A 57,671-nucleotide genomic window follows, 5' to 3' on the forward strand; every position below is an offset into this window, starting at 1 on the left:
AAATATCAGAGAATGGGATTGTCTTAACTGTAAAACTCACCACGATTGTGACAGTAACGCCGCACTCAACATAAGAAATGAAGGCATCAGAATAATACATTTTGGCGGAGGGAACCCCGTCTCTGCTGAGGGAGCCTGTTTAAGACCAGATAACCGCGACGGTGAAAGGGCATCGGGCTGAGAAATCAGAAGCTTACACTGTACCGCGGCGGTCAGTGTGAGTAGTTCACGAACTGCTTTTCCATTAATTAATTCATAGTTTAAGTCGGTTTCGGTCAGGGCGAGAAATTCTTCTAAGGTGAGTTGGGTGTTGGTTGTGATCATGTTGTACAACTATCGGTTACAATAATATTTAACGAATCAATGCTAACGATTATAGGATGTGGAAATCTCAATCGCTGTGATGATGCAGTCGGAGTAATTGTCGCTCAACGTTTACAACAATATCTCAGCCAAAACCCCCATCCAAACGTGCGAATTTTCGACTGTGGAACGGCGGGAATGGAAGTCATGTTTCAAGCCAGAGGAAGCCAACAATTAATCATTATTGATGCAAGTTCAACCGGTTCAGAAGCGGGTGCAGTTTTTGAAGTTCCTGGTACTGAACTTGAACAATTACCCGAACCGAGTTACAATTTACATGATTTTCGATGGGATCATGCTTTAGCTGCGGGTCGTCGCATCTTTCAAGACAACTTCCCGCAGGACGTTAGCGTTTATTTAATCGAAGCTGAATGTTTAGAATTTGGTTGGGAACTGAGTCCATCCGTTGAACAAGCAGCCGAAAAAGTCTTTCAAATACTGTTAAAGACGATTAATTCTACAGAGGTTCATCAAAGTCCGGTACAACCTCCAACTCCAACTCCAAATCCGTAAACTGTTCCGGTGGGTTCAGACAAACGTTTAATAAGTCATCAACGGGAATATCTCGATGAACTTCTGCTAATCCCAGAACACAAAAAGAATGACGTTCAGGGAGTAAACTTAAAGCACAACTATTTAACACATTTAAAGGTTCAACACCGCGACCTTCTGTAACAATATCATTGACACAAATTCCCAACTCTTTCGGACGCCGCACACTCACACAACCCACCAGCGCTTCTTCACCACTAATTTGTCCAGTATTGCGAATGCTGACGACACATTCAGACAAATCTCGAGGACGAATCACCCCAGCACAGGCTTGAGAAGAAAGTAAAGGAGTAATTCCCGCATCCCGTAAACCCTCAGCGCACCTTCTGTAATCCTTCTCATTCACTAAATTAAAAGAGGGAAATGCAGTCACCGGAGCAGCCAGCAAACTCACCGTACCCATTGATAACACAATTCTCGACAGCCAGCGCCAACCCTGCTGTCTATTGTCGGAAAATCTCAAAAAAGTCCAACGGGATAACAAAGAATAAATCATAGCAAATTATAAATAAAAAGTGATCGAGAAGATTTTGCCACAGTTATAGAAGACTTGGCTGTTCAAGCCGTCTAACCCCGCAAGTCGCAAGGGAACACGCCCCAACAGAGAACAGACTTTACGATAACCGTTCGTTAAAGTTCCCGATTATCATATCATTACTTTTTCGCTTCTGGCTCGACTTCAAATTAGGAGTTGATTGTTGGTGTGTTAGAAGAGTGATTCTACAGGAATAGCTAATTTTTTGTGTCTTTTGTATCAGTATTCAACTGTTTTTTGAGAGCGTCGATGGTATGATATCCATGACACCACTTGTAGATAGGATAACTTTGCATGGCACCAGTGTCTGTATCTCCCGTTGTACTCATCATTCTAGACGGCTGGGGCTATCGTGAACAGACGGACGGAAATGCCATAGCGGTAGGTAATACGCCTGTCATGGATAGTCTATGGACTGCTTATCCGAGAACATTAATTCGGGCTTCGGGAAAAGCAGTGGGCTTACCAGAAGGTCAGATGGGAAATTCTGAAGTTGGTCATCTTAATATCGGAGCGGGGCGCATTGTTCCCCAGGAATTAGTCAGAATTACGGATGCGGTAGAAGACGGAACTCTACTTGACAATCCAGCCTTAGTTAAGGTCTGTCAAGAAGTTCGAGAGCGAGATGGAAAATTACATTTAGTCGGCTTGTGTTCTGATGGTGGGGTTCACTCCCATCTTCAGCATCTACTAGGATTATTAGATCTCGCTCAAAACAAAGGCGTTTCTCAAGTTTGTATTCATGCGATTACCGATGGTCGCGACACCAATCCTAAAAATGGAGTCCAAGCACTTCAGCAGATTCAAGACCATATCGATCAAATCGGTTTAGGACAGATTGTGACTCTCAGTGGTCGCTATTATGCGATGGATCGCGATAATCGTTGGGATCGCATTCAAAAAGCCTATCTTAATATGACCGTCGATGGGGAAGGAACTGATCTCTCAGCCGTTGAGGTTTTACAGCGTTCCTACGAGGAAGGAGTAACCGATGAGTTTGTGATTCCGACTCGCCTGAAACCGGGAGCAGTCGAAGCTGGAGATGGGGTGATTTTCTTTAATTTCCGCCCAGATCGAGCGCGACAGTTGACTCAAGTCTTTGTTGATCCGAATTTTAACAGCTTTGAACGAGAAATCATCCAACCCCTAGCCTTTGGGACTTTCACCCAGTACGACGCTAACTTTCCCGTTCTAGTGGCTTTTCAACCCCAAAACCTCAATAATATTTTAGGAGAGGTGATTGCCGCTCACGGTTTAAAACAGTTCCGCACCGCTGAAACCGAAAAGTATGCCCATGTCACCTATTTCTTTAATGGGGGTTTAGAACAACCCTTTGAAGGAGAAGATCGAGAGTTAATTCCCTCTCCGGCTGTTGCCACCTACGACCAAGATCCAAAAATGTCCGCAGATGAAGTGACGGATGTGGCAATTGAGGCGGTGGAAAAAGGCATTTATTCACTGGTGGTGATTAACTACGCTAACCCGGATATGGTGGGTCATACAGGGATGATCGAGGCTGCGACTCAAGCCGTCGAGACTGTAGATCAATGTTTGGGACGTTTAATCGAAAGTATTAACAAAGCGGGTGGAACAGCAATTATTATCGCCGATCATGGCAACGCGGAATATATGCGTGATGAACAAGGTAATCCTTGGACTGCTCACACGATTAACCCCGTGCCTTTTATCTTGGTAGAAGGCGAAAAGCTGAAAATTCCGGCACATGGTACGGATGTTGACCTACGAACAGATGGCTGTTTAGCGGATATGGCTCCTACTATTCTTGAAATTCTCAAACTTCCTCAGCCGGAAGAAATGACCGGACGTTCGATGATTTTACCTGCGGGTTTTGAAGTCAAAGAAAGTCGGACACCGATTAAAGTTCGGGTCTAGAGAGTGTTAAACTGTCTAAATGATAATGAATCACTAAAGACCAACTTTAAACCATGACCACTGCTGATATTTTACGAGGCGTTTGGGCATTGTCTGCTCTCGGTTTAACCATTCTAGTTTTGTTACACAGTCCGAAAGGAGATGCCGGATTGGGTATCGGCGGACAGGCTCAACTGTTTACCAGTAGCAAAAGTGCGGAAACGACACTTAATCGTGTCACCTGGATGTTAGCCATTACCTTTATTGGCTTAACGATTATCTTAAGCGCAGGTTGGGTCGGTTAAAGGAAATCGCGGTAGTGTTTGAACGAATGCGAGTATCCTACCGACGACTCCTTTTTGTCGGCTTGACTGTGGCTGTTGTCAGTTTCAGCCTCATTCTTTCTCAACCTACACCTGCGCTCGAAGATGTCATTCCGGTTAAAGCTCATCCGTTGCCCATGCCTTTAGCCGAGTGGCAAGATCAAACCCAGAGTGGTGATTACTTTGATCAAATTGAAGCTCCGAAAGTGGGTCATCTCATTTGGTCTGAGTTTCCGATTCAAGTTTATATTGAGAAACCCGCCCCAAATCAAGCTTTAAGCTGGTATCGTGATGTTTTGTCTGCGGTAGAAGAATGGAATAATTATTTACCGCTACACCTTGTTGAAGATTCTAACTTAGCAAACATTCAAATCTTTCGTCGTCGTCCGCCCCTCGAACCTGGAAATTTACGCGCAAGTTCCGCCGAAACTCGTTATCAAGTGTTTGTACATCAGCTTGAAGACGGAACTCAGATGTTGTCACATCGCTTTATTATTTGGTTGAGTCCGACTCAAACAGGAAAATATATTACATCCGCCGCTCGTCACGAATTTGGTCATGCACTCGGAATTTGGGGTCATAGTCCGACTCAAACTGATGTTATGTATTTTGCTCAAGTTCGAGAACCCCCGCCAATTTCTCCGAGAGATATTAACACGTTAAAACGGATTTATTCACAACCGACTCGTTTAGGTTGGCGAGTTGCTTCTAAAAACATATAAGACTTGCTGAAAAAAATAGAGCTGTTTCTCAATTCTGAATTCAATGTGAATTGAGGTAATTCCATCTCCAAAATAACCACTATGATAAAATGTTAAGTATCCGGTTTAGAATTAGAAGGGTATATAATGCGCGTTAAAGGGATAAAAAAAGGGAGAAATATCGAAATATTTGAGGATATCAATATTCCTGACGGTCAAGAAATTATAATTGCAATTGAGACGGAGGGGGGGTTTTGGAAAAGTCTGGATCGCTTTCGGCAAGAACTTGATTCTGAAGGAGTATGGATCGAACCCGAAGTTTTTGAGAACCTGCGAGATTCTTCATCGGGTCGAGAAGTGATTTTATGAGTTTACGTTTTTTATTGGATACTAACATTCTTTCCGAACCAACCCGCCAACATCCTCACCCAATTGTGATGGCAAAGCTACAACAATATGAAGGAGAAATTGCCACCTCAACGACTGCGTGGCACGAACTCCTTTTTGGTTGCGAACGCCTAGTTAATTCTCAGAAAAGAAGATTTTTAGAGAGATATTTGAATGAGATAGTTCGCCCTAATATTCCGATTTTACCTTATGATGTTGATGCCGCAGCATGGCACGCAGTTGAAAGAGCTAGATTGATGAGTATTGGCAAAACGCCTTCTTTTGCTGACGGTCAAATTGCTGCTGTTGCTAAAGTTAACGGCTTGATGATAGTGACGAATAATGTATCAGATTATGATAATTTTTCGGCCCTGCAAATAGAAAACTGGTTTGAATAAAAGAGCGATCGCTTACCGTGTCGGACGCGATCGCATTTCGATAAAAAAAGTGCGATCGCTTACCATGTTAGAGGCGATCGCATTTGCAAGAATGCTTTGATCTATTGCAGTTATAGGCTTGTCAGACTGTCTAGAAAGGCTTTCTAAATTGAAGAGAATATCCTCCAGAAAAAACTACAAATAGTAACCCAAAAATTAAGCTGGGTTCTGGCACACTTTGGTAATTTCCCTCTTCTTTGTTAAATCTCAACACAGCTGATTCACCTTTTGCTAGATAGCCCGAGAAAAAATCTCCACTGTTACCATTACCAAAAGCAACATTAACATTGTCATCTAAGCCAAACACTTCAAGGATGTACTCGCCATTCAATAAATCGGGTAAAGCAAGCTGTTCAGCCCAATCATCCCCGGTGTAAAAAACATCTGGAATTTCCTCAATCAAACCTAGTTCTTGAGTATAACCAAACTGCCGCCCCATAGGATCTGTGAGCAAGAAATCCGCCGGATCTAGTAACATATGAAGTCCGGCATTATTAGCCCTTAAAGGATTAACAATTGACCAATATAGAAGACTAGGAGTCAAGGTAGATATACGCATACCCCCATAGTTAATATATTCATTAACTCCCGATATATATCCCTGGTTAAATAAACCAAATCCTGAAGCTTCCGCAGCCCACTCAATTAATCCAACACAGGTATATTCACCAAACAACCCTTTTTGAATGATTGGTGAGAGAGTGAAAATATTCACATCGGAGTATCCTGAACCGATTTTTGAGGATATTTTGCCTTTGAGTTTTTCGGCATTAGCTCTACTGATGTCAATTGTTCTTGCGACAGTGATGTATTGGTTGTCTTGTACTTGCTGAAGAGTTCTATCGTTAGATACTCCTGGTGTATTTACTCGATTTGTTGATTCATAAAGACGTCCATCAAACTCCAGAGCTACATGATCAAAACCCGGAATTTTCCAATCATTGGGGTTAGCATTGATAAATGTCAGAGAGCTTGATTGTGGTGGTGGTGGCGGTGATGGTAGTGATGGTGGTGGCGGTGATGGTAGTGATGGTGGCGGTGATGACGACGGTGGCGATGGGTTATTAATGGTCTGTAAAAACTCACCCGCAACCCAGCCTTGGTCTACACGAAACCAAGAATAAGTACCACCGAATACATCTAAAATAGGGCCTGTTTCTCTAACAGTGACTTGAGTTCCTGGTTGAAGATTACCAAGATTAGATCCTCCCCCAGGCTCGCTCCAGACAAACAGAGAATTACTTGGTGTGCTTCTGACAATAGCTGATGTGCCAGTGTCAAGATAATCTGTATCGTTGACTAGAAAATTACCGGCTACCCATCCAGAAATACCGTTATTAAAACTGGTTTGATACCAATCGTATGTTCCGCCATAACAACTCGCAGTTGTATATCCAGATTGAGAAATTTGTCCAGATGATCCTTGTGACAAAGTTCCTTGCAAACCATTACCACAAGGTTGATCCCAAACATATAGACTTTCTCCAGGAGAGCTTTGTCGGTATTCAACAAAATCTCCAGCGGAGAAACGGATACTAGCCGCTTTTGCCTGCGATTGACCTAATAAAGCGATCGATGAGATTGATACAGCAGAAGCAAGAACCAGAGACTTAGTTAAATATCTATTATCCATTATTTGATACATCTCTTTTGCAGTAAAATAAATTTTCAAGCCAAGCTGGTAGCTTTGGCTGAATAGAAGAACTTACTAGCTTGTGTTATTTACTCCTCTTATAGTATTGACACACAGCTTGCCTTGAGAATAAAGGTTTTGACACTATTTTTCAGTCAAAAAAAGCATAAAAAAGTAGAGACTTTGAGTAAACTTTTATGTGCTTTGGTAGCAAAAAGTATAACTGAGTTGCCAAGGGTTGCAAAAAGGTGAAAAAGGTAGTAAAATTCTGAGAAACTAATATTCTTATTGCCAATGGACGTGCAAAAACTCCTGACATGGGCTGACAAATTAGTTTTAGAAAAAACAGGAAAACACTTAAATACTCTAGAACGGACAGTATTAGAAGCGGTATGGAATAATCAAAAATATAACGAAATTGCAGATGAGTACCACTGTAGTGAAGCCAATGTCAAAAGAGTAGCAGGCAACCTCTGGAAACTCATATCAGAAAAAATAGATGAAAAAGTTGATAAAAAAAACTTCCGCGCTACGATGGAACGGTTTTATATCTCTAACTCCAAAAATTTCGTGCAAAGTAACTTTAATCAAGGTAATATAAACATTTGTGGAGAAAGTAGAGACTCTGACGAAACGGCAAAAAAGCGATCGCGAAACCCCACAAACTCAGACAATATTCAACCCGAACAACAACACGATCTCATCGACGCACCGGAATATTATCGCCTCCACAACCGCACCAACGAACTCGCCACCCTCAAACAATGGATACTCAAAGAAAATAGCCGCATCGTCACCATAACCGGGTTATCAGGTATCGGAAAAACCACCCTCGCCAGAGAACTGGTTGAACAAATTCAAGACAATTTTGATCGTATTTTGTGGCGAAGTCATCGAAAATTCCCGACTCTTAACGCCCTAAAAACTAATTTAATTGAATTTCTCGCCCCACCTCCGCCGACTCAAAACCCATCAATTATTAACTATTTGCGATCGCGAAGTTCTATCTTAGACGATTTGCGATCGCATCGTTGTTTAATCATCCTCGATGACTTCCAAGAAACCTTAACCCCTGGAGAATTGGTGGGAAATTACATCCCAGAATTCGCAAATTATTGTAAACTAATCAAAGAAATAGCCCGTTCTTCTCACAACAGTTGCTTGCTGCTTTTGAGTTGGGAAATCCCCAGAGAAATTGCTACCTTGGAAACAGAAAACCGTCATTGTTACACCTTACAACTTGAAGGTTTGGGAGAGGCTGCAACCGAACTGTTAACGGCGAAAAAATTAACCGATGAAGCTCGATGGTTAGAACTAATTAACCTTTATAGTGGCAATCCCGCATGGTTAAATATAATTGCATCGAGTATTCAAGATTTATTTAATGGGAGCGTCGCCCAGTTTTTATCTTATCCCCCTCTATTTTTAGGAGACTTAGAACCAATCTTACAGGAACATTATCGACGGTTATCTGAGGGTGAGAAATTAATCATGCAATGGTTAGCGAACCAAGAGACAGCAGTTAATATTTCCAGCAAACCCGCAGACTTTTTATCTGACTTCGATTTTTTGAGAGGAATACAGTCTTTGAGAAAACGCAATTTAATCAAAAAAACGATAGCTGAGGGAGTATCATAGTTCATGCTTAAACCTGTGATGAAAGAATATATAAAAAAATTTGTGTCTTAGTAATTTACTCTCAGTGATCGAACATCGAACCCCAGAACCCAGATTTCTACAAAAAGCTAAAGCCCCACAACAAACTTGCGATCGCCAAGAATAGCCAGAAAACAGCTATTTCACCTCTCCCCTCACTCAATAACTTTTTCCCATTATCATAAAGATTGGCTCAGAAGCTCATAGAATTTAGAATATACAAATTCAAACTCGATCAGATCAGCTATGCCAATCAAAAAAGGAAGCATGGTACACGCCATTCGCGAAAAACTAGAAAATAGTGTTGAGGCGACAGCCAGCGACACCCGCTTTCCCGCTTATATCTTTGAAACCAAAGGAGAAGTGATGGAAACGCGAGGAGACTGTGCATTAGTCAAGTTTGGTCAGGTTCCCACTCCGAACATTTGGTTACGGATCGATCAGCTTGAAGATGCTAAGTAAAGAATTGGGGAATTAGGATCGACAGTTTGGGGTATTCGTAAAGTTCCCCTTTCCTAATTTTCCATTCTTTCTGCCCAAACGTTAAGTGAGTAAAATGGATTCGAGTTTGTTTTTTCCGCCGTCTTGTCATGCTACGCGAGTTTCTATTATTGGGGCGGGTAAGGGGGGAAGTACCCTCGCCCAGAGAATAGCAGAGGCCAATTTAGCGAATGTTGTGCTTCTGGATGTGGTTGAGGGTTTACCTCAAGGAATTGCGCTAGATTTGATGCAAGCCGGATCGGTGGAAGGTCACGATCGCGAAATTATCGGCACCAACGATTATGCGGATACCGCCGGATCAGATGTGGTGGTGATTACCGCCGGACGCCCCCGCACGCCGGGAATGGATCGCAGCGATTTAATTGCCACCAACGCCAAAATTGTCGCGACTGCTGCCAAAGAAGCGATCGCCCGTTCTCCCAATGCTACATTTATCATTGTCACCAATCCCCTGGATGTGATGACTTACATCGCTTGGCAGGTGACGCAATTGCCTTCTTACCGAATTATGGGAATGGCCGGAGTGTTGGACTCGGCGAGGTTTCAAACGTTTATTGCGATGGAGTTAAACGTCTCGGTGGCGGACGTTCACGCGATGGTGTTGGGGAGTCACGGCGATTTGATGGTGCCTTTGCCCCGCTATTCTACCGTCAATGGCGTTCCGATTACCGAATTGATGCCGGCAGAAACAATCGATCGCTTGGTTAAACGCACCCGTCACGGCGGGGCGGAAATTGTGGGATTGTTGAAAACCGGAGGATCTTACTACGCCCCGGCTTCTTCGATTCGGATGATGGTTGAATCGATTTTACTCAATCGCTGTCGCCTGCTGCCAACTTCTGCATATCTACAGGGAGAATACGGGCTAGAAGATGTTTTTCTCGGGGTTCCCTGCTGGTTGGGGTGTCGCGGCGTTGAACGCATCTTAGAGTTGAATTTAACCCCCGATGAACGGGATGCTTTGGGGCGGTGTGCGGAGTCTGTTCGTCGCGGAATCCGAGAAGCCGATGAAATTTTGAAAAGCCTGTCTTTGTTGTAGGCCCTTGACAGTCAACCCATTATTATATAACATAGTAAGTAAGCAAGGGGCATTACTGGTTTCGACAGGACGACGAAAACTACCTTGTGATTCAGGTCGAGAGTAAGTCACCTCTCGTAAATACATGACTTAAAAAAATAAGTGCAAACAACATTGTATCTTTCGCTCGTCCTCGCGTAGCAGTAGCTGCGTAGGAACAAAAAACCTCACTTAGGTTTTGAGCATCTATAGTTTGACTCCGTTAAGGACTATAGATACAACCCCAACGGATGTTCTAGTGAGGCGTTTCTGGTAGCCGATCTAGAGAAAACTCTACCAGTATCCCTCACTATCTAGGGTAACAGATAGTTCCCGCTCTGAGGGTTAGAAGAGCTAAACCTGTGAATGAGCAAGAAGTCAATACTCGTTTTGGACATGGGTTCGATTCCCATATGCTCCATTTATAAAATTTAGAATACAAAGAAAAGGTAGCGGTGAGTAACTGTTATCTTTTTTTTTGGGGTTAAAACTTGAGTCAAAAGCGCGATCGCCAGTACAATCCTATAGGGGTAAAGATGGTAAACGGATGACTTGACGGTTGGGCTATCAAGGTTAACGCTCTAAGAAACGGATGGGTTGACGCTTGGGTTATCAACCTTTTGCTGTCAAACTGATGACTGCACGGTACTGGTCAGGGGTGCAGGGGGAGTTCGCCCAGTTTACCTGTTACCTGATCGAGCTTGACCGTTTCTTCTTGAGAATCAAACGGCTCTGTCTTCTTGACGGGGCTATCGGATTAAGGAGAGTATAGCAAGTGGAGGGATTAAAAATCAAGAATAGTTGCAAACATTAAGCGATTTCATATAATTATTCGTTAAACTCTGGGAAGATAGCCGTGTTAGACATTAAACAAATTCGAGAAAATCCACAAGCCATTCAAGACCGTTTAAAATTGCGGGGAGACTATGATCTCCAACCGATTTTAGATCTAGATGAACAGCGACGTCAACTTGAACAACAACGCATTCAACTCGAAACCCGAAGTAATGAAATTGGGAAACAAGTTGGAGAGAAAATTAAAGGCGGAAGTGATCCCAAAGGGGCGGAAATTAAAGCGTTAAAAGAAGAAGGTCAACAAATTCGAGAAAACTTGAGTGAACTCGAACCGAAAGAAAAGGAAATTTTAGCAGAAATTGAGGCGTTATTACTTCCTATCCCCAATTTACCGAGTGAGTCTACACCGATTGGTAAAAGTGAGGAAGAAAATGTCGAAGTTCGGCGCTGGGGCGATGAATATTTGCCTGATAATCCTAACCTTTTACCGCACTGGGAAATCGGGGAAAACCTGGGAATTTTAAACTTTGAACGGGGGGTAAAAATTGCTCAAAGTCGGTTTGTGAGTTTGGTTGGTGCGGGTGCGGCTTTAGAACGGGCTTTGGTTCAGTTTATGCTGGATACACACACCTCAAAGGGTTATGTGGAAGTAATGCCGCCTTTGTTAGTTAATAGTACATCTTTGCAGGGAACAGGTCAACTGCCGAAATTTGCCGAAGAAAGTTTTAAGTGTAGCGAAGATGATTTGTGGCTGATTCCAACATCAGAAGTTCCGGTGGTTAATTTCTACAGAGATGAGATTGTAGATGGGGAAAAGTTGCCGATTTATCATTGTTCTTTTACCCCTTGTTTTCGTCGGGAGGCGGGAAGTTATGGAAAAGATACACGGGGTTTAATTCGACTGCATCAGTTTAATAAAGTTGAACTGATTAAATTGGTTCATCCCGAGACTTCTGAAGTCGAACATGAAAAATTAGTTCAAGATGCGGAGGGCATTTTACAGGCGTTGAAATTGCCTTATCGAGTGATCGAACTTTGTACGGGAGATTTAGGATTTTCAGCCGCAAAATGTTATGATATAGAGGTATGGTTGCCATCTTCGCAAACGTATCGGGAGATTTCTAGCTGTTCAAACGTGAGAGATTTTCAGGCGCGACGGGCGAATATTCGGTTTAAAGAGAGTAAGTCTGGAAAGAAAAAGAAGAAAACCGAATTTGTTCATGCGTTGAACGGTTCAGGGCTGGCGATTGGTCGGACAATGGCAGCTATTCTGGAAAATTATCAGCAACCCGACGGTAGTGTTAGAATTCCTGAGGTGTTACAGTCCTATTTGGGACGGGAGACGTTGTGAAATGTTGTCAAAGATTAAGATAGCCTAGAAAGAGGCATTCATTCAAATCTAAACTCCAGATGAACATTCGTCGCACCCGCAGCCAAGAAGTTATTTTAGGTCAACTCAAAACTCAAAAGCAAGCAATTTCCGCCCAAGAACTGTACGCCGAGTTACGCAAAACTCCACACAAAATGGGGTTGGCTACCGTTTATCGGGCGCTGGATGCTTTAAAACGAGAAGGTTTAGTTCAGGTGAGAACCTTACCCACAGGTGAGTCCGTCTATAGTTGTGTTCAGCAAGACGAACATCACCTGACTTGTGTTGAATGTGGAAAATCAATTCCTCTCAATGAATGTCCGGTTCACCATCTTGAAAGTTTATTGCAACAGTCTCATCACTTCAAAATTTATTATCATACTTTAGAGTTTTTTGGGTTGTGTGAACACTGTTGTCATCTACAAGAAATGGGAAACTCTTAAGATTATCGGGGTCGTCCTAAAGTGGTAATATAAATCACCGCTTCATCGGTGGGAATCCCCAAGACTTCATTGACTTGATCATCGAAAAAGCCTCCAATTCCACTGACTCCCAACCGCAGATAAATAGCGGCTAAGTTAAACCGTTGACCTAAATGACCTGCATCCATATGAAGATAGCGGTAAGCGCGATCGCCATATTTTGCGACAGCTTTTTTCAAATCTGCGGTATGAAATAAGACAACTCCCGCATCTCGTCCGAGTTCTTGTCCTAGACAGAGATAATGGAGTTCAGGGCGAAAATTTTTAAAGCGGATCTGCCGCAATTCTTGGGCAAGCGGTGCATAATAATAACATCCTTCTTCTAAACCATTGACTCCAGAAACAGCGATAAATGTCTCAATCAAGCCTAAATCGAAATAATCTGGAGAACCATCAAATCCTTGATTGATATAGTGATTGCTTTGGTAGGTAAAATCTAACAAGGCCAAGAGTTCTTCTAACTTCAAATCACCCCCACTGTAACTGCGAGTGGAACGACGTTTGAGAATCGTTTGAGCTAATCCCTGACCATTTTTCCCCCAATCAATCGCTGGAGTTATGGTCGAGACTTTTGTACAGAAGGGAAAATTGTATTTGTCTTCAATATCTTCATCAATGGAGGCTTGAGTCCATCCTTGACTTCCTGAAGTATCAGAGTCTAACTTCGTTGCATGATGGAGATAACCCAATAGTTCACTATCATCAAGTTCAGGATAATCGGTTTGGGTTGCCGAAGGTAAAGCTGTCTTTGTTGGCGGTAAATTTTGGTCGATTTCTAATAAGTCGGCTATTGCAATGACGGTGATTGCTCCTTCTCGCTTAGAATCTAGATACATCATTTGATTGAGTGCTTCATCTGCAAATCCGCCAATCAAATGGGGTCGATAATCATTGAGCGTACTGGCTAACTCAATATTACCGAGTAAATGACCTGTATCAAGAAAAATACGGCGATAGGCACGATCTTGATACCGCCAAGCTGAACGATAAAATACTGCTGTTATGGCGATCGCTAAATGGGTATTTTCTAAAGCGGGATGCCAAAAACAAGCCGTTTGTAATTCTTGCCAAACTTGACTATCCCAAAATTGTAGCAACGAATGGGTGACAGGTTGATAGTTATAAAGTCCTGGGGGTAAAAAAGGAGTTCCCCGAGAAATGATGTAAACCTCAGCCGGATAGAGTCCCCCTGCCGACGGCGCACTTCTGAGATAGTGAAATCCCTGCATTGTCTCCATCTTGGCTGTTAAACCGTAGCTGTGGAGTAGCAGGTGAGACAAACGTTGAGCTTCCTTAATTTTGGAATCATCCGATAACGGTTCGGAAACTTCGCGAAGATAAGGTCTGAGATCGAAGGTTTTGCCAATTTTATATTCTTTATAGGGTGTGGGTTGTGTTTCCCAGTCGAGTTGCTGGCTTTTAGACGCTATCGTTTCTGGGTGGTATTTGGTTCGCTCGTGAAAGTGTTGAGCAATGGAAAGAGGGGATTCTGGCATAGGAGTCAACTAAATGCAATATCAAGGACGAGAAGCGGTATAGAACGCGCATCAAGAGAAATCGAAACTCGAATAATCCTGATTTTAAAAGGGTTTCCTCTATAGTTTAAACTTCTGGGCTGATTTGCAATGCTGCCTGCATAACAGAGTGGTTAAGTGTTGATCGAGAAATGGAGAGATCGAGAAAAACGGGTTACTATTAGCGTAACGGCCACCAAGAGACTTGATCTCGGGTTGCGCCGTAGACTTCTTTTAAGCCTTCCGCATTGAGAACGTGTATGAGATCTCCAGACTCATCATTAGATTTTGCCACTTCAATCAGTTTCACCTTGTGCATTCCCTTTAATACTTGCTCAACAGTGCGGTGATTGAGTTGACAAGCATGAGAAATGACATCAATGGGTAAGTCAAAGTTATAAACACCTTTAGAGTCGGGTTGATTTCCTAACGCCCGTTCTTGATAAATGAGCGCTCGTAGAAGCGTAGCCACGGCTTGGGGTGGGTAAGAACTGCAATTCAGTAAATGATAGAGAAATTTTTCGCGTAGTTCAAAGAGTTGTTCGTAGCGATCGCGAACCTGTTCACTGTCATTGTATGCTGACCAACATCAGGTTGTGGCTCATCTATCTCGGGAACAATTTACTCAACTGAACTTTAAAAAAGATCAGCAAGTGTTTATTAAATCTAAGCGAGGTTATCGAGGCGATACCTGTGAACTGTTGTTAAACAATCGACTTTCACGACAAACGTAGAGACCTGTATCTGTAGTGTGGGCATTGCCCACCCTACTCCTAAAAATTAAAACCGATAAACTTGACCATCAATTAATAGTCGAGTAATTCCCTTCGCTTGTAAACATGGCGCAGCTTTTTGTAGCAGGCGAGTATCGGGAACTTTAAAGACTCGTTGATTTCGCGCAGAAAAGCGGCTGGCAACTCGATGATTATCAAACACAGGTAACGTTTTTTGGTGAACTTCATCTGCGGGAATCTGCCCTAACTCACTAAACGCTTTTAAGGGTTTAGCAACCAATTCTGCCGCCCGATCAATCACAAGATAGCAGGTTTTTGGGAGTTCTGCTTCTGTGAAGGGTAAGATTTTAACTTGACTTGATCCGCCCATCGAAAAAGAAGAAGTAAAGAACTTTTCTCGTTCTTCCTCATCATCGGAATCTTCTTCAATATAATCATCATCATCGTTATCATCATCATCCTCCTGTTCAAATTCACTGAATTCTTCCCGCAAAAAGTCTTCAGCAATGAGGTCAATGTTAGTCGCTGTATTGGGTTTAGGAGAAGAGTTGGATTGTTCATCTCCTGATTTAATAATCGGTTTGGGAATGGGCGGGGAACTTGCTTCGGAGTCTAACGATTGAACCTCGTTTTCAAGTGCAGAAGACCGTTTACGTCGTCGTTTAATCGTTGGAGAAGAATCAGATCCCGGCGAGACTTCTTCAAATTGTTCTTCAAATTGTTCTTCAAATTGTTCTTGAGACTCCTGTTCAATCGTTGAGGTTAAGGGGCTTTCTTCCAGTTCCTCAGCATTGCGGGTTGAACGTTTACCGGTTCGATGTAGGCGTTGTTTTTGTTGAGTCAGTGTCTCATAAGTATCTTTGGGGATAGCACTTTGAAGAACACGTCTGACGGTTGAACTGCTTACGCCATAACGGTCAGCCAGAGTAATAGTTGTCTCCTCTGGCATCTGTTGATACAACTTAACAATTTCCTGTTTTTCAGCGTCAGATAATTTGGAGGATGACATTCTATTTTGGGGTTTGAGATCTGAGATAGAGAATCAAAAAGTGATTGTTGAGGGGGCGAGCGTTCCTGGAAAACTGAGCTTTTGAGTTCCGAATGACTCGCTCACCCGTTCTCTCCATTTTAGCTTTTACCACTACCACGTCTTCCCCGTCTACTCTGACGAGAACGAGTGGAGATGTCGTATTCTAATACCGCACCAATGGCAAACAAAATTCCAGTAAATACAAAGAAAACTTCTAATAATCCACCACTTTCATATTCTCCTTGACCGCGAGAGTCTGTCCACTTAAAGTACATATCCGCAACGTAAAGTGAGAAGGTTGCAAAGGCAATCATTCGCCAAGATTGAGAAAAGCGTCCACCCCAAAACGCCAAAATCAGAGCAGTTGCCAAAATTAACAGAAAAACATCACCAATAATGTAAAACAGATTCACTCCAGTCGCCAGTGGCTCTAATTTGCGATCAAGACCCACTACCCAACCGGGGGCTGTCGTTTCTTCTTCTGCTTCTTCTTCTGCCGCAGACATGACAGCAGGTGCTGCGGTCGAAGTTGTTGATGGGGCAGTCGTTTCTGGGGCAACTTGTTCGATCACAACCGTTTCTTCAGAGCCAACTAGCCCAAAGAAGGAAGGATCAGCCACCCAAACCGCGAGTGCTGTTCCACTGACTGCGACTCCCAAGATGGCTGCCCATTGCCAAATTTCTAAATTCAACCGTTTTGAGGTGACGGCTAAAACCATACCCCAACCCAAGAATACATAACTGAGGATATAAAATAAATCAGCGAGTGAAACATCTGGATCTAAATGCCAGACCAATTCCCAAAAGCCAAACAGTACACCACCAGCGAAATAAAAGAAACATCCTAAACCAAAACCTAGCCAAACGTTTCGTCCACTGACCATTTGGGGACTCTGCCAGTTGCGGTAACAAACTAATGCTGCCACCAGAAAAGCACCCAATTCAAAGACGTAAGTGCCAAGGGAGTACCATAACGGCAGTTCCTCCCCTTCCGGGGTGACACTAAATAGCAGAAAAAACAGTAGTGCAAGTACCGCCCAGACAATCCCAAAAATAACGAGATTCTGAGCGGAAAGGATAGACGATATCGACAGCGATTTTTTTTGTGAAGTGCTACTCATAGCGATAAAATAACAGGCAATTTAACATGAAAAACTATGATTTTATCCCCCGACAAGCTGCCAAGTTCAACTTTTTAGCAGGGTCTATAGTTCAGCGTCCCATATCTGAGACTCAGAGCTGAGAATTTCTCAACATTCCTTAACCTATTGCCCACAGCTTACCCACCGAAGATTGATTGAGCCAACCAATAAAGTGAGTGCGATCTTCGGTACTCATTTCTTCTAACACTTCATTCATTCCCTCTGCAAAGCTAGTATTGCCAAAATATTGTTTAGCAAGTTGATAGAGTTCTTCTAATAAAGTGTTGAGATGATGTTCTTGCCACGGGGGAACTTGCAGCTCGTCAAGAGGATCTTTTGTTAGCAAGGTTTTCACGGCATCTTGAGTTTCCATCTGTGGAAGTTTCGCTTTGTGAAAAATTTGAGCTAAATCTTTTTCAAAAGAGCCAGCTTGTCGAGCACCTAATAAGTCTTCCACATCAAAATAAACCGCTTGCAAAACCAGCAAACACGCTTGTACGAGTGCAGAATGTTTACTATTGCTCGTACTGACACCATCGCTAACCAATTGATCCGGGCGAACTTTCCCCCAAACACTATATCGATCAGGTTCTTCAAGCAATACGCAAGCTTTGCCTCGGTTATCCGTCAGCTCTCGCCAAAAGGCTCTCGCCTCATCAGCTTGCTGGGAGGTAAACACTTTCATAAGGCGAAAACTCTGTCCCTGATAATTCAAAATGGGAATCTGCTGATCCCGATTTGGGTGTTGAATGGTTTGAATTTCAACATCCTGCCGTTTCAGAATAAACATGACACTCTGACCTACTCCTGTTAGAGCTGGAGGCTGTGTCTGTCATTTTAGTCTCTAACACTGACCTCCGACGAGAAGCATAATTAGGGGGATTCCAGCTCCCTCCCAGAATAACACGAGTCAAGCACCCATCTTCGTCTGTTTGAGGGAAGCAAGTTCACGATTCGTTACAGCTCATCGGTCATTGAGTCACCTAAAATTGAACAGAAAATTTTAGACTTGACTTGGGTAAGCTATAATAAATCTCAAAGATTGTCATCTTGGGTGTGTAACTCAGGTGGATAGAGTAGCTGCCTTCTAAGCAGCGAGCCGCAGGTTCGAGTCCTGCCACACCCGTTCTGCCTACGCCAGTAACAGATAGGGGTTCTAGACCTGCACTGACCTACAGTCAGTCCTCTCATCCCTCGTTTTTCGCTCAACAAACTGAACGGCGATTTGCAACGCTCAACTGTAGTTTTTTAGATGGCTTTTGGATTCTTCTCCAATTCAAGTCGAGACAGCCGTTAACGATGGAATTTTCTCGGAAAAAAGCGATCGCCGATGAACCGTTGTATAACAATGTTAGCTGATTGGTAAAAAAATAATCCAGATCGACGCCGGAAGGTGGGGATTCGGGGGTAATATTATCTACAGTTTCAGCCGGGATAAACTTTCAAGCAGGATTATCAGGGATGCCAGACAACACGGGAAACAGTCCGGTAAAGTGGTAGCCCCTTGAATTTATTCAGGGGCGGAAACTTGCCACGAGCGACTAAAGTTCGCCTAAATACTACCAGTGATGCCTGTCTTCAATATATTCTTTGATTTTAGCGGTACTAATCTTTCCACTGGTTTCATAAAAATAGCTTCTAGGCCAGAGAGAAGGTAATTTTAATAATTCGGGAAATTCCTCTCTAAGTAATCTTGAAGATCTTCCTTTCATCGCTTTAGCAATATCAGCAATAGAGTGTTTAGAGTCATACTCAATCAGTAAATGTACATGGTCAGGTGCTATTTCTGTTGAACGGATAAACCAACCTTTCTCCTTCGCTACAGATTGAAATATTTCATTAAGTCGTTGTCTTATAGCACCTTTGAGAACGGGTTTACGCCTTTTAGGTATAAAACAAAGGTGAACTGTCGCCAAGCCTACAGAATGCGGGTCGTGGCGATATCCTTGAGAAGCTTCTCTCATGTTGACCGTTTTGTGGTTATCGACAAACCTATGCTAACATCTCTGTATGGTTAAACAATTTTTCGCACAAGTCAATCGACTGCCAGAAGACAATGAACTCAAAGCAGTTCTGGAATATCTTTGCACGGAGTCCAACAAACTTTATAACTGTGCGACATACTTAGCTCGTCAGTTGTATTTCAAAACTGGAAAAATTTCTAACGGACGCTGGTTATCAACGGTTATGAAAAATAATCCTCACGCCAAATCGATTTATGCGAGTGCGGCACAACAAACTTGTATTTCTGTAGGAGAAGCTTTTAAGGGGTTTAAAGTATTAAGTAAACTTTGGATCCAAGGTAGTTTACCTGAAAAACCTAAGCCACCTAAATACAGAAAGTCTGGGTTATTTCAGATTTCATATCCTAAGAAATGGCTAAAGTTTACCGATAATGGAATTAGAGTCCCACTTGGAACTAGCTGCAAAGTTTGGTTTAATCTTCAGTACATCTATTTACCATTCCCCAGCAATCTAATCTGGTCAAGGGTTAAAGAACTTCAAATCGTTCCTAGAGCGGGTTATTTTGATGCTGTCTGGATTACTTCTGAGGATATAGAACCTATTGTGTTTGATCTAAATCCAAATAATTTCTTGGCTTTAGACCCTGGTTTAGATAACTGGTTAACAGCAGTTAGCAATGTAGGCACTAGCTTTATTGTTGATGGCAAACATCTGAAATCATTAAATCAGTGGTATAACAAACGTGTTGCAACGATTAAAGAAAAAAAATCTCAGGGGTTTTGGTGTAAATTGCTTGACCAAACGACCGAAAAACGTAACAGACAGATGCGAGACGCTGTTAATAAAGCTGCGCGATTAGTCATTGATCACTGTTTAAATAACAAGATTGGCACTGTTATCTTTGGCTGGAACCGAGGTCAAAAACAGCAATCAAGCTTGGGTAGAAAGAACAATCAAAAATTTGTTTCTGTACCCACTGCTAAGTTAAAGTCTCGCATTCAACAACTTTGCGAGCAAAGTTGTTTAAGGTTTGTAGAAACAGAAGAAAGCTATACTTCCAAGTCTGATTCTTTAGCTCTTGATGCGATCCCAAAATACGGTGAAAAACCCGAAAAATGGAAACCATCAGGTAAAAGAATAACCAGAGGACAGTATAAATCTAAAACCGGATTAATCTTTAATGCTGATATTAACGGAGCATTAAACATTGCTCGAAAAGTAACCAGTTCGCTAGGAATTGATTTCAATCCTAACGATTTGGCTAGGGGCGTTTTGACATCGCCTAAGCGATTGAGGATTTGGGATGTTAATTTTAATATCTTAAGCTCTTAATAGTGCTGAAAGATTCCCCACGAATTTATTCGGGGGAGTGTCAAAACACCCGTAAACTCGGAAAATTGGGTATAGCGCTACGCTCCGGCAATCTTGCAAAAAGCAATAAGCGCAAAAGTTCGATTATCAAGGGTTTTCAGCCTTTACAAATGTCCTAACCTTAGTGAGTAGCGCTATAACAGAGCGGTTGGCTGAGATTGAGGAAATCAACAAGCCATCGGAACAAGTTGAGCAACTGCTTGAACTAGCCGGCTCGTTTGTTGCCCTCTTCTTTAGAGGTGTTCCAACAGGCATTGGATGCCGCCGAAAAGATTGAGTCTGAGAGATACCGCTCACGCGCCGGGAGCGGCAATCGCTAATTTTGATTAGTGATAATAATTTTAATTCCCTACAGTTCACCCAAATTATCACCTTAGCTGTAGAGATCGAGGAGCTGAGGGAATATTCTAAAAAGAGGACAGAGAATTCGAGAAGTTACCGAAAAGCTGGGAGTTAATCGGTGTGTCAATGCCTCAATTTCTGCGAAAGTCAGAGTCACTTTGCTTTTGTCGCAATCATACAAATAATCCAGGAGTGGCTGGTATTTGCTGCCCTCTCTCCTGTCGTTTGATCTAACTCAAATATCTAGGAAGCCATAAATTGAGAGAGGATGAGCAACTTACCTTTTGCGAGGAGACATTCTCAACCGATCTGGGGATTGCTACTGACAACCCCCCTTTTGCCTGACTTTAGTTGTAGGGTATGGGATTTATTTAGTTAAATTAAACGAACGAAATTAATTTGTTAAACCAGCTAAATATCAGCTATTTCACCAAATTAATTTGTTATGAACGAAATCTCATCTGGTACTTGACACCTCGTGTCATCCGAAACAATGTTGAAAAAATTCAGCTTGTTCAGTATACTAAAAAATAGTATTCTTCTACCCTTAAACTTTACTTTCTTGTGCGTATATGCCTCAGTTTCCATAAATCTCTTATACACACTCTCTATCTGAACTTTCAGTTAATCGCAAAAATCCTTGTGAAGTTATTCGCGAATTAATCTCTAACTCCTACGATGCTCAAGCATCAAGTATAGAGATCTATCCTTTGTTACAATATGAAGGCTTAATCTTCTTTGATGATGGTACAGGGATGAGTGAAATAAAGGAGTTTAATGAAATCAGTCCTTACAAAGCTTTTTTCTCAATAGGTAGAACGACCAAAACTAGGGGCAAATCTATAGGTTACAAGTGCCAAGGTTCAAAGCTGTGCTTTGCTTCTAGTAAGATCACTTTAATCACCCGTTGTAGTGATGAGAAGAACTGGCGTTCAATATCTATTGACAACCCTAAAACAAACTTGAACATTGATTATGATATTTCATCTAAAAGTGATGATACACCTTGGTTGACCTTGGAAAAATTATTCAATATCCCCGATAACCGAACATCACCTATCCTTCAGTATCTTAATCAATCTTGGTTTAATAAAAAGTTTGTTAATGGAACAATGATTATTCTTCAATGGATTGAGGTGGAAGATTACTCATCATTTTATGATCCATCCCCTAATTTTGATAAGTCTTATATTAGAAATTATATAAGATTTAATACAAGGCACGGAGATATGAGAATTTTACGACCAAGAACAACTGGATTTCCATCAAGTAAAGCTGAACTTTTTAAACATACTCCTGGATACAATGATTCTTGTCAATTATCTATTTGGACAAAAGACAAACTCACCAAAATTTCTTCGGGTTATCCCTATTTAGAACAGCCCAATAATCTAGAACATTTGACGATCAAAAAACCTAAAGAGGTATCGAGATTAAGCGATGGCAGATTTCATGACACAAACGCTACAACCTTTGAATTTCAGGAGAGAACTTACTGCATTACCTTGGCAATAGATGGCCACCGCCGAGCGCTTGAATTGTATAAAGAACTTGATAGGCAGGGAAGACAGGGAAGAAGATCGGGAATTCGCTTAACTGATCAAAGAGGTACATTTATCTGTTCAGAGGGAGTAAAAATTTGTCAATATAATGAGTTATTTGACCATAGTGATTTAGCAGACTATACCATACTTAGTAGTAGTAAAGCACAATCCCATTACATTTTAATGATTAACGGAAGCTTTCAAGTCGTGACCGACAGAAATTCATTGAGTGAAGGGGGATTAAAACTTATGAAAAACGATAATTTTATCAAAAAAATTAAATCTTTCTTGGATCAATTCCAAAGGGAAAGCGAAGTTTTTCAACAGCTTATAACAAGGCTTAAGCAAGAAAATCAGTCTTTTAAAATCGATCAATATATCAGCCAAATTAATTCATTAAAGGAAAATATTATATATAGACCAAGATTTCAAGTAAGGGATATTGATCATCTTCAGGGCAGATGGCTAATAGAACCCTCTATAGGAGAAGAGCATTGGGTTGGTGCTTTATACACTATGTTTTCTCATCTTGTTCCTGTTGACTCACAATATGCTCATTTTTGGTTAAGACCACTTACTTTTTCGGGTACGGGAATTGATAGCATGGCTGTAGAGATTCAAGAAAAAAGTTTAGGGCAAAATGTTCAGAAAGGCTTAGAATACAAGTATACCTTTGACGAAAGAGACGAGTTTAATCATCCACTGATAGTAACCGATCAAATCGTATGTTGGGATATGAAGATTCCAAAAGATGGTGAGCAAATAAAAGACTCTTACGATTACTTTGGATCTGTAGCTTTATCTGAAGAATTGGATGGCATAGGATACGAAATTACAAATATCCAAAGCTACACAGGTGAAGTCAGTAATGGTAAAATAAAGGTTATTAGCCTCAAAAAGCTTCTTGATAAATCTTTTAATTGTGAATGGGTAACTCCCCCCGATAAAAACTCTAAAAGAAAAAAGGGAAAGAGGTAAGTTTTTTATATTGCTCTCTGCTCAATCACAAAAATATGTTACCAATGACAAATCAACCTCTATGGAAGTCTTTCTTTTACCCTCACTTGCTGTCTCGTTTGTAAACAGTCAATCAGATTACAGAGATCAGAAGACTGAAAGCGTTACACTATGAGAAATTGAATAAAAAGCGGGTGGGGGGAATCGAACCCCCATCATTAGCTTGGAAGGCTAAGGTTTTACCACTAAACTACACCCGCAAGATTGCAGTTCTATTATAATAGCACAAGTTTTGAAAAGTTGAGCAATTTTTGAGCAAAAATTTTGAGGTCACTCAGTAATCGGCTCAGAACTAATCATAAAGGTGGATACAGGTTCATCAATCCCCTTCAATGACTGCATTTCCTCCGAGAGGATTTCCCGTTGGTCGAGGTATTGTGCGACTTCTGCTGAGACTAAAATACTGTTGGGACAAGCCACTTCCTGTAAACGAGCCGCAATATTAACCGAAGGGCCAATTGCCGTGTAATCTGATCGCTCCTTGGACCCAAACATTCCAACAACTGCCATCCCCTGATGAATCCCGCAGCGAAAACGAATCGGTTCAACACCATTCTGACCGACTAAGCTTCGTTCTTGCCAACTGAGGTTTAGCTGCTCTAAAGCCCGCAACATCGCCCGTGCAGAAGCCAATGCCCGCCTCACCTGTTCGTCTGGGGGTAACTCTTGCGGCGCCCCGTACAACGCCATCACCGCATCTCCGATAAACTTATCAACCGTTCCGCCATTTTCAAATACCGCTTGAGTCATTGCGGCTAAATATTCATTTAAAACCTGAGCAATCCGGCGAGACTGAAGTTGATTTGACATTCGTGTAAACCCAACAATATCCGTAAATAAAATCGTGACTAAACGGGGTTCTGGGTTTAAATCTAACACCAAATCACCTGCTGCCGCTCGTTCAACCATCGGAGGGGGTAAAAACCGCTTTAAAACGGATTCTGTCAAATATCGATTTAATTCCGCAACCCGACGTTCATTTTCTTTTAGCGCTCGTAAATTACGAACTTCAGCGAGTAATTCTCGATCATTAAACGGCTTAGAAACATAAGCATCAGCACCTCGTTCAACGCCTTCAATGCGGGTATCCTCATCCGCTTTTGCGGTTAATAAAATAATCGGAGTCCCTTTTAACTGAACATCTTCGCGAATCATGCGAATTAAATCCAACCCCGATATAACAGGCATCATTAAATCAGTAATAATCACTTCGGGACGATAGGTTTTAGCTTGTTCAAATCCTTCTGCACCATTACGAGCCATAACAACATTAAACTTAGCTGTTTTTAAAATATTAGATAAATAGCGACGCAAATCGGGGTTATCATCAACAACTAAAATTGTATTTTCTAAAGGTTCAGAAGTTGTAATCAGGTGATTATCTGCCAAAATCTCCTCTGTTGTATTAGAGACTTCATCCTCACTCAATTCAACTTCCACATCTGACAATTCTACCGCCGCTCGTCTAGGATTCAACTCAGCGGGAACTTCTAAAACCTGATCTGCCGGTAAATGAGCAATTCCGGTTTGTAGCCAAATTGTAAATGTTGTACCTTCGCCATAAACTGAGTCTACAGAAACTTGACCTCGATGTAAATCTACCAACTCTTTGACTAAAGCCAATCCTAAACCACTCCCTTCATAGGAGCGATTGGTGGAACCTTCGGCTTGACGAAAGCGTTCAAATAGATGGGGTATTTGTTCGCGATGAATCCCGATTCCCGTATCTTTAACTTGTAAACGACAATAACTTCCAGAGGGTTCTAAACTCACATAAATAACACCATTTTCTGGAGTAAACTTCATGGCATTAGAAAGGAGATTATAAAGAACTTTATCAAACCGTTCTAAATCCAAATAAATGGGTTCACAAAGTTGTAGAGTAATTTCAAGTCTAATCCCTTTTTTCTCACAATAGGGTTGAAAAGATTCAACTGTTTGGCGACAAAACTCCACAAGATCACAAGGACGAAAACTCGGTTGCATTCGTCCGGCATCAAATCGTTGTAAATCCAGTAATTGATTCACTAGGCGCAAAAGTCGCCGGGAATTTCGCAGGGCTATTTTAGCTTGTTCATAGGGTAAATCTTGGGTCTGATTAATAGCCGCTTCTAAAGGGCCGATCATCAGCGTTAACGGAGTGCGAAATTCGTGAGAAATATTCTGAAAAAATTCTGTTTTCAAGCGATCAACTTCGAGTAATCTTTCGGCTTGTTGGCGAGTTTTTTGATAAAGACGGGCTTGTTGTACGGCTAAGGCAGCTTGAGCCGCAACCACTTGAACTAAATTGACTTCCGCTTCAGTCCACTTGCGAATGGAGTCATTTTGACGCAGAGAAATACTCCCAATAATTTGATCATCTAGAAGTAAAGGAACCACCATTAACGCCTTCGATGGCGATCGCAAAGGAAGCTCAATTAAGTTCCAGTCTGGTTTTTTTGTCAAATCATTAATAACAACAGGATTTTGAGTATCTAATAAGCGTTGAAGAACCGGATTTCCGCGAATGGGAACGGCTGACTGGGGTAAATTTTCTGGGCTTTTAGCATCAGCAGAAGTTTCATCTATTTGATCAACTTCATCTATTTCATCTTCTGACCAGTCTCGGACAACAGAAGTTTCATAGTGAGCATCATACAACCCCACACATTGCACAAATTCATCCTCTTTCGTCCACAAAGATAGGGCGCAACCATCAACGCTGAGGGCTTGTCCGAGTTGTTGAGTAATAGCCGCAAAAATCTTCTGAGGATCGAGACTCGAACGAATCGCAGCAGTGATAGTATTAACAAGAACTTCACGTTTAGCCAGTTCTTGAACTTGTTCGTAGGCACGAGCTTGAGACAGAGCAAGGGCAGCTTGATCGGCAACCGTAATAATCAACTGGACTTCGTGATCGAGCCATTCTCGCACCTCATCAACTTGGTGCATAGCCAGAACAGCCATCAGTTCTTGTTGATAAAACAACGGTACAATCAAACTAGAGCAGATATTCGCAGCAGTGTAGGCTTGTTTTCGGGCAAGAAGTTCTTCACTTTCAGCTTGAATTCGCTCATCAGTCTGGGCATCTGGGATAATATCAACCTCGGTGGTTTCCCAAACCAGCGTTTTAAACTCAGAATTTTCAATTCCAAAGTCAGACTCTTTCAAACGAGACGCTTGATAGACAAACCATTCCTCAACCATTTCTCCGTCTTGAAACGGTTGTAAGATACAGTAACTCACCTCAAACATTTGTCCAACGGTTTCGACAATGCGTTGCAGCATTTCCCGATAGTTCAGCGCAGAACGAATCGTGCTAGTAACGGCGTTGAGGAGAGATTCTTGTTGTAATGCTCTTTTGAGTTCTTCGGTACGAGTTTTGAGGACGTTGTGGGTTTCTAAGGCTTGGTTAACGATCACCTTAAGTTCTTGAGCTTCCCAGGGTTTGGTTACATACTTAAACACCTGGCCTGAGTTGATCGCTTCAACTAAATCCTCAACGTCAGTATAACCCGTCAACAAAATCCGAATCGCATCCGGGTATTGAGTTGCGGCCACACTCAAGAGTTCAGTCCCACTCATTTGAGGCATTCGCTGATCAGAGATAATCACAGCAACGTCCTCTTCTTGGGCTAAAATTTCTAAAGCTTGGGGCGCACTGTCAGCTCTCAAGACTTTGTATGCTCGATAGAACGTTCGATAGAGCAGGTCTAGGTTGTCCGGTTCGTCGTCAACAACTAGAATTTTGGGTTTAGATTTCTTAAGGAAATTCATGCACCGCTCTCCTGCTGCAAAAGCGAATGATGTCAATGGTAAAGTAGAATACGGGGGGCAAGTGATCAGTAATCACAGTTGCCGGAGAATCGCAATTGAGTCAGCATAACGGCTTACATAGGTTTAGATATAACATTCTTGAGATTTTGGGAGTTTGTCTAAAATGCACCCAGATCAATCATATTCTGATCTCTTGTTTATTGGTATGAGACGGCAACAGATGACTTCTGAATCCCTTCAGCAGGACTGCATTTATTGGTTTTAAGATCCCTGAATTTCCCAGTGTACTCCAAACTGTTGACGGTCTGGCTCTATACTAAAAAAGTATCTGATTGAGTGAGCGTGTATCTTTGTCTTCATTTTACAGTGACTAACCAGATGATGGCTTGATTAGATTATCCTTTGTGATCGGTGCAATTCCATTGAGTAAATCTAAGATCAGTTAAAGTGTCATAGCATGAACTGAGAATTGTGAATCCATTCTTCTTAACCTCAAAGTCTCAAAATCCGCCTGTTTCTGGATATTCTCCCAATCCTTCTCATTTGAGTGTCCGGGTTGCTACATCGGCTGATTTACTAGGATTAACAGATGTTTTAGCCGAAAGCTTCCACTCGCGCATTGGCGTTCTCGGATGGATCTATCCGATTTTACGTTTAGGAATTTATGAAGATTTACGCAACCGTCTCGCCAATTCCCCAGATTATTATGTCTGTCTGGTTGCTGTGAGTTCAAGTTCTCCGGGGGGTTCAGTCAATCAGTCCCCGACCACCACGGATGTCTTAGTCGGAACGGTTGAAATGGGACTGCGATCGCCCAATGTTTGGATTGCTTCGCGATCACGTCAGTTCCCGTATTTGTCGAACCTGGCGGTTCATCCAGAGTATCGACGCTTGGGAGTCGCCCAACAATTACTCTCTCGCTGTGAGTTGATTGCCAAACAATGGGGATACTCTCAACTTTACCTCCACGTCCTAGAAGATAATCATCCGGCTAAACGATTGTACTTCAAAGCTGGTTATCGGCTAGCTGAAATTGATCGGGCTTGGAATTCCATGCTCTTTGGCCAGCCAAAACGACTCTTTATGCGGAAAACCCTCAAAACTTAAGGGGAGGTTTGTTGTTTTTGGGCAACTCGTAAGATCTGGCCGGCTAAAATCGCCGCACCAAATCCATTATCAATGTTCACGACTCCGACTCCCGCCGCACAGGAGTTTAACATCGTTAACAAGGGGGCTAAACCGTTTAAACTGGCTCCATAACCAACACTGGTGGGGACAGCAACAACCGGACAGTCGGCTAAACCTGCGACTACACTGGGTAATGCTCCCTCCATTCCCGCCACAACAATCAATACATCCGCCTCAGCGATTAAATGCCAATTACTCAACAAGCGGTGTACTCCGGCGACTCCGACATCCCAGAGCCGCTTGACGGGAAAGCCGCACAAATTTGCAGTCACGGCAGCTTCTTCGGCGACGGGTAAATCGGCGGTTCCGGCGGTTAAAATCGTAATCGTTCCCGATAATCGCGGGGGCGAAGTTGGCGAGGTGATCGCACAAATTCGAGCGGTGGGATAATAAACTAAATCTGGAATTGTAGCGGTTAATTTTTCATAGACATCAGCTTCAATGCGAGTTGCCATCACAGTCGGGTGATGTTGTCGCATCGCTTGGATAATTTCGATAATTTGTTCTGGGGTTTTACCTGGCCCCCAAATCACTTCGGGGAAGCCTGTTCTCAGCTTGCGATGGTGATCAATTCGAGCAAAATCTCCAACGGGTTCAAAGTCGAAATGTTTGATTTTTTGCAAGGCTTCTGTCGGACTCATGTAACCGTTGGCGACAGATTCGAGTAAATCTTGTAAAGCTTCTGGATTCATCTCAAAGTTTTGGGGATTATTTCAAAGTGTTTAATTATTCTTCAATTTTGAGTTCGTACAAATTCCAAAATGCACCGCCCAAGGGTGTATATTCTAAATTTTCAATCCGATCGCGAATCGCCTCAAATGAGAGTGGATTCACCATATATAAAAAGGGCAGTTCTTCGGCGATAATTTGTTGTGCTTGACCATAAAGTTCTTGGCGTTTTTCTTCATCTAACTCTTGAGATGCTTGTACATAAAGATCATCGATTTGTTGTTCCCAATCGGCAACTTTCCAACCGACAATATCTTCCTGTCCAGGTTGTGGGCCTTGATTGAAACTATGTAATCGTCCGTCAACTGACCAAATCACATAACCCCCATGAGGCTCAAACCCACCGGTAAAGCCACCCAAATAAGTCTCCCAGTTTCGATTTCTTAAGCGGTTTACATAGGCATTAAACTCTAAAGGCTGAGTATACACTTTAATTCCCAGTTTAGCCAAATCCTGAGTAATTTGGGTTGCCATTTGCGCTCTAATTTTGTTTCCGGAGGCAATCATTATTGTCCATTGAACGGGATTATCTTCTTGATCGACTAAGCGACCATTTTTGAGTTTAAATCCTTCCTGCGCGAGAATTTCTTTTGCCTTTTCTAAGTTAAATTCATAGGTTTTTAGTCCTTCTTCGGGAGATAAGTAGTAAGGACTTTGTACAGGAATCGGAGAATGTTTTAACGCCCCCAACCCCAAATAAATATTATTTTTCATCACCTCACGATTAATGGCATAATAAATCGCTTGTCGAAATTGTTTATTATTAAACCAACGAGATTTAACAGGTTGAACAAAAGGCTGATCCGTTGTAGCATTTCGGCCTTGATTGAGATTAAAAGCTAGGGAAACTGTTCCCGTATCTGGGCCAGAAGTATAAATTGTATATTTCCCTCGTTTTTCTTCGGGTTTCAAGAGTGGATACGCTTCGGGTTGAACATCTAAACTATCTAACGCCCCAGAGCGAAAATTGAGCAGTTGAGTATCGGTACTTTCCATGATTTGCCAAACAATTTGCTCAATATAGGGTTGTTCATTTCCCTGTTCATCTTGACGCCAATAGTAAGGATTTTTTTGTAAAATAACTCGCTGGTTCTGTGCATAACTTTCGAGACGATAGGCGCCATTTCCCACAATTTTATCGGGATCGGTATCGGTTCCCCAAGTGCTGAGAAATACGGGATTTCCGTCTTCATCAAGGGTGTTAACCGATTCAGCTAAGGCATGAGCAGGTAAAATCGGTAAACCGCCTGCATAGCGCAAAAAAGGTGCAAAAGGTTCTGGAACCGAAAATTCTACCCGGCGATCATCGAGCTTTTTAACGGTGGGAAATTGACCAGTTTCTCCCACTCGCAAAATATCAGCGGCTCCACTGGGAATTTTTTCGTTGAGATAGATTTGATTGTAGGTAAAAATAATATCATCAACGGTCATATCTTCTCCGTCAGACCACTTTAAATTGTCTCGCAATGTAATCACAATTTTTTGGCCATCAGCAGAAACTTCCCAAGATTCAGCAAGGCTAGGTTCGAGTTCACTTGTGTAGGGATTTTCTCGTAATAATGAGTCGTAAATATAGCCAAAAACACTATAAGCTGAACTATTAAGGGGGTAATTAAAGGTTGCAGGCCCGCTCGGGGTGGGAACGACTAAACGAGAAGGAAGGGTTGATTTTGCAGGGCCACAGGCGGAAAGCGTGATCGCTAAAACGACTGTGATCGTGATGCTGAGTCCACGACGCCAAATCTGGATGAGAGGATCTTTCATAACTTGCACTAACTTCAATTCAATTAAGCTTCTAACAAGGCGACAGCATAAGCGGCTATTCCTTCTTCTCGTCCCACTGGGCCTAATTTTTCGTTGGTTGTGGCTTTGATCCCGACTTGTTCAGGTTCGATCTGAAGAACTTGGGAAATGCGATCACGCATTGCTGAAATGTGAGGTTTTAGCTTAGGCTGTTCGGCCACGACGACAGAATCAATATTTCCCACTTTCCAACCCCGTTGCTGAATCATTTGATGGACTTGAGCGAGTAGAACTAAACTATCTGCACCTGTCCATTTTTCATCGGTTGGCGGAAAGTAGAGTCCGATATCACCGAGACTGAGTGCGCCTAACATTGCGTCCATGATAGCGTGTGTCAACACATCTGCATCGCTGTTTCCGAGGAGTCCGCGTTCGTGTTTGATATGAACTCCACCCAAAATTAATGGCCGTCCCTCTACTAGACGGTGGATATCATAGCCGTTACCGATCCGAATATTCATGGCTGGTATCAATCTATCGCTTCTTTACAATAGTTCATTATCGGATGAGCAGGTTCAGACTGGTTACTGTTGACCCAAAAATTAGGAGTCTAGTTTGTTGTGGGGCTGTAGCGTAGTCCCGATGCCCCCACTTTTAGCGGTTGTAAAAAAATGTTGCAGGTTTTAGGTCTATATGTTAAGTTATGTATAGGTGACAGAAACAAAAAAAAAGGAGTCTTTAGACATGGAAAACCAAGAAGCTAAATTTGGATTTACAGAGTTTGCAGAGACTTGGAATGGCCGTCTGGCTATGTTAGGTTTTGTAATCGGACTTGCAACCGAATACCTAACTGGACAAGGCATTCTTTCTCAAATCGGCATAATGTAAGCGATTCACTGAAGTCAGTTGAATTGTTTAGTGCTGCCATACATAATAGTTGAGCTATAGTTGATCAGGTTTCCGAGAGCAATGCTTCGGGAGCCTTTAGTTTTGATATTAATAAAATAAACACAAAAAAATCCTCAGAACTAGAGAGTAGGAGGATGTTTAAAATGTAATTTAAAATCGATGATCAAAACCGAAGTCTATTTTTTAAATCTTTTTTTCATTTATCGCAAACTAGAGCTTTCAGGAAGATAAAATTTGTACCAGCCTAACAACCCACACAAAATCAAGATTTGAACACTCCAATGGGTAAATGCAAATCCCCACACAAAACAAATAAGTCCAGTTAATCCCGCTAAAATAAACAGTATATCTTCGGACGTTTGTAAATAGATCCAGACGGAACACAGTGTAAAAGCGAGTAAAAGTATATAAACCCCAGGCATAGTTGACACCTCCTTGGGAATCTGTAGATAGTCACCTGGTTTGGATAGACTATCTTTACTATATATTTAAAGGTAAAGGTAAAACATCTCGAACTGACTAAATCAATCAATATTGTTACAAAACTTGATACTGAAGCTTACAAAACTTGATATTTTAGAGGAAAATTGACATCAAAAACAATAAAAATTTAGTGGCTCTATATTCGGTGTCAAAATAATAATTTTGGATAGAGTTGAATGGTGATGTCAAACTCTGCCCCCATCTAAAATTTGAGTCACTAAATTCCCTAAACTCAGAGGATCAAAGGGTTTAGTGATCACTCCACTCACTCCTAACTCCGCAAATTTTCGGTGTTGATGAGTTTGTACTTGCGCTGTTAGTAAAATCACAGGAATATGTTGAGTTTTGGGGTCAGCCAGAAGCTTTTGAAATGTCATCAGTCCATCCCATTCTGGCATCATTACATCAAGCAAAATAGCGTCTGGTTGTTCTTCACGGGCAAGGAATAGTCCTTCCTGACCTGATGAAGCTGTAATCACTCGCCACGCTAAAAGATATTCTAAAGTGATTTGGGCAACTTCGCGAATATCGTCTTCATCATCAATGAGTAAAATGTATTTAGTCATTTTGTTCACAAGTTCTAGAATTCTATACACCGAAAGGAATAAGGTATTGATTATATCTATTGCAATCATTGGGCTGAAAATTTTGGCATAGACCTCGTAAGATTTTACACATTTGTTTAGACCATTAACGAGAATTGATTAAGGGTTGCAGTGACCTGTCTAGATTGAAGTAATCATCAACAACAATGGACTAAAAGTTGCAGGTGGACAATCCCAAAGTTTACTCAAATTTGACTCTGGTGAGTCGCCCTATCCTAAAACTGCATCGATTTGATTCAAATATTCGATTTTTTTCTTGAATTTTATCAACATTTCCGAGAAAATGTAATTAATCTATAGATTCAGTGAAACTGAACAAAACTACTCAGGGGTAGGAGATCAAGTTTCGGCTAGAACCCTAAAAAACGAGAAAAAGTTCAAAGGGGATTTCTATTCTTCAGAGGGTTATGCTCGGGGACACTATTTGAGAACGAGTCATTTCACATTCAAGGTAGGGTATGAACAACGGAACTAAAAATCAGTCTCAAGAACTTCTCCTCAATATCAGCTATGAGGAATTTAACTTTGAACGATGGGCGCAAGCCGTAAAACCTCAGCTAATAGCAGCTTTGCGAGGCAATTTTACGACAACACTTCAACCCTGGAAGCAGGTTCAGCAGAAAAAAGACTGATGGGTTTCAAACCTTCTGCATTATAAAATTTATTTGATTAAAAAAACGTATTAAACCATTTGGATCTTCTAGAGTGATAACGATCAATTAATATCAAACAAAGCTGATGAATTTTTTCGCAGCACAGCTTATATTAAATAACTCGTTAACAATCCACTCTGGAAGATCCCTTTTTTTGAAACCAATACTGAAATTTGACCAAGTATGTTCACACCTTTTTAGTGTTTTTTCACCTGGAAAACTGGGTAAAATCGAGAGGGTCAGATGATTGATCGGGAGATTTTTATTTGGAGTAAGCTAAATTTTCAGGGTCACAGAATTGCTTTTGAGGACTCTCAAAATATTTGCCTATAACGAATTTTAAAATAATCTTTTACTGAGTGATCATACAGAGTCTAGGAGATCCAAAAAGTTCTGCTGAGAGATTTGCCTTCTTGAATCAAAGACCTAAGATAGATTCTAAACACCGAGAAAACGTGATATAGTTTCGTTCGTATTTTACCTCTGTATAAATCCACACCCGTATCAGCCCTCCTACGCGGAATTGCCAGAATGACAACAACTGCAACTCAACCCCTCTCCTTTGAACAACGCCTCGACGCCTCCCCCATTACCCCTGTGATGTGGCTACTCTGGGCATTATCGGCGGGACTCATCGCTTTAGATGGCTTTGATTTTTTTATCATTGGTGTCGCCCTTCCCTTTCTACAGCGAGACTTTAACTTGGGTTCTACGCAGATCGGGGCGGTAGCAGTGGCGGCGATCGCCGGATCAATGGTTGGTGCCTTCACCCTCGGCCCAATTACGGATAAACTTGGACGTCAACTGATGTTGATGGTGGATGTCGCCATTTTTGTCTTCGCAACAGCAGGAACCGCCCTGGCTTGGGATGCGACTTCATTAATTTTCTTTCGGTTTCTCGTGGGTGTCGGAATTGGGGCGGACTATCCGATCAGCGTGTCTTATATTACCGAAAATGTTCCCTCTCGGTTGCGAGGTCGGATGGTAATTGGTGCGTTTACATTTCAAGCCGTCGGTGCGCTTTTGGGCGCTGTTACCGGACTAACGGTGATTCATATTTTTCAAATTGTTTATCCTGACTCGCCTTTACCCATGATTCAATATGCGTGGCGTTGGATGTTGGGAGTCGGATTAATTTTAGCGATCGCAGTCGGTGTTTTACGGATTAGTTTCTTACTTGAAAGTCCGCTTTATCATATCAATCGAGAAGAATACGATGAAGCCTCAAAAGCTGCCTCTACATTACTCGATGAACCGATTAATATTACCCCAGAAACTGATCCTCCCAAGCAAGAATCTCGTTTATCTTATTCTGCTTTATTTTCCTGGCAATATTTGCGCCGGACAATATTAGCGTCTGTTCCTTGGTTTTTACAAGATATTGCGACTTATGGAATTGGGATTTTTACCCCGACAATTATTGGGGCTTTGGCGTTTGCAGGGAAAGAAAGCTTTATCGCTAGAGAAAAGGCTTCAGCAATGGGATCGGCTTTTGTTGATATCTTTTTAATTGTTGGCTTTCTAATTGCCGTGCTATTAATTGAGCGGGTCGGACGAATTCGCCTGCAAGTGATCGGCTTTATTGGAATGGCTGTCGGCTTATTAATATTGGCTGCTTCTAATACTTTGTCTTTAAGTCCAGGAACAAGTATTATTTTGGTTTTTGTGGGTTTCTTTGTGTTTAATTTAATGATGAATTCTGGCCCAAACTCAACTACATTTCTGTTATCGGGTGAAGTATTTCCGACTTCTATTCGGGCGAGTGGTGCGGGCTTTGCGGCTGCTTTTGCTAAAGCGGGTGCGGTTATCGGTGCGTTTACATTACCGATTTTACAGCATTCAGTCGGTGTTCCTGTGTTGCTATTTTTACTGGCTTTAATTTGTCTGTTTGCAGCCGCTTTAACCTATCTCTTTCGGGTGGAAACGAGAGAAAGATATTTGGACTCTGTTGAAGTAAAATAGGTTAATGTTGTTCAACAAGTTCAGTTAAACTGACGATTCGATAATTCTTTTGAGTTAATTCCAACAACAGTTTCTCCAATGCTAAAACTGTATTTTTAGATCTTCGCATTGAACCTCCATGCAGCACTAAAATGGCTCCTGGAAATACAAATTGAGAGACATAACTCACTGTAAAGAGCGGGTTTTCTGTTAACATATAAGTGTCAAGTGGAATCATCGAAGCAAGAGCAAACTGACGATTGTATTCTTCGGTTTCAGAAAGTTTTAGTAAAGATTGAAGCATGGTTGGATTGTAACGACCTCGCCCGGGTCTAAACCATTTAATTTTGGCTTCTGTTTCTTCTGTTAATTCTTGATGGGCTTTCAACAATTCTTCTTCAAATTCTTCAGGTTCTAAGTCAGCATGGGTACGGTCAAAAACACCATGATTGCCAATTTCATGCTGTTGGTCTAAAATGTTAATGATTGCATCTTTTTTTTCCATCAAATAACTTGTGGTTAGGAAAAATGTTGCTTTTGCTTGTTGTTCAACTGTTGTGACTTTTTGGTTGTGTTGACCAATTGCATCTAAAATTAATTGAGTTGAGGTATCCCCAACATCATCAATGGTGAGTGCAATGACAGGTTTAACCGTAGGCTGATAAAACAAAGCGTCTGGGAAAGCTTGGGCGACAAAAGAAGCGAGAGGTTGAGTTAGAGAAAACATCATGAATTAATGTAAGTATAGGACAAAATATCTAAAACAAGTTCAAAACAATAGGGAAAGTTTAATCAAGTCATTGATCTAAAACTCAAAATCATCAACTCTAACCAGTTTGTTGATCCCGTCTAAAACATATAACCAGACGAAAACAATCAATCCATGAATGATCACAATTCCCCACAAAGAACCTGTTAGTCTATAAACAAATGCACAGGTTAGTCCGAGAAATCCGGCTAAAATTAAAAATATCGGATTCCAAAAGGTTGGGTTTCCTTCGGGGTAAAATATTAAAGCATTTAAGGGATGATAGATTATAAATAACCCCAAACTAAACAACATCCAAAATACCCAAGTTTTCAGAGAAACTGCTTCTAAAGGATGAGGAATGAGAAAGACTCGAAAGACTATTTCCTCAACCAACGCCGGGAAAAAAAACAGCTTGACGATATTACTGAATACCGCCCCAGGCGATACGGCTAACGCCACGCTACGCGATCGCAAACAGGGGTTAAACTGCAAAAATCCCGAGAAAAATCCCAGGGGAAGCGCGACTAATCCATAAACCAATAAACTAATCAGTACAACTCGCCAATCTTGTCCAGTGAGTGGGGTTAAGATCGCCTGAATAAGTCGTTGAATAATAATCATTTTAGGAAGGAATACGGAAAACTGTTTTCAATTCTCGGGATTCAGTTACCTCAAATCAAAAACATGATAGCCCCAAGCAGGTAAGTCTAAATATAAACCAGAGGATAATAATTCATCTCCTTGACGTTCATAATAAGTCGAACTCATTAAGTCTTTGAGTTTACAGGTTCGATTTTTGAAATCATCAAAAGGAAGTTGCAAATAACATTGTCCAGAATAAGACGAATAATTAACAGCAATTAATAAGCGTTGTTCATCACTTTGCCAAGTAAAAGCAATGAAATTTTTATAGGTAAAATTATTTTCCCAAGCGTTATGACAGTCAAGCAATTGCCAGGTTCCTTGTCGCAAAACAGGTAAACGCAAACAAGTCAATAAGTGATGATAAAAAGAGGCTAAGTTTGCATCTGTTAATTGTTTTGGTCCTCGACCCAGATGCACCGATATTTTCTGGGTAAAACCCTGTAACTGTCCTTCATGGAAAAAACGCAAACCCGGACAAAAATAAGTTAAGATAGCAGCAGCTTGATGAACACCAGATGCAAATGTTGCAGCCGCCCGAGATTCATCATGATTTTCAAGAAACCGGACTAATTTACTTTGATAATGAATATCAGCCCAGAAATGTTTAAAGACCGGATCAGCTTGTTTTTCAAGTAAGCGATCATACAGTTTTTTATCATAAGTAAAATCAAATCCTTGTTGTTGTAATCTCCATTCCATATCCCAATAAACTTCCGCCATAAACACAAAATCTTGAGATTGCTTTCGTACCTGACGAATAGCTTCTGGCCAAAATAATTCTGTTGTCATTCCCCAAGTTTGTTCAAAGATTTCAGGAAGAATTAACATCGCCATATCACAGCGAACTCCATCACAAAGTTGAGCAACTTTTAATAATTCTGCTAACATTGCTTGAGGAACAGCCGGATTGTTATAATTGAGTTGTAAAGTATCCGGCCAACCGGGAAAATAGGGATCACGTCCATGAGCAAAAACTCGATTTTCTCCAGCTAAGGGAATCTGCACATAATTAAGCGGTTCTCGTTGCAGATCATTAAGAGTCGCAAAGATGTAAAAATCAGAATGTTCTTCAACCCAAGGACTATCGGGTGCGGTATGATTGGGAACAAAGTCAAGCATAAGTTTGATTTCTCGTTGATGAAGACGCTTTTTTAACCGTAATAACGCTTCATTTCCTCCGAGAATTTCACTCACTTGATAACGGGTAATGGCAAAACAAGATCCACAGATATCTTCTTCTTGTAAATCACTTAAAAGTTCTTCGTATTCTCTCCGCCAGTCCGGGTGAGAACGAGAAACATTACGTCCTAAAACTCCGGTTTCCCAAACGCCTAACAAGTAAACCCAATTAAACCCCAGATTGACCCATTGATCGAGTTCACTATCCGGAAAATCATCTAAAGTCGCAAAACGGTTTAATTGATTAGAAAGCTGTCTGAGTCGAACACGAGTGTTGACTTGATAGAGAGTGGGATAGAAAGGGGAGTTCATCATGAAATTATTTAGGTTGATGTAATCGCAGTTTAACAATAAACCTCACCCCAAGCAAATCCATTCTCCCCTATATTTTAGTCTGTGATTTAACAATAACAATTCAGTTTAACAAAACGGCGTAAGACGATTCTTTAAACGTAAATGTTTCTAATGCTTGGCTTGTTAAAGGTTGAGCCATACTGGGTTGGCTAAAAAAGAGGAGACTTACAATCGTGATCCCGATTCTGAGCAAAGACGATGAATTTTTGTGCATTTTTCACTCCTACAAATACCTAGAATTAATCTGTGATACTCTATGAAAGTATGAGGTTTAATGGGTCTGGTTAAACAAATCTAAAACCTGACGACAAAATGATTTTAGTCGCGCCGCTGATTCAGGCTTCGGTTGAGTTGTCCCTTCAAAACTCCACTTGTCCACCGTTGAGACTTTCCATTGTTGTCCGGTATGATCATATCCGGCTGCTTCAACCCCAATCGCTCGCCGATATCCTTCTAAGGGATCTTGATAGAAGCGAATTTGAATCAAAATAGAGCGACTCTGCATCAAACGACTTCTTCCCGGAAAATGGAAGCCAATGTCAATCGAGTCTGGATCAACCCATTCTCGTGTATCGGGATCATTCATCCAAGGTTTGAGATCCACTCGAATATCGGGAAACTGGGCTTTGAATAAATTGACGACAGATGCAATTTTGCTCGCGACTTCAACGTTATTTGCTTGTTCGGCTGCATTCACAACATCATTCTCCTTACACGATCTACAATCTGACTCTATCGGGTTACTCAGTTTAATTACTTATGTTAACCATAGACTCAGGGTAAGAAAGGAGAAATCTGCTACAACTCCTCACTGATGTCAAGAAATGCTCAAAATTCTCTGAACCATTCACAGATAATACGTCAGGGGTGGACTGTGAAGACTCCGTGAGTCAAGATATAATTTCCACTAGGCACGATGCGACTGATGACCCTTTAGATTAGCTAGGTTTGTGCCTTGAGGAACTTCTTACCGTTAGAAAGACTCAAAATTACTGAGCTTGCCATCTGTTGTGAGTAGCAATAAGTTTCTCAGCTTGGAGACTGTAATTAAATGACCAAACTTTTCCGCAATCCCATTGATCTGCACATCAACTCGAAACTTCGCACATCCATCCTGGTCAGTGTTTGTTCTATGATAGCGGCGATCGCTGGAATTGTCCCCGATCTGACGATGCTACCGTCTACAACCCTGACTCAGACTGCATCGGCTCAGTCTCGTCAGGAATTCAGTGATGGGGAAATTGTCAACTATGCTCGTGCGGTACTAGCCATTGAACCCAAACGTCAACAGACATACGACGAAATTCGACAAATTGTTGGTGATACGGTGCCGATGGTGGTTTGTAGCGAAACGCGCAGTCTCAACCGCTTGAACCAAGATGTTCGGGTGTTAGCAACTAATTACTGCTCTCACGCCAAAAAAATGATAGAAGATAACAATCTGACCGTTTCGAGATTCAACGAAATTACCCGTCAACAACAAACCAATGCTCAACTTCAACAACGAATTCAGGGAGCATTGCTGCAACTTCAACAACCCTCTGGAAACTAACCGACTTGATTTTGATCACTTTATGTATCCATTTGCTATAGCGCATTCACTATGAATACTCACACTCAACTGTTCTCTCGTTCCTTCTCTCAAGTCCTCTCAAAAGCTGTAGGCGTTAGTCTTCTTTCTATTGTTAGCTTGCTGAGTGGGTTGACTCCGACTCTGAGCGAGCAATCTCCTCGCTTAGGTTTAAGTGCGGTTCACGCTCAAGCCAATCCTAATTTCACCAATGAAGAAATCACCAATTATGCTCGTGTGGTTCTCGCACTAGAATCGAGAAGACATCAGGTGTTTAATGAGATTAAAAAAGTCATGGGGGAAGTTCCTCGGATTGTTTGTGACCAACCCAGTAGTATTAACGCCCTTCCTGGAAATGCACCCCAACTCGCTGTTAGCTATTGTGATCAAGCGAAGCAAATTATTGAGGCTAGGGGTTTAACGTTGACTCGATTTAACGAGATTACCCTTCGTCAACAAAGTGATCCTCAATTTAGGCAAAGAATTCAAGCTGAAATCTCTAAACTGTTAGAGTCCCCGAATCCATAATCTCCCTGGGTCGCCAGTCTAGCCTAAACGCTATCCAAAACCCGGTTAACCTCGGGTTCGGGTAATATCAATTTGGATTTGTCCCCCAAAATCAGGAATGGGAGGATTGGGTTTGGTCAGTTGGACTCTAACTTGTTGAACAAGAGGCTGTTGTAACAACGCTTGAGCAATTTCACTCGCCAAGCGTTCTACTAAGGCAAATTTACAGGTTTTGATCTGTTTCTCGACAATAGCGATCGCTTCTCGATAGTCTAATGTATCTTCAATGGCATCGCTTTGTCCGGATTTTGTTAAATCTAACCCCAAGGTTAGATCGACCTCAAACCACTGACCTAGCGTTTGTTCTTCCGGTAAATAGCCCGTGTAACCATAGCAGCGAATTTGGCGAATGTGAATGGCATCCATGAATTTAATCTAATGTTTTGAATCTAATGTTTCCCAAGACATTGAAATTATGCTATAGTTTACTAATATATGGGTATGTAGCTCAGTGGATAGAGCATCAGATTCCGGTTCTGAGGGTCGGGGGTTCGAGTCCCTCCATGCTCGTTAGTTTTAAAACCAGACCTTAGTGTTGTTACAGCGATTTAGTTGTATCGTTAGATAGTGGTCGCGCTAATTACCACATATCTTGATCAAAAAATCGTCGATTTTGACCAATGTATTTCGCTTGATAGATCGGCATTTTAAGGTTCTCTAACATTATTCAACTTCAAGAATCAACTCATAATTTATAGGATCTTTAGCATCAGAAACCACAATAATTTCATAGTAACCTGTATCTTCTAATTGTCCTGACCAACTCTGAAGTCGAGCATCTTCGATAATAATCTTAGCGTTTTTTCGACGACTCGGAGTATAGAGAGAAAGAAAAGTAGATTTCTGAGGAACTTCTAACTTAATCCGTAAATTTTGCTGACGTTTTAACCACGCAACAAAAGCTTTCCCTTCTCCCGGTTGTAAGATACCTTGCAGCACTTTTCGACTGGCATTTTCATCAAATTGAACTTCTTTTAAATTCTGCCCTTGTTGTAACATCTTTAATTCATCTGCGGTTAACGCTTGCCAAACCTGACCGATAGGCAAGTCAATTAAATTTTCACCGCGAGGTTGTTCAGGAAACAAGTAAAAAAATCGCGCATCAGATAAATCTTCTAAAGCCCGACTACTTAAATTTAACGCATTAACTTCCTTCGCCCATTTTTTAATATTATCGGCACTATATTGTCCTAACTGACTCCGAGATTCATCACTAATAACAGTGAGCCGATTTAAGACATCATAAGCCGTTTTATCCCATCGTTTGCGCCAGGAAGCATCAGCAGGATCTTGAGTTAACATTCTGCCCTTTTGAGAGGGATAACGATTATAAAATTCTTCATTAACCAATTCAATAAAATACCGATAATCGACCCCCAATTCTTGACGGCGATTTTGGATATATTCTTGACGTTGGAGTTCTCCCATCGCACTAAATCCACCATCATTAGACCTTGAGAGATGATTGATAAAATAAAATCCTCCAATCCAACCCACTCCCCCCATAAGAACCATAGAAATTGTCACTAGCAATACTGTTGTCCAAGTTGAAGATAAATTCCCCGGAAACTTCAGCTTTGGATATGAGGTTTTTTGCAGCGTTGTATTGGGAGTCGCCGCAATTGGAATGGGAATTTGGGCTTCTACCGGGGGAGGCTGCGTCAACACAGGAGATGATCGGATTTCCATCTCCGGTGGGGCTTGTGTGGGAATAGAAGGAAGCATAGGCGTATCATTGAGTGCTTGTAGAACTTGGGAGGCATGGGAATAGCGCTCGCCCGGCTTGTGAGCTAACATTTTATCTAAAATTGCCGCTAATTTCGGACTGACTGAGGTTTGCGATCGCCAATTCCAAGTAAGATGATAGCTATCAATCAGGTGTTGAGGTTCTTTTCCCGTCAACAAAACCACCACCGTCGCCGCCAAACTATACAAATCACTGTGAGGAGATACAATTCCCATCTGCATTTGTTCTTCCGGGGCGTAACCGACTTTTCCCAAACGAGTCGCAGGAGTTGGGGGAAGATGACGCACACCCAACTCAGAATCAACTTTAGCTTTGATTTGTTTGACCCCGCCAAAATCAATCAAAACAGGTAATCCATCCGTCTGACGACGAATCACATTATCGGGTGAGATATCGCGATGAACAACACCATGAGAGTGAATGTATTCCAGCACAGGTAACAATTGCAACATCAGTTGTGTGACTTCAAGTTCACTGAAGCGAGTTCCCTGATTTTTATATTGGGTGCTCAGTTCGCGATAAGTTAAACCTTTAACATAATCTTGGACAACAAATAAATAGCCTTTACCGTTAATTTTTTCGCGGAATAGTTCTCGAAAACAAGGAATTTGGGGATGTTGGAGTTGATAAAGGATTTGGGCTTCTCGTTCAAAGAGTTCTTGAGACTTTTGCAAGCTATAACTTCCTTGAACTTGGGGGGCGAACTCCTTCAACACACACAGTTCGTTAAACCGATGCTGATCTTCTGCTAAGTAGGTACGCCCAAATCCACCATGCCCTAACTGGCGCATAATGTGATAGTGGTTTCGCAGAATTTGGCCCGGATAAATGGAGGTACTCATGGATTTGAGGGGTTAAACTCAGGGTTCAAGTTGAGTGGGGTGCAGGTATTGGTGAGACTTCAGTCGAGTTGAGAAGTTAATTCAAGAGATGAGACTGCCGAATTTACAGTTAAGGTGACTCAAGAGGGTTCTCTGGTATTTTAAGCCTTATTAGCCATCTTTTGACGGGTCGCGGGGTCAAGCCACGAACAATCAATCAACGACAAGAGATTTATTCAATATTTACAACTACCCCTCTTGGATTTTACACAAGCTACTGGTTTTCTGGGGTTTAGGCTCTCTATATTGAGACAGTACGAACTCAAACCCCCTTCTCAATCAGATTTGGGAGTGTTGACTGTATTGATTCAATCTTAAGAACTTGAGAATCTCAATGACAAAAACGCCATGTATCGCTTCTATTGCAGCTATGATCGGGGCTTTAGCCTTTCCCGGTGTGAGCGCTTTACCGAGTCAAGCGGCTTTATTAGTCGGGAATACAGAAGGAAATAATATTCTTCTATTTGATGAACAGAAGGGCGAATTTTTGGGTGAATTTATCACACCGGGAAGTGGGGGATTGGTTTCTCCAGATGACTTAAATTTTGGCCCCGATGGCAACCTCTATGTTACCAGTGGAACAACTCCGGAAACTTCGTCTATCCTCCGTTACGATGGAATGACCGGAGAATTTATTGATGTCTTCGCAGCCGGTAACGGCTTATTACGGCCCTATGGGGCAGCGTTTGGGCCAGATGGCTACCTCTATGTCAGCAGTTTTTTGAGTGACGAAATTCTCCGTTTTGATAGCGCTGGAGAATTTATTGATGTCTTCGCCTCCGGTAACGGTCTACCAGGCGGGTTAAACGGGCCGAATGATTTGTTGTTTGCGCCCGATGGCAGCCTTTATGTGACGACTCAGGGGAGTGTTGCAACCAATGGTGAGGCTGACTTTAGTGCAGGTCTTCCCAGCCAGGTGTTGCGCTTTGATATTACCACACAAACCTCGATGGTATTTGCCGAACCGACCCCCTCACCCGATGGTTTTGGGTTTGTCAGTTTATTGGGGTTAGCGTTGGGGTTTGAGGGGGATTTATTTGTCAGTGATTTTGCCAATGATATTCGCCGCTATGATCTAGAAACGGGTAATTTAGTCAGTGTTTTACCCACGAACTACACAGGAACAATCCCGAGTAATAATTTTATCGGAAATTTAACCTTTGACCCCAACAACATCCTGTATACCGTCGGTTTTGACTTTACCAATAATAATTTTGGAGCAATTCTGCGCTACGATGGCATTAGTGGAGAACCGTTGCCTTCGGCTGGAAATACCAGTGCAGTTTTTGTTTCGACTAATGATAAGTTACTCCGTCCGATTGGGATCGCTTTTACCCCACAGATTCCTCCGAAAACCGTACCTGAACCGTTTTCTGTGTTAGGTTTGCTAGCAGTTGGAGTTTGGGGAGTTCAGACTAAACTCCGCCGATAATCATTTTTGAATCCTGAATAAATTCTACAACACATTAGCCCTCAGCAATCGCCGGGGGTTTCTTTGATCGAGACACCCGCCTCGCGCCTCAAAATCAATCCGACTATTACTCGACTGCCTCTGGGCGCTACACTGTAAAGAGTAGTCCTTAAAGATATCAATGAGTTCAAAACAGAAATGATTTAGCTTTAATCAAATAAATTTCTGATAGAAGATCAGCATATTCAAATTAATAGATAGCCAGACCTTCTATTTAACCTATTAAGCAAAATGTTATCAAGTTTTCTTGATAAAAGTTAAATCTTCTTCTAGATAGGATATTCTAATGCAACTCAAACTCTGGTAAATTAAAATCAGGATTTCCATCTTTTTATCGATTCCGACCTAACCCTCTATATTTTATTCCATTGACTGGAAACTCTTTTTAAGATTTAATCTGCTTTTCGCTATCGTTTCTTGAAATTGTACCAATAATATGAAATACTTAAATATTTGCTACCGAAGGGAAGCAGGGGAAGTGAGGAAAATGATCGGTAGGATTATTTTCAAAATTTCATCTAAATTTTTAAACTCTAGTTTAACCAATTATTTTTAACAATTAACTTAAAAACCATGAACAAAAATAAAGCTTTTCAATCTAAAACCAGAAACAAAATACATCATCCCATCCATCGATTAATCTCTAAATTGAGAGGTACATCCCAGAAGCAAAAAATTCAAAAACTCAAACTCTCCTATCACCAGATTCTAACAAAAACTTCTACTCGTCAACAAAAGTCTTCTAAAATAGAAGAAGAACTTAAATATACTGAAAAAATATTACGACATAGAGCCGAACAAGAACAATTAACTATCGCCATAACAAATCGCATTCATCAATCACTCAATCTTCAGGAAAAACTTAATATCACCGTCATCAAAGTTCGAGAGTTTCTCAAATGTGATCGGGTGATTATTTATCAGTTTAATCAAAAATGTGGGGGAACTGTCATTGCCGAATCTCTTGGCGAAACAGAGATCTCAATGCTCAATATTGTGATTGATAATCACTCTTTTCAAGAACTCTATATTCAACTTTATCAGCAAGGAGAGATTCAAGCCGTTTCTGATGTTTATACCGCCAAACTTAATCCCGATTATATTGACTTACTAGCAAAATTTAAAGTCAGAGCAAACTTAGGGATTCCTATTGTTAAAGACAGCAAATTATGGGGATTATTAGTAGCTCAAAACTGCAATAATTCCCGAGAGTGGAAATCGTTAGAAATTAGCTTTCTCAAGCAACTCACAACTCAAGTCGCCATTGCGATTCAACAATCTGAACTCTATCAACAAGTACAACAGGAAATTGCCCGACGTACTCAGGTAGAAACCACATTACAGCAAAAAATTGAACGAGAAAAACTATTAACCAAAACGGCTCAACGGATTCGTCAATCTCTTGATTTAGATGAAATTCTCAATACGACTGTCAGAGAAGTTAGACAACTTTTGCAAGCAGATCGAACCGTTATTTTTCGCTTTAAACCTGACTGGAGTGGTGTTGTATCTGTAGAGTCTGTCATTACTCCTGAGTTATCAATTTTAAATACAAATATTTATGATCCTTGCTTTTCAAAAACCTATATTGAACAATATAACCAGGGTAGAATTCGAGCCATAGAAGATATTAATCAAGCACATTTAAGTCAATGTTATCTAGATTTATTAACTCAGTTTCAAGTGAGGGCTAATCTCGTTGTTCCTATTTTACAAGGAAAACACTTATGGGGATTATTAATTGCTCATCAATGTACTCAACCGAGACAATGGAAAACCCATGAAACTGAGTTACTCGAACAACTCGCAACTCAAGTCGGAATAGCAATTTCTCAAAGTCAACTCTACGAACAAACGCGACGTCAAGCTCAACGAGAACAAGCTCTTAATCAAGTTATTCAAGCAATTCGTACCTCTTTAGACTTACAAACTGTCTTCTCAACCGCAGCCGAAGAAGTGTGTAAATTACTTCAAGCCGAACGAACTGTAATTGCTCGCTATTTGATCGGAGAAAAACTCTGGTGTAATGTTGCTGATTATCATCAATCTCCAGATTTACCCAGTGTATTGGGTTTAAAAATTTCAGATCAAAATAATAAAACTACAGCTCGGCTCAAAAATTTGGAAATCTTTCAAATTGAGGAAAAAACTGATTTTTGTGATCAATATGCTGGTATTTATCCAGGATATTTATTAATGATTCCTTTGCACTTAAGTTCGATCATTTGGGGAAGTTTAGGGTTAGTAAGAAACAAGTCTTATGACTGTTGGCAAACCTGGGAAATCGAGTTAGCCAGTGCTGTTGCTGATCAATTAGCAATTGCGATTCAACAATCTGAACTTTATCAACAACTCGAACAATTAGCAATACTTGATGGCTTGACTAAAATTGCTAACCGTCGATATTTTGATCAATATTTAGATCAAGAATGGAAGCGAGCGCAACGAGAACAGCATTCATTATCATTGCTATTACTTGATGTTGATCATTTTAAACTTTATAATGATACCTACGGACATCAAGCTGGAGATGAATGTTTGCAAAAAGTTGCAAAAGCGATTCAGGAAACTCTAAAACGTTCTAGCGATTTAGTCGCTCGTTATGGAGGTGAAGAATTTGTGATCCTTTTACCCAATACAGCAGCTAAAGGCGCAATACAAATTGCACAAGATGTTCATGATAGTATTCAACAGTTAGCGATTGAACATTCTCGCTCATCGGTTAATCAGTTTGTCACCGTTAGTATTGGGATTTCAACGATAATTCCCCAGCCCTTTAGTCGCTTTGAAGTATTAGTAAGTAGAGCAGATAAAGCCCTCTACAAAGCCAAACAGCAACGCAATACTTTCTGCTTATATTGTTGAACTTTTTCTGAACAAAACGAGTGAGTCTAAATTCCAGTCTTCCCAAAACTTTACTAAATCTTTACAAAAAGAACCCTGACACCAGAAAAGTTGAAGATTGAGTAAAAGATCCTTTAGTTTGTTGCATTGTGTAAAGATTATTAGTTATACATAAATATAGAAAGGAAAGTTAGAAATACAACAAATAACTTTCAAATTATTGATCACTTTAAAGTCAGGGCGCTCTCCTATGAAACCCTATCAATGTGAGAGTAAACAATGAATCTGAGTAACGTTTTAAAGCAATCTACTTTGACTACTATTACAATTTTAGCAGTCGCTTTTCCGCAAACTGAGATGATGATGACAAACTTCTCTTTAGTCGGTAATCTGGCATATCATCTTGATGATTCATTGGAACTTGATAATAAACAGTTCGATGTATTGAATCAAGAATCAGGCACAATAAAAAGTGTAGAAAATAAAGATCCCAAATCCCCCCCCTCAAGGGGTGACAGTAAGCCTGAAAATCAGAGATGATTAGAGTTATCGTCAATCTCGGTTCCCAAAAACTCCTCAACAAATAACCCTATTCGTTGATGGTTAATCATGATTTTTACCTAGACGATAGAAAAAGAATTGAAACTTTTAATTCTCTCCTCTAGATGAAATCAGAAACCAGAAATAGATTGATTGTTTTAGATTGATTGACTGCACTTTTGAATCCAGATTTTGGCTAAAAATTAAACTTTTTACGTTCTTGTTGAGTTTGAATAAGTTGCTGTTCTAATGTTTGCCAATCTTCTTGTTCGATGATGTCAATAAATTGATCAAGACGACTCCGATAAGCCTGTAGAGATCGCAATAAAGCTTTTTGATTATATCGCGCCATCATTACCCCTAACTCCGGATTTCCACCCCCCACACGGCTGGTATCACGAAAGCCGGAACTTGCTAATTGTTGAGCCAGTTGTTGAACTTTGACATCTTCTTCTGCGGTTACAGCCGCGACTAAACTCGCACTCACCGTCACAGGTAAATGAGAAATCCAAGCCACAGCTTGATCATGATCTTGTGGTGAACATTGATAAACTTTTGCTTGCAATAATTCAGCAATCTTAGTAACCATTTGTATTTCAAACTCTGATGTTTTTTCAGTCGGAGTAATCACATAAGGTTTACCCAAAAACAAATTTTTTTGAGCAGCTTCTATACCACTTTCAGCCGTTCCTGCCATTGGATGTCCTCCGACAAAATGGGGCCAAAGTTGATAAAGTATTTCTACAATCGGCTGCTTAACTGAACCCACATCAGTTATAATAGTAGTGGGTTTAAGATGAGGAATTAACTCCTCAAGCGTAGAAGCAATTGCCCCAATCGGCGTACAAATAAACACAACATCAGCACTCGCCATCAAAGATAAATCAACACTCGCCTCATCAACAGCACCCATTGCGATCGCCTTTTGGCAAGTGCTTTGACGACGACTCACCCCTAAAACCCGATAGGGTTGCTCGGTTGAGGAATTATTTTTAGTTGGTAATTGTATCAATTTTGGTTGAATTGAACATAAATCTAACCCGATAGAACCCCCAATTAAACCTAACCCAACCAGACCAATATTCATGTGAGACTGTTTAGCTTTTATAGTGATTGATATGCTTAAATTTAACTCATGTTGAAACAAAATGATCAAACAATAATCTAGAATCTCCATTCCCCGGCAGGCAGTGAAAAAATTTTGATATAGTAGATATTAGATTAAAACCTGTTTTTTATTCGGAAAACTTGAAGGCATGAATGCCGAAGAACTAATTCAAAGTTATCAATCCGGCATCAGAGATTTTAGTGCGATCCTGCTTTGCGAAGCCAATCTCAGTCGTACTAATCTCTCCGGTGCTAACTTCTCTCAAGCTGTCCTCAGCATTACCAATCTCAGCGGTGCAAATCTCTCAGGAGCGAACCTCAGCCAAGCCAAACTAAATGTCGCCAAATTAAGCGGAGCCAACCTCAGCGGAGCCAACCTGACGGGCGCAATTCTCAATGTTGCCAATCTAATTCGCACCGATCTCAGTCAAGCCACTCTGATCAAAGCCTCTCTAATCCGTTCGGAGTTAATCCGTGCGGATCTCAGCCATGCCATTTTAACCGCCGCGAACCTCAGTGAAGCCGATTTGCGAGAAGCCACCCTACGACAAGTTGATCTGCGACAGGCGAACCTCAAAAGTGCCAATCTGCGAGACGCCGTTTTAATCGCCAGTAACCTCGAAGGAACCAACTTACACGGTGCCGATCTCACCCGTGCGGATTTACGAGGGGCGAATCTCGTCAACGCCGAACTCCGACAGGCAAATCTCTCCCAGGCGAACCTTAGCGGAGCCAATCTCAAAGGTGCAAACTTGCGTTGGGCCGATCTAAACGGAGCCGATCTCAGAGGAGTCAACCTCGAACAAGCCCGACTAAGTGGAGCCAGTTTGTATGGTGCCGATCTCAGCCATGCTAGCTTACTATATACCCATTTAATTCATGCCGATCTCACCCAAGCCAACCTGACGGGGGCCGACTGGACAGGAGCCGAACTCACCGGAGCCGCCCTCACCGGAGCTAAACTCTACGATGTCTCTCGATTTGAAGTCAAAGCCGACGAAATCACCTGTGATTGGGTTGATGTCAGTCCCAACGGCGATGGCAGTAAAGTTCTCCGCTTTAGCGCTCAAGAAGCCTACCAATTTTTTAACGCCACCTCCCCCATGGTGGAAATTAGCATTGATATGGCACTCGATGCCGAAGCTCACTGCGCCTTAGCCGATGCTTACCGCGACATCATCAGCCATACTTCAATCATCAATCGCCCACCCAGTATAGAGGTTAGTCCTCGTCGAACCACTTTATCGTTTAGGATAGAAAGAGACGAACAACTGTTTTCCACCGCCTATATTGTCATTCTTCCGTTTAAAGATGCAGATCCTACTCAAAAAAGTATTCGGAATCTGGTTCAAATGCTCGGATCAGAGAAGTTCATCGGCTTAAGCGTTCGGCACTCCCATCAAATCGGAAAATTGGTGAGTGAAATCAAGCAACAACTCGATCAGATCAGCGACTTGAAATTACACACCAAATCCCCATCCGAACCCGAAAGTCCCCAAGCTTTCTTTACCTCTCCCACTCGTACAACGCTGCGAAACTTTCACAATCGAACCCTCAAAATTCATAGCCATCCTCAATTTGGAAGAAGCCTACTCAATGTGCCTGAACTCATGAACTCCTCGGGATATTCCCAAGAAAAATATTTGGAGATGATGGCTCCCTCATTAGACAATCTCTCAGACTTTCTGCTCATCTCAGACTAAATAGAGATGTCATACTAACTTGTTGAGGAGAAACTCTAATGAGACTAACACTTCAATCTTTTTAGTCATTTCGTACAGGATGCAGGGGTGATAATGGCACAGGAACTCGTAAAAATCTACAACTTAGTCAAAAGATACAAAGAAGGGGAACGGAATTTTACGGGGATCAATCTCAATGAAGCCAACTTGAGTCGGATTAACTTAAGTCAAGCCAATTTAAGCGATGCCTCCCTGTGTGTTACCAATTTAAGTGGGGCAAATCTGAGTGGTATTAATTTGAGTCGCGCTAATCTCAATGTAGGTCGATTGAGTCAAGCCAACCTCACCGGAGCCAATCTCAGTCGAGCCACCCTCAATGTTGCCAATTTAGTGCGAGCGGATTTGAGCGATGCTATCCTAATCGAAACCTTAGCCATTCGTTCAGAACTAATTAGAGCCAGACTCAATAATGCCAACCTGACCAAAGCCAATCTTAATGGCGCTGATTTACGAGAAGCAAGAGTCGGACAAGCCAACTTTTCTCAAGCCAATCTGAGTGGAGCCAACCTCCGAGGCGTGTCGGGAGCATCAACAAACCTGCAAAGAGCAGACTTACGGCGAGCAAATTTGGTGAAAGCTAATTTACCCAAAGCCAATTTTAGCCACGCCGAGATGCGACAAACCAACCTCACCTATGCAGACTTACGACAAGCGAACCTCAGTGGAGCCAATCTCCGATGGGCTGACTTACGCGGAGCCAATTTGTTAGGAGCCGATTTATCCGGGGCCAACTTATCCGGGGCGAACTTATCTGGGGCGAATCTCAGTCGGGCGACTTTAGCCAAAGCTAGTCTGGTTCATGTTGATTTAACCCAAGCCAATTTAATTAAAGCCGATTGGATGGGGGCTGATATTTCCGGCGCCACCTTAACCGGAGCCAAACTCTACGAAGTTCCCCGATTTAACTTAAAAGCCGAAGACATTACCTGTGAATGGGTTGATCTCAGTGCAAATGGTGATCATAGCGAGGTTTATCAATTTAACCCCGAAACCCTCAAAAAGTTTTTTAATCAAGTTCTGCCCACTGTGCAAGTGATTGTGGATGCTCCCCTCGATCTTGAAGCCAATCTAGTTCTCGCTGAAACCTACCATCACATCGCCAAAGAGTATGCACTTCTCAAACATCCTCCAAGTATTGATACTGATATCCGACGCACCGTAATCACCTTTCGGATTGATCGCGAAGAATATTTGTTTTCAATGGGATGCTTGGCAATTTTTCCCTTTGATGATGCCAGTAAAACTCAAAAAAATATTGTCAGTTTAGTTCGCAATTTGCAAGATCGCAGCGAAAAAAATCAGAACCAACTTCGAGTCTTAGCAGCGATGGGAGAAGTGATTTCTAAAGCTCACGATCTCAAACAAGTGGTCAAATCAATTCGCTCTGAACAAATCCCTAGCTTTTTTCACCGTCCCACTCAAATGATCTTAACGAATACCAGTCAAAAAAAGTTAACTGTCCACACCCATTGCGATTTCGGTAAGCGCTTTAAACCCTCTATTGTTGATCGAGAACGAGACAATCACTCGAGTAAATTTATCGAACCCATCCTCTTTGATGGAGAACAGGTGATTGATTTTGTCGATAGTTTTGATTATCTTAGTTAGAAGTCAAGGTTGATTGATAGAGTTGGGGTCACTTGTGTAAAATGATTTCAGATGCTCCACAGACCCATTTCCGACTTAAACCATCCGCTCCTATCAGTTCTCCAGTTCTCAACTCGCAAAGGCTTTAATTTTCTTGATCGAGGTAGAAGCTCATAATTTACTGCAAAGCTTTCTGCGATCGCGGAGTGTTTCCGTCGGAAAATCGCCAGGTCAAATCTCATGGCCTCACTATTTAACAATGGCCAGATTAGTGGCGCGAGCGTTGCGACTTGGACGTAGTGCTTTAATTCAAACTGGGGTGAGTCCAGTTAGTCACCATCATTCCTATCGTTTCAGTTATCTCATTCCGGTTTTAATTTGGTCGGAACCTGCCTTAATTGTTGCCCCCCAGTGGTTGTTAACAGAACTCCAACAAGAAGAAATTCCCCAATTGTTTGAGTCCCAAGCACTCGACGCTCATCTGACTCAACCCATTATTCAAGGCGATCGCTGGCCCCAAGAATCCAACTTTCAGGGTATCTTACTCACCACTCCCGAAGAATGGTTAAGCGATCGCTTAGGCAGGTTCCGACGGTTTCCGCCCAATATTCCCACAATTATTGATGGAGTTGATGACCTAGAAACCTGGACACGGGAACAATTAACCACCTGTATTCAACCGCAAGATTGGACACAACTCCACCAACAAGCACCCCAACACACAGATATCATCCGCGAGGCAAAAATTAACCTCACCCAAGCCATTTTTCAACGTCCTGCTAATCCCCACCACTGTCATTTATTAGATCAAGCTGAACAAGCGATTTTAGAGCAACTCTACGAAGATTTAGTGGAGACTGTCTCCCCTGCGGTTCCCGATGCTTGGACTCAATTTTGGCATCAATGGCAAGCTTCAGAACAACTCCGATGGGTCAAAGTTAATCGAGAACAAGGCACTTTTTCCCTGTATTGTAGTCCGGCAGAAGTGAGTTCATCCTTGAGTCAGATTTGGCTGTTACAACCTGTTGTGTTGATTGGAGGGGCGTTAGACTTGCAGAAAACTGCCCCGACTTATCGTCAATTAGTGGGACTCGGAGACATTACGGGTGTGAAGTTTTCACCGGATCGCAATTCCCAACTGATTCAACTTTATCTTCCCTCACGCCTTCCACTCCCCAATACACCCAAATTTCAAGCGGCTTTAATTGAGGAAATTCGCGGCTTACTTTGTATGAGTGCAACCCTAGAGGGATTGACAGTGTTACTCATTGAGGATACACCCCTAAAAACTCAGATCGGGGCTGTGTTTGCAGCAGAGTTTGGTTCGCGAGTCCAGGTGGAAACCACTAAAGTTGATCGGCCAGGAATTTTAGTCACTGGTTGGGAATTTTGGCGACAACATCAGGGAAAACTTCCCCCACCTCATTTGTTAGCGATCGCCACTTTACCTTTACCTTCGTTAGAACATCCACTGGTTGCGGGGCGAGTCAGTTATTACAAACAGAATCATCTCGACTGGTTTCGACTGTATCTCCTTCCCACCGCCTTAAATGAGTTACAACGGGCTGTTGCCCCTGTGCGAGACTGTCAAGGGATTGTAGCGTTGTTTGATAGTCGAGTTTTGCATCGCAGCTATGGTGAACAAGTCTTAGCGGCGTTGAGTCCACTCGCCAGGATTGATTATTTAGATACAACTTGGTTTAATAGTCGTTCTTTGTGAGAAGAATCCCCGCCTTTTGAGGAGCGGGAAGTGTGAACTAAGGTTTCAAAACAACTTTAATGCAGTTGTCTTTCTTATGCTTAAAAATCTCATAACCGCGAGAAGCCTCTTCCAAATTGAGACGATGGGTAATCACAAAAGTGGGATCAATATCACCCTTTTGAATACGCTCCATCAGCGGACGCAGATAACGATGAACATGAGTTTGTCCAGACTTCAGCGTTAGCGCTTTATTCACAATCGCTCCCATCGGGATTTTATCAACAAAACCGCCATAAACACCGGGAATAGAAACCGTTCCTCCCTTCCGACAAGCAACGATCGCCTGTCGCAGTGCGTGGGGTCGTCCTGTTTCGAGGCGAACAGCTTGTTTCACCTTATCAACCACTCCCATCGCATCCATACCGTGCGACTCCATACCCACCGCTTCAATACAGCGATCCGGGCCACGTCCGCCCGTCATTTCCTTTAACGCAACTCCTGCATCTACTTCTTCAAAATTGATGATCTCGGCGCCGGCTTTTTCAGCCAATTGTAACCGCTCCGGGACGCAATCAATCGCGATCACCCGTTCGGCCCCCAACATCAAAGCGCTGCGAATGGCAAACTGTCCAACCGGGCCGCATCCCCAAACTGCCACAGTGTCACCCGGTTCAATATCGCAATTTTCCGCCGCCATATAGCCCGTTGGAAAGATATCAGTTAAAAAGAGAACTTGTTCATCGCTCAAGCCATCAGCCACCTTCAACGGCCCCACATCTGCAAACGGTACACGGGCATATTCAGCCTGTCCACCCGCATAACCGCCCAACAGATGAGAATAGCCAAATAAACCCGAAGGAGAATGACCGTACATCTTCTCAACCAACCCACTATTCGGGTTAGAATTATCACACAATGACCATAAATCCCGCTTACAGAAGAAACAACTTCCACAAGAAATCGTAAACGGTACAACAACGCGATCGCCAACCTTTAGCTTTTTAACATTGGGGCCGACTTCCACCACTTCTCCCATAAATTCATGGCCTAAAATATCCCCCGATTTCATTGTAGGAATATAACCATCATAAAGGTGCAAATCTGAACCACAGATTGCCGTTGAAGTAATTTTAATAATCGCATCACCGGGATTTAAAATTTTAGGATCGGGAACCGTATCAACCCGTACATCATGGGAACCGTGCCAACAAACTGCTTTCATAACCTCTTTTCTCCGTAACTGTTGATTAATCTTTTTGCGCTGTTGTGTCTACAATCCATTGAACTGATATTAAATCGAAAAAATCATGCTACAAAAGGTAAAAGGCAATAGACAACAATCAAAAGTTACGCATTGAACACTGGTGACTGGTGACTATCTCCCCATCAATCTTCTGTAGCAAAATTCGGCGATTTCATATTACTATGAACCTTTGGGTTGCCCTTCTGTTGTGGCAATTTCTCCGGCTTCCATCAGTTGTTTGAAGCGACTCAACATCTGACCCAATTGTTGTTCAGGTTCGGTACCAAATAATTTGGCAATATTCGCCGTCATTGCGCCGCCAGGGGGACTATATTCCATCACAACTTTCACTTCTGTTCCCCGTGCACCCGTAGCGGGACGAAACCGCACAAACCCCGACTGATCGATGTCCGCATTTTCTGCCGAAGTCCAAGCGATCAACTCGTTGGGGCGATCCTGAACAACCATCGCATCCCATTCTATAGCCTGATCCACAACGGGGGTTTTTGCCACCCAATGAGAGCGTTGTTGGTCGTATACTGTGACTGACTCTAAATAATCTGTAAAAATTGGTAAATTCTCGAAATTGCGCCAATAGTTGTAAAGTTCTTCGGGTGATTTTTCGATAATTACTGTTTTTTCGGCGGTGATCCGCTGGTCTTTGCTGGCTTCTGTCGCCTCGCCGAGTTTCTGCTGAACTTGCTTGACGGTGCTTTCATTTTTCACGCCTTGATAGATAAAACCGCCCCCAACTAATGATGTTAGTATGCCACGAAGCGATCGCTGTTTTAAACCCATTAAGACCAGTGCGCCCCCGCCCAGCAGGGAAGCCCAACGTTCGATATCGCCCGCTTCATTTTCGGGGGTTTGATTTTCGGGGGTTTGATTTTCGGGAGTTTGGTTTTCGGGAGTTTGGTTTTTGGGGGTTTGATTTTTGGGGGTTTGGTTTTTGGGGGTTTGATTTTTGGGAGTTTGATTTCCGGTTTCGCGCTGAACGCCGTCGCTATCAATGATTATTTTTTCCATTTCATTTAAGTTTAATCATGCTTTATGTATCTGATTTTAAGCATATAAAACTAAACCGCGAATGCAATCACCCATATGGTAGAAAGACAGGAAAATACAACTTAACTCGTCCTGGAGTTGAGCCATTGCTGAACTATTCTTGTCTAAGAAATAGATAGTCCTATCTTGGGGGGGATGTTAACTTGTTGCAAATCGAGTATGAGTAATGAAGGTCTTCATGTGTGGGCTTTCTATTCTCATCAATAAATCTCAAAAATCTTGTCTTAGCTATGCAAATTTCCGGCACAACAACGAAAACGTTAATGGCGATTATTGCAACAATTTTGGTTGTGGCTGCACTCCAAGCCACTCGATCAATTTCTATGCCTTTAGCGTTTGCGTTTTTTATTGCCGTTTTAGTTTATCCCTTGCAAGCATGGCTAGAACGTCGTCTACCTCGATGGTTAAGTTTGATTTTAGTGCTGCTATTGCTAGTCGGCTTTATGGGGGTGGCTGTTGGTGCTTTAACCCTAAGTGCAGAAATTATTGAACCCAAAGTTCCTGAGTATCTTGATCGCTTACAGCAAATGGGAGAAACTTGGCGATCGTTGGCCTCCGAGCGAAGTCTACCTATCCCTCAGTTTAACGCCCAAGATGGAATTAATCAAGTCACTCAGCAGGCAATTGGCGGCATAAAGACTTTGTTATCTGCCGCGAGTTTATTGATCTTAATTGTATCTTTATTAGTCTTATTATTGTTAGAAGTGAATCAATATCAGGAAAAGGTAAAACAGGCTTTTCCCTCACGAGCTAGCGATCGCATTATTAATGCAGTTAGTAATACCAGCGAAAAACTGCGGCGATATTTATTGGTGATGACACTTACTTGTTGTTTAACGGGAATTTTAACCGCAAGCTGGTGTTTTATTTTGGGGGTTGATTTGGCTTTGGTTTGGGGATTAGTTGCTTTTGTTCTTAACTATGTACCGACTTTAGGATCGATTATTGCGGTCATTCCTCCGACGCTGGTTGCTTTTATTTTTCAAGGGGTTCCTCGCGGAATTGCCACTTTATTAGGATTAGCCGTTATACAGACAATTTTGGGTAACTTTGTCGATCCTCGCTTGCAGGGAAAAACCCTACAGTTATCCCCTTTTGTTGCTCTGGTTTCTATTGTCTTTTGGGGATGGGTTTGGGGTATTCCCGGTGCAATTTTGGGCGTACCGATGACCATCTCTATTATCTTAATGTGTCGGCAATTTAAGGCAACTCGTGGAGTCGCAATTCTTTTAGGTGAAGTAGAAGATTAGGGATTGATTGATCGTTTTATTCTTTACACTCAAGCTTGGTCATCATTTCAATCCAATCCCAACAACCTTTCACCCCGCCACCAAACTTCTCAAAACC

Annotated in this window: 52 protein-coding genes, 3 tRNA genes and 1 other RNA gene (1 of these 56 running past the window's edge); 30 read left to right on the forward strand and 26 right to left on the reverse strand. The window is 41.9% G+C overall.

Annotated elements, in window-relative coordinates; all coding sequences use genetic code 11:
- Positions 1 to 36 precede the first annotated feature (36 nt).
- Positions 37 to 324, reverse strand: a complete 288-nt coding sequence (locus M595_RS31825; RefSeq protein ID WP_023066248.1) for a hypothetical protein — start codon at positions 322 to 324, stop codon at positions 37 to 39.
- Positions 325 to 363: 39 nt separating this feature from the next.
- On the opposite strand from M595_RS31825, the gene M595_RS10530 reads away from it, so the two are divergent.
- Complete coding sequence (locus M595_RS10530) at positions 364 to 876, forward strand: hydrogenase maturation protease (protein ID WP_023066271.1); 513 nt, start codon at positions 364 to 366, stop codon at positions 874 to 876.
- On the opposite strand, the gene M595_RS10535 is transcribed toward M595_RS10530, so the two are convergent.
- A complete protein-coding gene (locus M595_RS10535; protein ID WP_238987055.1) occupies positions 821 to 1,411 on the reverse strand; it encodes a hypothetical protein in 591 nt (196 codons plus the stop codon). The two genes, M595_RS10530 and M595_RS10535, sit on opposite strands and share 56 nt — an antisense overlap.
- Before the next feature lie 333 nt (positions 1,412 to 1,744).
- On the opposite strand from M595_RS10535, the gene gpmI reads away from it, so the two are divergent.
- The 5 genes from gpmI to M595_RS10560 all read left to right on the forward strand — a co-directional run bounded on the left by gpmI (position 1,745) and on the right by M595_RS10560 (position 5,131).
- Positions 1,745 to 3,343: a 2,3-bisphosphoglycerate-independent phosphoglycerate mutase gene (gpmI, locus tag M595_RS10540; protein WP_040483926.1), complete on the forward strand. Its 1,599-nt coding sequence runs from the start codon at positions 1,745 to 1,747 to the stop codon at positions 3,341 to 3,343.
- A gap of 53 nt (positions 3,344 to 3,396) precedes the next feature.
- The gene (gene secG / locus M595_RS10545) at positions 3,397 to 3,627 is read left to right on the forward strand and encodes a preprotein translocase subunit SecG (protein WP_023066250.1); all 231 of its coding nucleotides are present in this window, start codon (positions 3,397 to 3,399) and stop codon (positions 3,625 to 3,627) included.
- 26 nt (positions 3,628 to 3,653) lie between these two features.
- Positions 3,654 to 4,367, forward strand: coding sequence for a matrixin family metalloprotease (locus M595_RS10550; RefSeq protein ID WP_040483927.1), 714 nt, complete (start codon positions 3,654 to 3,656; stop codon positions 4,365 to 4,367).
- A gap of 126 nt (positions 4,368 to 4,493) precedes the next feature.
- Positions 4,494 to 4,715 carry a hypothetical protein gene (locus tag M595_RS10555; protein ID WP_023066208.1) on the forward strand — a complete coding sequence of 74 codons (222 nt, stop codon included), beginning with the start codon at positions 4,494 to 4,496 and terminating at the stop codon, positions 4,713 to 4,715.
- Complete coding sequence (locus tag M595_RS10560; protein ID WP_023066234.1) at positions 4,712 to 5,131, forward strand: type II toxin-antitoxin system VapC family toxin; 420 nt, start codon at positions 4,712 to 4,714, stop codon at positions 5,129 to 5,131. Before M595_RS10555 ends, M595_RS10560 begins: the two co-directional genes overlap by 4 nt.
- Positions 5,132 to 5,261: 130 nt before the next feature.
- Here M595_RS10560 and M595_RS31125 read toward each other — a convergent pair whose 3' ends face one another.
- Complete coding sequence (locus M595_RS31125; protein WP_161809817.1) at positions 5,262 to 6,842, reverse strand: SH3 domain-containing protein; 1,581 nt, start codon at positions 6,840 to 6,842, stop codon at positions 5,262 to 5,264.
- A gap of 255 nt (positions 6,843 to 7,097) precedes the next feature.
- On the opposite strand from M595_RS31125, the gene M595_RS10570 reads away from it, so the two are divergent.
- From M595_RS10570 to M595_RS10590, 6 genes are all read left to right on the forward strand, one after another.
- The gene (locus M595_RS10570) at positions 7,098 to 8,441 is read left to right on the forward strand and encodes a helix-turn-helix domain-containing protein (RefSeq protein ID WP_052001748.1); all 1,344 of its coding nucleotides are present in this window, start codon (positions 7,098 to 7,100) and stop codon (positions 8,439 to 8,441) included.
- Between the two features lie 264 nt (positions 8,442 to 8,705).
- A complete protein-coding gene (locus M595_RS10575; protein ID WP_023066268.1) occupies positions 8,706 to 8,921 on the forward strand; it encodes an NAD(P)H-quinone oxidoreductase subunit O in 216 nt (71 codons plus the stop codon).
- A gap of 94 nt (positions 8,922 to 9,015) precedes the next feature.
- The gene (mdh, locus tag M595_RS10580) at positions 9,016 to 9,999 is read left to right on the forward strand and encodes a malate dehydrogenase (RefSeq protein WP_023066277.1); all 984 of its coding nucleotides are present in this window, start codon (positions 9,016 to 9,018) and stop codon (positions 9,997 to 9,999) included.
- A gap of 46 nt (positions 10,000 to 10,045) precedes the next feature.
- Positions 10,046 to 10,441: a transfer-messenger RNA gene (gene ssrA, locus M595_RS29215) on the forward strand.
- Between the two features lie 432 nt (positions 10,442 to 10,873).
- The gene (serS, locus tag M595_RS10585; protein WP_023066232.1) at positions 10,874 to 12,163 is read left to right on the forward strand and encodes a serine--tRNA ligase; all 1,290 of its coding nucleotides are present in this window, start codon (positions 10,874 to 10,876) and stop codon (positions 12,161 to 12,163) included.
- 59 nt (positions 12,164 to 12,222) lie between these two features.
- Positions 12,223 to 12,624, forward strand: coding sequence for a Fur family transcriptional regulator (locus M595_RS10590; RefSeq protein WP_023066222.1), 402 nt, complete (start codon positions 12,223 to 12,225; stop codon positions 12,622 to 12,624).
- A gap of 2 nt (positions 12,625 to 12,626) precedes the next feature.
- On the opposite strand, the gene M595_RS10595 is transcribed toward M595_RS10590, so the two are convergent.
- Together M595_RS10595 and M595_RS10600 are read right to left on the reverse strand one after the other, a co-directional pair.
- Positions 12,627 to 14,159: a SagB/ThcOx family dehydrogenase gene (locus M595_RS10595; protein WP_023066219.1), complete on the reverse strand. Its 1,533-nt coding sequence runs from the start codon at positions 14,157 to 14,159 to the stop codon at positions 12,627 to 12,629.
- A gap of 199 nt (positions 14,160 to 14,358) precedes the next feature.
- On the reverse strand, positions 14,359 to 14,649 hold the full coding sequence (locus tag M595_RS10600; protein ID WP_023066253.1) for a crp-like helix-turn-helix domain protein: 291 nt from the start codon (positions 14,647 to 14,649) through the stop codon (positions 14,359 to 14,361).
- A 124-nt stretch (positions 14,650 to 14,773) separates the two neighbouring features.
- Here M595_RS10600 and M595_RS30605 point away from each other — a divergent pair, with 124 nt between their 5' ends.
- On the forward strand, positions 14,774 to 14,911 hold the full coding sequence (locus tag M595_RS30605; RefSeq protein ID WP_203419058.1) for a hypothetical protein: 138 nt from the start codon (positions 14,774 to 14,776) through the stop codon (positions 14,909 to 14,911).
- Between the two features lie 46 nt (positions 14,912 to 14,957).
- On the opposite strand, the gene M595_RS10605 is transcribed toward M595_RS30605, so the two are convergent.
- From M595_RS10605 to M595_RS10615, 3 genes are all read right to left on the reverse strand, one after another.
- Positions 14,958 to 15,920, reverse strand: a complete 963-nt coding sequence (locus M595_RS10605) for a hypothetical protein (RefSeq protein ID WP_023066257.1) — start codon at positions 15,918 to 15,920, stop codon at positions 14,958 to 14,960.
- 119 nt (positions 15,921 to 16,039) lie between these two features.
- A complete protein-coding gene (locus tag M595_RS10610; RefSeq protein WP_040483928.1) occupies positions 16,040 to 17,062 on the reverse strand; it encodes a hypothetical protein in 1,023 nt (340 codons plus the stop codon).
- A gap of 139 nt (positions 17,063 to 17,201) precedes the next feature.
- The gene (locus M595_RS10615; protein WP_023066258.1) at positions 17,202 to 17,873 is read right to left on the reverse strand and encodes an Npun_F0813 family protein; all 672 of its coding nucleotides are present in this window, start codon (positions 17,871 to 17,873) and stop codon (positions 17,202 to 17,204) included.
- Positions 17,874 to 18,135: 262 nt separating this feature from the next.
- Between M595_RS10615 and M595_RS10620 the strand changes: the two genes are divergently transcribed.
- Positions 18,136 to 18,209: transfer RNA gene (locus M595_RS10620), tRNA-Arg, on the forward strand.
- A gap of 433 nt (positions 18,210 to 18,642) precedes the next feature.
- Here M595_RS10620 and tnpA read toward each other — a convergent pair.
- Positions 18,643 to 19,047 (reverse strand): IS200/IS605 family transposase, encoded by a 405-nt coding sequence (gene tnpA / locus M595_RS10625; RefSeq protein ID WP_023066194.1) that lies wholly within the window; start codon positions 19,045 to 19,047, stop codon positions 18,643 to 18,645.
- A 46-nt stretch (positions 19,048 to 19,093) separates the two neighbouring features.
- Here tnpA and M595_RS10630 point away from each other — a divergent pair, with 46 nt between their 5' ends.
- Positions 19,094 to 20,380 (forward strand): RNA-guided endonuclease InsQ/TnpB family protein, encoded by a 1,287-nt coding sequence (locus M595_RS10630; protein ID WP_023066196.1) that lies wholly within the window; start codon positions 19,094 to 19,096, stop codon positions 20,378 to 20,380.
- A gap of 1,031 nt (positions 20,381 to 21,411) precedes the next feature.
- Positions 21,412 to 23,283, forward strand: coding sequence for an ATP-binding protein (locus M595_RS29220; RefSeq protein WP_275044460.1), 1,872 nt, complete (start codon positions 21,412 to 21,414; stop codon positions 23,281 to 23,283).
- Between the two features lie 168 nt (positions 23,284 to 23,451).
- On the opposite strand, the gene M595_RS10640 is transcribed toward M595_RS29220, so the two are convergent.
- A tRNA-Gly gene (locus M595_RS10640) sits at positions 23,452 to 23,522 on the reverse strand.
- Positions 23,523 to 23,592: 70 nt separating this feature from the next.
- On the reverse strand, positions 23,593 to 27,078 hold the full coding sequence (locus M595_RS10645; RefSeq protein ID WP_023066266.1) for a response regulator: 3,486 nt from the start codon (positions 27,076 to 27,078) through the stop codon (positions 23,593 to 23,595).
- A gap of 471 nt (positions 27,079 to 27,549) precedes the next feature.
- Between M595_RS10645 and M595_RS10650 the strand changes: the two genes are divergently transcribed.
- Positions 27,550 to 28,185 carry a GNAT family N-acetyltransferase gene (locus M595_RS10650; protein WP_023066228.1) on the forward strand — a complete coding sequence of 212 codons (636 nt, stop codon included), beginning with the start codon at positions 27,550 to 27,552 and terminating at the stop codon, positions 28,183 to 28,185.
- On the opposite strand, the gene larB is transcribed toward M595_RS10650, so the two are convergent.
- Genes larB through ispF form a run of 3 tightly spaced genes read right to left on the reverse strand, consistent with a single transcriptional unit; the run spans position 28,182 to position 31,259 of the window.
- A complete protein-coding gene (gene larB, locus M595_RS10655) occupies positions 28,182 to 28,958 on the reverse strand; it encodes a nickel pincer cofactor biosynthesis protein LarB (protein WP_023066199.1) in 777 nt (258 codons plus the stop codon). The genes M595_RS10650 and larB overlap by 4 nt on opposite strands.
- Positions 28,959 to 28,992: 34 nt before the next feature.
- Positions 28,993 to 30,759 carry an ABC transporter substrate-binding protein gene (locus M595_RS10660; RefSeq protein WP_023066217.1) on the reverse strand — a complete coding sequence of 589 codons (1,767 nt, stop codon included), beginning with the start codon at positions 30,757 to 30,759 and terminating at the stop codon, positions 28,993 to 28,995.
- Between the two features lie 23 nt (positions 30,760 to 30,782).
- Entirely contained in the window at positions 30,783 to 31,259 is a 477-nt protein-coding gene (gene ispF / locus M595_RS10665; protein ID WP_023066264.1) for a 2-C-methyl-D-erythritol 2,4-cyclodiphosphate synthase, read from the reverse strand.
- A 223-nt stretch (positions 31,260 to 31,482) separates the two neighbouring features.
- Between ispF and M595_RS10670 the strand changes: the two genes are divergently transcribed.
- On the forward strand, positions 31,483 to 31,626 hold the full coding sequence (locus tag M595_RS10670; protein WP_023066221.1) for a CAB/ELIP/HLIP family chlorophyll-binding protein: 144 nt from the start codon (positions 31,483 to 31,485) through the stop codon (positions 31,624 to 31,626).
- Positions 31,627 to 31,847: 221 nt separating this feature from the next.
- Here the strand turns inward: M595_RS10670 and M595_RS10675 are convergent, their stop codons facing one another.
- Together M595_RS10675 and M595_RS10680 are read right to left on the reverse strand one after the other, a co-directional pair.
- Positions 31,848 to 32,069, reverse strand: a complete 222-nt coding sequence (locus tag M595_RS10675; RefSeq protein ID WP_023066210.1) for a hypothetical protein — start codon at positions 32,067 to 32,069, stop codon at positions 31,848 to 31,850.
- A gap of 246 nt (positions 32,070 to 32,315) precedes the next feature.
- Positions 32,316 to 32,696 carry a response regulator gene (locus M595_RS10680; RefSeq protein WP_023066230.1) on the reverse strand — a complete coding sequence of 127 codons (381 nt, stop codon included), beginning with the start codon at positions 32,694 to 32,696 and terminating at the stop codon, positions 32,316 to 32,318.
- Between the two features lie 497 nt (positions 32,697 to 33,193).
- Between M595_RS10680 and M595_RS31130 the strand changes: the two genes are divergently transcribed.
- Together M595_RS31130 and M595_RS10685 are read left to right on the forward strand one after the other, a co-directional pair.
- Entirely contained in the window at positions 33,194 to 33,367 is a 174-nt protein-coding gene (locus M595_RS31130; protein WP_023066198.1) for a hypothetical protein, read from the forward strand.
- A gap of 552 nt (positions 33,368 to 33,919) precedes the next feature.
- On the forward strand, positions 33,920 to 35,350 hold the full coding sequence (locus M595_RS10685; protein WP_023066260.1) for an MFS transporter: 1,431 nt from the start codon (positions 33,920 to 33,922) through the stop codon (positions 35,348 to 35,350).
- Between the two features lies 1 nt (position 35,351).
- Here the strand turns inward: M595_RS10685 and M595_RS10690 are convergent, their stop codons facing one another.
- From M595_RS10690 to M595_RS10705, 4 genes are all read right to left on the reverse strand, one after another.
- Positions 35,352 to 36,059, reverse strand: a complete 708-nt coding sequence (locus M595_RS10690) for a polysaccharide deacetylase family protein (protein ID WP_056041122.1) — start codon at positions 36,057 to 36,059, stop codon at positions 35,352 to 35,354.
- A 75-nt stretch (positions 36,060 to 36,134) separates the two neighbouring features.
- Positions 36,135 to 36,701, reverse strand: a complete 567-nt coding sequence (locus tag M595_RS10695; RefSeq protein WP_023066261.1) for a CPBP family glutamic-type intramembrane protease — start codon at positions 36,699 to 36,701, stop codon at positions 36,135 to 36,137.
- A gap of 45 nt (positions 36,702 to 36,746) precedes the next feature.
- Positions 36,747 to 38,219 (reverse strand): alpha-amylase family glycosyl hydrolase, encoded by a 1,473-nt coding sequence (locus M595_RS10700; RefSeq protein ID WP_023066233.1) that lies wholly within the window; start codon positions 38,217 to 38,219, stop codon positions 36,747 to 36,749.
- Between the two features lie 310 nt (positions 38,220 to 38,529).
- Positions 38,530 to 38,955, reverse strand: a complete 426-nt coding sequence (locus M595_RS10705) for a Tery_1686 family protein (RefSeq protein ID WP_023066204.1) — start codon at positions 38,953 to 38,955, stop codon at positions 38,530 to 38,532.
- Between the two features lie 354 nt (positions 38,956 to 39,309).
- Between M595_RS10705 and M595_RS10710 the strand changes: the two genes are divergently transcribed.
- Both M595_RS10710 and M595_RS10715 read left to right on the forward strand, forming a co-directional pair.
- Positions 39,310 to 39,810: a DUF4168 domain-containing protein gene (locus M595_RS10710; RefSeq protein WP_040483930.1), complete on the forward strand. Its 501-nt coding sequence runs from the start codon at positions 39,310 to 39,312 to the stop codon at positions 39,808 to 39,810.
- Between the two features lie 51 nt (positions 39,811 to 39,861).
- Positions 39,862 to 40,356 carry a DUF4168 domain-containing protein gene (locus M595_RS10715; RefSeq protein WP_023066269.1) on the forward strand — a complete coding sequence of 165 codons (495 nt, stop codon included), beginning with the start codon at positions 39,862 to 39,864 and terminating at the stop codon, positions 40,354 to 40,356.
- A 45-nt stretch (positions 40,357 to 40,401) separates the two neighbouring features.
- Here M595_RS10715 and folB read toward each other — a convergent pair whose 3' ends face one another.
- Complete coding sequence (gene folB / locus M595_RS10720) at positions 40,402 to 40,761, reverse strand: dihydroneopterin aldolase (protein ID WP_023066274.1); 360 nt, start codon at positions 40,759 to 40,761, stop codon at positions 40,402 to 40,404.
- Positions 40,762 to 40,832: 71 nt separating this feature from the next.
- Here folB and M595_RS10725 point away from each other — a divergent pair.
- Positions 40,833 to 40,905 (forward strand) — tRNA-Arg (locus M595_RS10725).
- Between the two features lie 153 nt (positions 40,906 to 41,058).
- On the opposite strand, the gene M595_RS10730 is transcribed toward M595_RS10725, so the two are convergent.
- Positions 41,059 to 42,984, reverse strand: a complete 1,926-nt coding sequence (locus M595_RS10730) for a serine/threonine-protein kinase (RefSeq protein WP_040483931.1) — start codon at positions 42,982 to 42,984, stop codon at positions 41,059 to 41,061.
- Positions 42,985 to 43,357: 373 nt separating this feature from the next.
- On the opposite strand from M595_RS10730, the gene M595_RS10735 reads away from it, so the two are divergent.
- The 3 genes from M595_RS10735 (at position 43,358) to M595_RS10745 (ending at position 47,878) form a co-directional block, all read left to right on the forward strand.
- Entirely contained in the window at positions 43,358 to 44,455 is a 1,098-nt protein-coding gene (locus M595_RS10735) for a Vgb family protein (protein ID WP_040483932.1), read from the forward strand.
- A gap of 612 nt (positions 44,456 to 45,067) precedes the next feature.
- A complete protein-coding gene (locus M595_RS10740; protein ID WP_023066265.1) occupies positions 45,068 to 47,359 on the forward strand; it encodes a GAF domain-containing protein in 2,292 nt (763 codons plus the stop codon).
- A gap of 258 nt (positions 47,360 to 47,617) precedes the next feature.
- Positions 47,618 to 47,878 carry a hypothetical protein gene (locus tag M595_RS10745; RefSeq protein WP_040483933.1) on the forward strand — a complete coding sequence of 87 codons (261 nt, stop codon included), beginning with the start codon at positions 47,618 to 47,620 and terminating at the stop codon, positions 47,876 to 47,878.
- 196 nt (positions 47,879 to 48,074) lie between these two features.
- Here the strand turns inward: M595_RS10745 and M595_RS10750 are convergent, their stop codons facing one another.
- Positions 48,075 to 48,965, reverse strand: coding sequence for a prephenate/arogenate dehydrogenase (locus tag M595_RS10750; protein WP_023066238.1), 891 nt, complete (start codon positions 48,963 to 48,965; stop codon positions 48,075 to 48,077).
- A 169-nt stretch (positions 48,966 to 49,134) separates the two neighbouring features.
- On the opposite strand from M595_RS10750, the gene M595_RS10755 reads away from it, so the two are divergent.
- The 3 genes from M595_RS10755 (at position 49,135) to M595_RS10765 (ending at position 54,034) form a co-directional block, all read left to right on the forward strand.
- The gene (locus M595_RS10755; RefSeq protein ID WP_023066235.1) at positions 49,135 to 50,688 is read left to right on the forward strand and encodes a pentapeptide repeat-containing protein; all 1,554 of its coding nucleotides are present in this window, start codon (positions 49,135 to 49,137) and stop codon (positions 50,686 to 50,688) included.
- Positions 50,689 to 50,781: 93 nt separating this feature from the next.
- Positions 50,782 to 52,335: a pentapeptide repeat-containing protein gene (locus M595_RS10760; protein ID WP_023066247.1), complete on the forward strand. Its 1,554-nt coding sequence runs from the start codon at positions 50,782 to 50,784 to the stop codon at positions 52,333 to 52,335.
- A 133-nt stretch (positions 52,336 to 52,468) separates the two neighbouring features.
- Positions 52,469 to 54,034 carry an ATP-dependent DNA helicase gene (locus tag M595_RS10765; RefSeq protein WP_023066256.1) on the forward strand — a complete coding sequence of 522 codons (1,566 nt, stop codon included), beginning with the start codon at positions 52,469 to 52,471 and terminating at the stop codon, positions 54,032 to 54,034.
- Positions 54,035 to 54,071: 37 nt separating this feature from the next.
- Here the strand turns inward: M595_RS10765 and M595_RS10770 are convergent, their stop codons facing one another.
- A complete protein-coding gene (locus M595_RS10770; RefSeq protein WP_023066236.1) occupies positions 54,072 to 55,238 on the reverse strand; it encodes a zinc-dependent alcohol dehydrogenase in 1,167 nt (388 codons plus the stop codon).
- Between the two features lie 201 nt (positions 55,239 to 55,439).
- Positions 55,440 to 56,285, reverse strand: coding sequence for an SRPBCC family protein (locus tag M595_RS10775; protein WP_023066205.1), 846 nt, complete (start codon positions 56,283 to 56,285; stop codon positions 55,440 to 55,442).
- 269 nt (positions 56,286 to 56,554) lie between these two features.
- Here M595_RS10775 and M595_RS10780 point away from each other — a divergent pair, with 269 nt between their 5' ends.
- Positions 56,555 to 57,574, forward strand: a complete 1,020-nt coding sequence (locus M595_RS10780) for an AI-2E family transporter (protein ID WP_023066215.1) — start codon at positions 56,555 to 56,557, stop codon at positions 57,572 to 57,574.
- A 69-nt stretch (positions 57,575 to 57,643) separates the two neighbouring features.
- On the opposite strand, the gene M595_RS10785 is transcribed toward M595_RS10780, so the two are convergent.
- On the reverse strand, positions 57,644 to 57,671 hold the 3' end of the coding sequence (locus tag M595_RS10785) for a DUF4112 domain-containing protein (protein ID WP_023066237.1). 497 nt of this gene lie beyond the right edge of the window; 28 of the gene's 525 nt are visible here — the last part of the coding sequence; the start codon falls outside the window, past its right edge — the gene reads right to left on this strand; its stop codon occupies positions 57,644 to 57,646.

Source organism: Lyngbya aestuarii BL J (genome assembly GCF_000478195.2).
GTDB lineage: Bacteria > Cyanobacteriota > Cyanobacteriia > Cyanobacteriales > Microcoleaceae > Capilliphycus > Capilliphycus aestuarii.

What these genes read in the sequence shown, in the direction of transcription:
- M595_RS10695 (WP_023066261.1), bottom strand. Translation starts at nt 36,701, where the DNA reads ATGATTATTATTCAACGACTTATTCAGGCGATCTTAACCCCACTCACT.
- M595_RS10750 (WP_023066238.1), bottom strand. Translation starts at nt 48,965, where the DNA reads ATGAATATTGGTCTGGTTGGGTTAGGTTTAATTGGGGGTTCTATCGGG.
- M595_RS10660 (WP_023066217.1), bottom strand. Translation starts at nt 30,759, where the DNA reads ATGAAAGATCCTCTCATCCAGATTTGGCGTCGTGGACTCAGCATCACG.
- M595_RS10630 (WP_023066196.1), top strand. Translation starts at nt 19,094, where the DNA reads ATGGTTAAACAATTTTTCGCACAAGTCAATCGACTGCCAGAAGACAAT.
- tnpA (WP_023066194.1), bottom strand. Translation starts at nt 19,047, where the DNA reads ATGAGAGAAGCTTCTCAAGGATATCGCCACGACCCGCATTCTGTAGGC.
- M595_RS10710 (WP_040483930.1), top strand. Translation starts at nt 39,310, where the DNA reads ATGACCAAACTTTTCCGCAATCCCATTGATCTGCACATCAACTCGAAA.
- M595_RS10550 (WP_040483927.1), top strand. Translation starts at nt 3,654, where the DNA reads ATGCGAGTATCCTACCGACGACTCCTTTTTGTCGGCTTGACTGTGGCT.
- M595_RS10535 (WP_238987055.1), bottom strand. Translation starts at nt 1,411, where the DNA reads ATGATTTATTCTTTGTTATCCCGTTGGACTTTTTTGAGATTTTCCGAC.
- M595_RS31130 (WP_023066198.1), top strand. Translation starts at nt 33,194, where the DNA reads ATGAACAACGGAACTAAAAATCAGTCTCAAGAACTTCTCCTCAATATC.
- M595_RS10605 (WP_023066257.1), bottom strand. Translation starts at nt 15,920, where the DNA reads ATGTCATCCTCCAAATTATCTGACGCTGAAAAACAGGAAATTGTTAAG.
- M595_RS10590 (WP_023066222.1), top strand. Translation starts at nt 12,223, where the DNA reads ATGAACATTCGTCGCACCCGCAGCCAAGAAGTTATTTTAGGTCAACTC.
- M595_RS10575 (WP_023066268.1), top strand. Translation starts at nt 8,706, where the DNA reads ATGCCAATCAAAAAAGGAAGCATGGTACACGCCATTCGCGAAAAACTA.
- M595_RS10570 (WP_052001748.1), top strand. Translation starts at nt 7,098, where the DNA reads ATGGACGTGCAAAAACTCCTGACATGGGCTGACAAATTAGTTTTAGAA.
- folB (WP_023066274.1), bottom strand. Translation starts at nt 40,761, where the DNA reads ATGGATGCCATTCACATTCGCCAAATTCGCTGCTATGGTTACACGGGC.
- M595_RS10780 (WP_023066215.1), top strand. Translation starts at nt 56,555, where the DNA reads ATGCAAATTTCCGGCACAACAACGAAAACGTTAATGGCGATTATTGCA.
- M595_RS10735 (WP_040483932.1), top strand. Translation starts at nt 43,358, where the DNA reads ATGACAAAAACGCCATGTATCGCTTCTATTGCAGCTATGATCGGGGCT.
- M595_RS10700 (WP_023066233.1), bottom strand. Translation starts at nt 38,219, where the DNA reads ATGATGAACTCCCCTTTCTATCCCACTCTCTATCAAGTCAACACTCGT.
- M595_RS31825 (WP_023066248.1), bottom strand. Translation starts at nt 324, where the DNA reads ATGATCACAACCAACACCCAACTCACCTTAGAAGAATTTCTCGCCCTG.
- M595_RS10730 (WP_040483931.1), bottom strand. Translation starts at nt 42,984, where the DNA reads ATGAGTACCTCCATTTATCCGGGCCAAATTCTGCGAAACCACTATCAC.
- mdh (WP_023066277.1), top strand. Translation starts at nt 9,016, where the DNA reads ATGGATTCGAGTTTGTTTTTTCCGCCGTCTTGTCATGCTACGCGAGTT.
- M595_RS10555 (WP_023066208.1), top strand. Translation starts at nt 4,494, where the DNA reads ATGCGCGTTAAAGGGATAAAAAAAGGGAGAAATATCGAAATATTTGAG.
- M595_RS10680 (WP_023066230.1), bottom strand. Translation starts at nt 32,696, where the DNA reads ATGACTAAATACATTTTACTCATTGATGATGAAGACGATATTCGCGAA.
- M595_RS10740 (WP_023066265.1), top strand. Translation starts at nt 45,068, where the DNA reads ATGAACAAAAATAAAGCTTTTCAATCTAAAACCAGAAACAAAATACAT.
- M595_RS10530 (WP_023066271.1), top strand. Translation starts at nt 364, where the DNA reads ATGCTAACGATTATAGGATGTGGAAATCTCAATCGCTGTGATGATGCA.
- M595_RS10675 (WP_023066210.1), bottom strand. Translation starts at nt 32,069, where the DNA reads ATGCCTGGGGTTTATATACTTTTACTCGCTTTTACACTGTGTTCCGTC.
- M595_RS10670 (WP_023066221.1), top strand. Translation starts at nt 31,483, where the DNA reads ATGGAAAACCAAGAAGCTAAATTTGGATTTACAGAGTTTGCAGAGACT.
- M595_RS10595 (WP_023066219.1), bottom strand. Translation starts at nt 14,159, where the DNA reads ATGCCAGAATCCCCTCTTTCCATTGCTCAACACTTTCACGAGCGAACC.
- M595_RS10560 (WP_023066234.1), top strand. Translation starts at nt 4,712, where the DNA reads ATGAGTTTACGTTTTTTATTGGATACTAACATTCTTTCCGAACCAACC.
- secG (WP_023066250.1), top strand. Translation starts at nt 3,397, where the DNA reads ATGACCACTGCTGATATTTTACGAGGCGTTTGGGCATTGTCTGCTCTC.
- M595_RS10615 (WP_023066258.1), bottom strand. Translation starts at nt 17,873, where the DNA reads ATGTTTATTCTGAAACGGCAGGATGTTGAAATTCAAACCATTCAACAC.
- M595_RS10690 (WP_056041122.1), bottom strand. Translation starts at nt 36,059, where the DNA reads ATGATGTTTTCTCTAACTCAACCTCTCGCTTCTTTTGTCGCCCAAGCT.
- M595_RS10685 (WP_023066260.1), top strand. Translation starts at nt 33,920, where the DNA reads ATGACAACAACTGCAACTCAACCCCTCTCCTTTGAACAACGCCTCGAC.
- M595_RS10775 (WP_023066205.1), bottom strand. Translation starts at nt 56,285, where the DNA reads ATGGAAAAAATAATCATTGATAGCGACGGCGTTCAGCGCGAAACCGGA.
- M595_RS10610 (WP_040483928.1), bottom strand. Translation starts at nt 17,062, where the DNA reads ATGAGTAGCACTTCACAAAAAAAATCGCTGTCGATATCGTCTATCCTT.
- ispF (WP_023066264.1), bottom strand. Translation starts at nt 31,259, where the DNA reads ATGAATATTCGGATCGGTAACGGCTATGATATCCACCGTCTAGTAGAG.
- M595_RS10760 (WP_023066247.1), top strand. Translation starts at nt 50,782, where the DNA reads ATGGCACAGGAACTCGTAAAAATCTACAACTTAGTCAAAAGATACAAA.
- M595_RS10715 (WP_023066269.1), top strand. Translation starts at nt 39,862, where the DNA reads ATGAATACTCACACTCAACTGTTCTCTCGTTCCTTCTCTCAAGTCCTC.
- M595_RS10745 (WP_040483933.1), top strand. Translation starts at nt 47,618, where the DNA reads ATGAATCTGAGTAACGTTTTAAAGCAATCTACTTTGACTACTATTACA.
- gpmI (WP_040483926.1), top strand. Translation starts at nt 1,745, where the DNA reads ATGGCACCAGTGTCTGTATCTCCCGTTGTACTCATCATTCTAGACGGC.
- M595_RS10755 (WP_023066235.1), top strand. Translation starts at nt 49,135, where the DNA reads ATGAATGCCGAAGAACTAATTCAAAGTTATCAATCCGGCATCAGAGAT.
- M595_RS10645 (WP_023066266.1), bottom strand. Translation starts at nt 27,078, where the DNA reads ATGAATTTCCTTAAGAAATCTAAACCCAAAATTCTAGTTGTTGACGAC.
- M595_RS10770 (WP_023066236.1), bottom strand. Translation starts at nt 55,238, where the DNA reads ATGAAAGCAGTTTGTTGGCACGGTTCCCATGATGTACGGGTTGATACG.
- larB (WP_023066199.1), bottom strand. Translation starts at nt 28,958, where the DNA reads ATGAATCCAGAAGCTTTACAAGATTTACTCGAATCTGTCGCCAACGGT.